This is a genomic window from Curtobacterium sp. NPDC089991 (assembly GCF_044748425.1).
Lineage (GTDB): Bacteria > Actinomycetota > Actinomycetes > Actinomycetales > Microbacteriaceae > Curtobacterium.
Map to the genome: position 1 here is coordinate 788,473 of NZ_JBIVGB010000002.1, position 54,995 is coordinate 843,467.

Here is a 54,995-nt window from a genome sequence, read left to right on the forward strand (position 1 = left end):
GGCCGCGCTCGGCAACCGCGAGGTGTGGGCCTGGAACGACGGGATCGACCAGGCCGCGGTCGGGCGACTGGACCCGCGCATCCACGTCACGTACTGGAGCTTCGACGGTGACACCGAGGACGCAGCCGAGCGCCGCGAACGCCGAGCACGCCGGGCCAGTGCGGGCGACCTGCAGCAGGCCGGGATCGACCTGCTCAACTACAACTCGTACTACCTGTACGAGGTGCCGACCGACCTCGACCCGGCCGACAGCGAGTACACCGTCGCCGATCTCCGCGAGCACTGGTCGCTCCGGACGTGGGACAGCGACTCCGGAGCTCGTCTCGCTGCTCCGATGTCGGGCGCGGCCGTCGCGATCTGGGGCGAGGACCTCGAGAGTCCACCTGCTGACGCGCTCCTGCGGTGGAGCGCGCCGCACGTGAAGGCGATGATCGAGACCGCAGCCTCCTGACGGACGCGTGACGGGCCTCCAGGCCGACCGCCGGAACAGCCAGACCAACCGGACCCGCCGGATCCACCGGATCCACCGGATCCACCGCCTGCCTACCCGAGCGGCTCGACGCCGTAACTGGTGACCACCGCGCGCAACTCGTCCAGGTACGTCTGCGCCTGCACGGTGAGGGGAACCGAGGCGTGCGCGATCCAGCCGATCTCGATGCGTTCGTCGACGTCGAGGGGGATGGCGACGATCTCGGGGTCGAGGTCGTCGCTGATGAGCCCGGTGGAGATCGTGTACCCGCCGAGGCCGATCATGAGGTTGAAGATCGTCGCCCGGTCCGAGACGCGGATCTCCCGCTTGCTCGACATCGTCGACAGGATCTCCTCGGCCAGGTAGAAGGAGTTGTTCGCGCCCTGGTCGAACGTCAGCCGAGGCAGGTCGGCGAGGTCCTCGAGGGTCGCGCGCTCCCGTGATGCGATGGGGTTCCGCCGGGCCACGAAGATGTGCGGCTCGGCGACGAACAGCGGCGTGAACACGACCCCGGCGTCCCGCAGCAGCTTGCCGAGCACCTGCTTGTTGAAGTCGTTGCGGTAGAGGATGCCCACCTCGCTCCGCAGCGTGCGGACGTCCTCGATGATGTCCCAGGTGCGTGTCTCGCGGAGTGAGAACTCGTACTCGTCCGCGGCCGCGCCTTCGACCATGCGGACGAAGGCCTCCACGGCGAACGAGTAGTGCTGGGAGGACACCCCGAGGAGCCGACGCGACCGCTGCCGGCCGACGTAGCGCTGCTCGAGCAGGGAGACCTGCTCGATGACCTGCCGGGCGTACCCGAGGAACTCGACGCCGTCGACGGTGAGCACGACTCCCCTGGCCGAGCGTACGAAGAGGGGACGCCCGATCCGGGTCTCGAGGTCCTTCATCGCCGCGGACATCGTCGGCTGCGACACGTAGAGCAGATCGGCGGCGGCGCTGATCGAGCCCTCGGTCGCGACCTCGATGAAGTACCGGAGCTGCTGCAGGGTGATGTCGTTCGGGACCCGAGCCATAGGCCGAGGCTATACCGCCGCATAGCGTCTCGGTATTACCTGATGGCCCGCGGTTCCCGTCATGATCAAGGAACCCCTTCCCCAGTGCCCTCGGGCGCTCGACGAACAGATTGCCGACCATGGCGAACGACCTCACCTTCAGCATCACCCGGACCCACTTCGACGAGGACTACTCCCCCGCCGACAGCTCCCGGCTGACCACGAACTTCGCCAACCTGGCGCGCGGCGAGCACCGTCAGCAGAACCTCCGTGCTGCGCTGGCGATGATCGACGGGCGCGCGAACGACCTCGCGGGGGCTTCTGCTGGCGGTGCCGGTGATCGCTACCGCCTGGAGCTCGACATCGTTTCGGCCTCGCTGCAGTTCTTCGACGGTGGATCGGACGCCGAGTTCCCGCTGCTCGAGATGCTCGACGTCACGATCGTCGACCAGCACACCGGCGAGCACCACCACGGCATCCTCGGCAACAACTTCTCGTCGTACCTGCGCGACTACGACTTCTCGGTGCTGCTGCCGTCATCGCCGGGCTTGCCGTCTGACTTCGGGGCGTTGCACGGGGCCCTTTTCCAGCGTTTCCTGGAGTCCTCCGCGTTCCGCTCGGACTTCAGTGCCGAGCCCGTCGTCTGCATCAGCGTCTCGACGAGCCAGACGTACCGCCAGAACGGGTACGTCCACCCCGTCCTCGGCGCCGAGTACGACCACGAGCACTCCTCGCTCACCGACGACTACTTCGGCCGGATGGGCATGCGGGTCCGGTACTTCCAGCCCGCCGGAGCATCGGCCCCGCTCGCGTTCTACACGCGCGGCGACCTGACCGGGGACTACACGGACCTCCAGCTCATCGGCACGATCGCCACCATGGAGACGTTCCAGAAGATCTACCGCCCGGAGATCTACGCCGCGAACACCCCGGCCGGGAGCACCTACCGCCCCACGCTCGACCACACCGACTTCACGCCCACCCCGGTCACCTACGACCGTGAGGAGCGCAGCCGCCTCGGGATCACCCAGGGTCGGTGGACCGAGGAGCACCTCGTGACGCCGCACCACGCGCTCCTCTCGCAGTTCGCTGCCGACTCCGTCCCCGCCCGCTGACCGTCTGGATCTTCACCTCCATGAGTTCTCTCCTCCCCACCGCGATCGTCGGCAGCCTGCCGAAGCCGTCCTGGCTCGCCGAGCCCGAGCAGCTCTGGTCCCCCTGGCTGCTCGACGGCGCAGCGCTCACCGAGGGCAAGCGGGACGCCCTCCGCTCCGCTGTCCACGAGCAGGAGCGCCGCGGCATCGACATCGTGAGCGACGGCGAGCAGACCCGCCAGCACTTCGTCACGACGTTCATCGAGCACCTGGACGGCGTCGACCTCGAGCGCAAGGAGACCGTCCGCATCCGTGACCGGTACGACGCGGCCGTCCCGACCGTCGTCGGTGCCGTCAGCCGCCGGGCACCTGTGTTCGTGGACGACGCTCGCTTCCTGCGCGCCCAAACGGACCGGCCGATCAAGTGGGCGCTCCCCGGCCCGATGACCATGATCGACACGCTCTCCGACCAGCACTACAAGAGCCGCGAGAAGCTGGCGTGGGAATTCGCCACGATCCTCAACCAAGAGGCCCGTGAGCTCGAAGCCGCCGGCGTCGACATCATCCAGTTCGACGAACCCGCCTTCACCGTGTTCCACGACGAGGTGCAGGACTGGGGCGTGGCCGCACTCGAACGCGCGACCGAGGGCCTTCGTGCCGAGACGGCCGTGCACATCTGTTACGGCTACGGCATCGAGGCGAACAACAAGTGGAAGGAGACGCTCGGGGCCGAGTGGCGGCAGTACGAGCAGTCGTTCCCGCTGCTGCAGCAGTCGTCGATCGACATCGTCTCGCTGGAATGCATCCACTCCCACGTGCCGCTCGAGCTCGTCGAACTGATCCGCGGGAAGAAGGTCATGCTCGGGGCGATCGACGTCGCGACCGAGACCGTGGAGACGCCGGAGGAGGTCGCGGAGGTGCTGCGGCGGGCGCTCGAGTTCGTCGATGCGGACAAGCTCATCCCGAGCTCCAACTGCGGGATGGCTCCCCTTGCGCGTGGCGCCGCGCTGGACAAGCTCGGCGTGCTGTCCGCTGGTGCGGACATCGTGCGGGCTGAACTCGTCAGCACGGCGGTGCCGGCTGCGCGCTAGCGTCCCGGTCCGGCCGGATGGCTCGCCTCGGCAACGGGGCGGGCCGTCTTCCATGTCACGCCCGGCAGGGGCTCGCGCCTCGGGCCGGTTTGGAGGCGCGGCTCGGTTCCGGTGGTCAGGCTGCGGTCGTCACTCCTGACTGTCGAGGCTCATCTTCTCGAAGTCCCCCGCGATGCACTGTGAGCTGCCATCGATCGTGTACCCACGGGGATCCGCGCGGAAGTCAGAGGAGCTCACCGGGCCACCCCTGCCCCGGACGCCGAGGATCGGGTCCTCGCCGCCGGTCTGGTACCGCTCGGTCGTGACCCCGAGCTCCTTCCAGTGCTGTTCCACCGCCTCGACGTCGGCCTTCGGGTCAGCGCTCGCGGAGCGGACCTTGGCGTAGACGTACTGGACGCCCTCTTGCCCAAGACCCCGGCCGCACTTCCCAAGCCCCGGACCGTCGCTGACTTCCCAGCCGTCACCGACCACGTCGGTTGAACCCTCGACGAACGTGACGATGGACTGCTTCGCTTCTTTCGTGTTCATGCCAGACCCTTCGCTGCAACCAGTGAGAACGGCGACAGCGAGCAGTACGGCTCCTGTCGTCCGGAGGACGGAGACGGCTTTCGCCCGTGGTGGTTTCATCTGGGAGTTCCTTCCAGATCACTTTGCTTCCGCGAAATCGGCATGATCAGTTCGTCAATCGTTCGGGCTGGCCGGTCGTGGCGTATGCGACGTTCTGCAGCGACTGCGTGTCTTCATCGAGGTAACCGCCGCCGTACCAGGTGTGCACGCCGTGATCGCGGACGGGCTTGAGGCCGGGCGCCCCGTCAGCGCCAAAGCTCGTCGCGCCGAACTCCGGAGCAGTCGGATCCTGATGATGGTCAGAGCTGAAGTCACGCCCGACCGCCGCCCATTCGTCGCCACTCCAATGTTCGATGATCGGCTTCACCACTTCTGCTTGCCCCGCGTACATCGCATCCGCGTGGATCTCATCTGCTTTGTGGATGCTGTCCGGGATCCCAGCCGAAGCGATGGTGGTGAACGAATCCACCTGCACGCCCTCGGTCGTGAGCGCGTAGGACGCGGTCGTGGTGCCGTAGGAGTGTCCGAGGACGTTGACGATCGGCATGGTACCGGCTCTCGTCGCGTCGAGGCCCTTGATCGACGCGGCCAGCTTCTCGCCGCCGGCCTTCGCGTAGTCGCTGCCGAACACGGCGGTGCTCGCCGGCGGGACGGGCGGTGCTTCGTACCCCATCCACGCGACGACGGCATTCGTGGTGCCGCGTCCTGCGGGAGCGGCCTTTGCCTGCTCGCTGTAGACGTTCTGAGCGGCATCCGCCCAATCGGTCATGCTGCCCGTGCTCGATCCCATTCCCGGCACCGCCCAGGTGACGTTCGTGGCTTCGTCGAGATCTCCGATGGACACCGCAGCCAGGGGTGGATGGTCTGCGCTGAGTACCGTGAGGCTTCGCTGGCCCTTGCGGCCGTTGGGGTTGAGTGATGCCTTGATCGATTCGAGTGCGGAGAGGTCTTCCGCGTTCTTGCGCGCCTCCGCGCTGTAGGTGCGGTCCGGGCGGCCAAGGTCGTCCAGGAACTTCTTCGCGGAGGCGATCCGGCGGTCGAGTACGGCGACGTTCGCAGCTCCGCGCGCCCAGTACGGCGCCCCTTCCAGATTCCCCAGAGTGGTCAGCACCGAGGTCGGGAGGAGTGCGAGGTCCGCAGCGTCCGCCCTCGTCAGACCGAGATCCGCCCACCTCGCCGCGACCTGGGTCGGGGTCAAGTCGTCAGCGAAGAGCCGCTGAACATCGCGGATGAGCTCGTCGTCGGTCGCCTTGTCGATCCTGGCGTTCGTCAGCGACCCGCCGCTCCCGGCTTGCTCGAACGCGTCCGCGATGCGGTCGATCCATGCGGCATCGGCTCGGTTCTCCTCGAGGAAGCGATCGAACCCAGTCACGAAGGTGCACCCCTCGATCAGCACCCAGGAACACGAAGCGGTGAACGCCGTCCATGCACTGGCGAGCGTTGCGGCCTTTGACTCGGCAGCCGCGTCGTTCGCCCGGCTGACGATACTGAAGTCGCGCAGTGGTGCCAGGTCCGCTGAGCTTCGACCGTGTCCCGTGCCACCTCCGGACCGCCTGCGTTCCCGAGGTGCGAACGCCGCATGGATCGACGGCGGTCGGACCGCAACCTCCGACGGTTTCGGCGCACGGATCGCGACTGGGGGCAGAGTGGTGGTGGCGAGCAGGGAGGTCGCTGCGGCGTGCTGGCGTTCGCGTTCGGCTTCGTTCCAAGCATCGAGTGCGTCCAGCCGTTCCTCCTCAGCCTGCGCGGAGGACTTGGCGTCGCGCACCTGACCGACGAGGTCATCCAGGACGGACGCCAACTTGCCCCGGTCGGTCGACTCAGTCGAGGCGGACTCGGTGAACCGGTCCGCGTAGGCTCCGGAAAAGTCAGCCGCTGCTTCCTCGACGGCGGACCGACGAGCCCCCGACTGAGCGCGGAGCTCGTCCTTCGCCGACGTGGCCGCTCTGACGACGGCGTCTGCCGCGGCCGCGTCGAACTCGATCTTCCCCATGACGTCCCCCTCAGGCCCACCCCGGTCCGATCTCTGACCCTACCCCGAAGCGTCGCCGAAGCATGTGTTCTACACAACAGTGAGCTGTCGAGAGCATCGTTCCGGTGCCCGGTGCTCACTAATACGCGATCTCGACCGCGATGTGCAGTGTCTCAGTAGCCTCGCTCACGCCACCATCAACCAAGAAGGAAAGCTCACGAAGTGAACCCCGCATCAGCAAGTCCTTCGAGCTCTCTGATCACGAGCAGCGACTCGGCTCGACGCATGATCCAACGGATTCCCCAGCTGCTGGCCGTTCGATCGTCGGCCACCATCGCCGTGATCGCCACAGCGGTTTTTTCACTGACCGGATGCGACGGAGGAACCGCCGTGGAGAGGGAGCAGACCCCGGCCCAGGCAAAGGAGGCCGTCGTGGCGATCGTCGACGACACCGCGAATGCGGTCGGTGGTGCGTGGTCGGTGGCGAGCGGACCGGCAGTGCAGGGCTGCAATCGCGACAGCGGCGGACGCGGCGCTGCGTACTTCACCACGAAGATGCGGGAGCAGCGCAGCGGCGATCCCGCCGAAGACGTGGCGAACGTCGAACGGCTCTGGAAGGAGAAGGGGATAGAGACCGAGCGATACAAGAGCGGCGGCGCGGAACCGACGCTCGGCCTCCGAGGTGTCGGTGGCCCGATGAAGAGCATCGACTTCCTCGCCGACGAACGCGGGTACAGTCTCGACGCCGTTTCTTCCTGCACCGCTGGCGACGCGGAGGAGCTACAGCGCAACGGGGAGTGATCCAAGAGGCGCGAGCTGTCTTCCTCGACGAAGTACAGGACTGGGGCGTGGCCACACTCGAACGCGTAGCCGCTCATCAGCCGTCGCACTTCTCCCGCACCTTCCGCTCGATGAGCGCCGTTGCGATCGCATCAGCCGCGTGCGGAGTCTTCGCGAGCGCATGGACCACCGCAGTGACTTCGGCCGCGTTGGCGATGACCGCTCCCGACGCTCGCACTTCTCCGTTGATCCAGATCGATGCTCCTCTCCGCTGCCAGCTCACGGTGCGGGACGCTCCGGCGCCTGGCTCAAGCGCCCAATCGGCGTAGCGACAGAGATCGTCGAATGTAGACCAGACGACGCCTGCCGCCGCAACGACGATCCTCCGAGCGCCCACGGCTTGATCGCACGACCGAAGAGCTTCGGCACCACGCGATCTGCCGGAGCGGGCACGAGGGCCGCAGAGCTCATCCCCGCCGGCTCGAGGACGTGCTGGCGCACAGCGTCGAACCAGTCGCCGTGCACCTCGTCGAGTACTGCGCCGAGGAGCGCGTATCCCAGGTTCGAGTACACGAACCGGCCTCGGGGCGCCACCGGTACCGCGACTGCGTGATCGAGGGGGATGCCAACGGCCTCTCGGTACGGGTCGCGGAACAGTCGGTCGCGCATCGTCGCCGGAAGCCGGGACAGACCGGAGGCGTGGTGGACGAGGTCAGCAACGGTCATCTCGACATCGGGCACACCGGGGAGGTAGTGCACGACCGGTCGGTCGACCTCGAGTGCGAGCCGGGCCGTCGTGCCCACGAGTCCCTTCGTGATGCTCCCCCACTCGAGCATCGAGGCGGTGGCGTACGACTCGCGGGGCTCACGGACGGTTCGCCAGCCGTCAGCCGTGCGAAGACTCGCACGGCAGAGCCCTCGAAGTTCACACGGGGTCCGCACCTGATCTCTCCCTCCGCAGAAGCGTCGTCAGGGCGTCTGCAGCGCCGTTCCGCCACGACCGGACTCGGGACTGGCGGCTCGGGACATCACCGCTCACCATCCGGTGAGAATCAGGCGTCGTCATCGAGGTTCTGGAACCTCTGTCGACTCCTACGGAACCGAACGGCGAACCACGACACCGGACCGACGAAGGGGACGAAGAGGACGACGAGAGCCCAGGCGAGCAGATGCCGTCCCGTCAGCGACGCGGCTCTGATCAGCGACGTGAGAGCTGCAAGGGCAAGCAACAGCCCGAGGATGCAGACGCTCATCGCGGCACCATCCAGCGCCGTCGGGACGAGAGGACTCACGCCCAGTCCTCCGTCGGCGGATTCGACATTCCGTCCGCTATCGTTCTCAGCGACGAGGCCGTGGCGACCGCAACATTGCCGTTCATACTTCAGCACACTAGCGTCGAACTCATGGATGGAGCAATGGTGTTCGCGCTGGCTCTCGAGGTCGGTGCCGCGGTACTCGTGACCTGGCTGACCTGGAGAGCCGCGAACGGGTCGCTGGCTCGGAACGATCTCGCCGGCGTCCGGACCCGGATCACCATGTCCAGCGATGCGGCCTGGCGCATCGGGCATCATGCGGCACTGCGTCCCACGCTCATCAGCGGGACGATCACCGCGGCTTGGTGCCTGGCAAGCATCGGCCTTGCTCCGCTCCGCCATCCGGTCTCGGTACTCGTGGCCGCAGGAGTGCTCGTCGGCGGCGCACTCTTGTCGATTCCGGTGGCGCACCGTGCCATCCGCCGAACCTCCCTCGAGGACTGATCGCGAAGTCGTCTCTCCCGGCGTATGCGTGCCACGCGCCGGACGGGAGGCGCGGTTCCGGCTGGCACCGCGCCTCCTGTCCAAACACGCGTTGCCGCGAAGCGTCAGGCGCACGGCGTTGACTACGGCCATGATCTCCAAGAGCCTCATCCATCAGGTCGAGAGCGCGACGGTCCGGGATCGCGACAGCGCGACGGTCGGCAAGGTGACGCAGGTGTTCCCCTCCGACGAGGACGGAAGCGCTGCCTACGTCAGCGTCGCGACGGGAATGCTCGGGAGACACCAGGCGCTCATCCCGGTCGAAGACGCCACCTTCGACGGCACGGATCTGCACGTCGGGTACACGAAGAACGCGATCAAGGGCGCGCCGTCCCTCGGAGTCGGACAGACCCTGTCCCCTGCCGAGGCGAACGCCGTCCGCGAGCACTTCGGGCTCTCCCCCGCCGGCAAGGCAACCGGCGACATGGGCGACGCGCACGAGAACCTCGATCAGGCCGGCACCGGCCCGGCGGGCGCGGACGACACCGAGGGCGCCGGGACGACGCCGCCGGCGTGAACGGTGCCTGAGCGATGACATCCGCCCGCGTTCCTTCCTCCCTACAAGCGGACCTCGGCGCGCCCCGCCCACGTGCCAATAGGAGTCTTGAGCCGAGCGTGCGCCAGCGGCTCAACAGACGATCTGATACCGGCGGGATCTAGCAGGGCTCGGGGTGGCGGTGGACGAGAGCTCTGGTTGGGCACCCTTCGCCGATCGCCGTCGTGCAGGGTGGCCGCTAGAGGACTACGGCCAGGACGACCCATCCGACGATCGCTGATGCCACTACCAACAAGAGCGGGGAGACCGACACTGGTCGTCCCTCAGACGGTCCTCGCCGTTCTCGCACGACGACGAAAACGACGCTGGCTGCGAGAACCCCAAGTACGACGGCCCATACCGCCCACCAGGCACCCCCACGTCCCAATGCGAACGCAAGCCAGCCACCCTGGGCCGGAAGTAGGAGGGCTCCGCCAACTCGGTCGGCCACCTCACGTCGTCGCCGGCCACGGTTCCGCCACGCGCCGAGCTCACGATCACGGACCATCCGCTCAATCTAGCGAGCGAGCGGGCTATGACCCGATTCTGTCAACCGCTGTGGTTTCGGAGCATCCAGCGCGTCCGGTCGACGATCGCCGGTCGAGACGAGCTTCGAACGCCCCGACCACGTCACGTGGTCGGGGCGTTCGTCGTCGCGCCGTAGTTATCCCACGGTGACGGGGACGGAGTACGACGCTGTCCCCTTCCCGGCGGCGTTCACCGGGGTGACGTAGACCATGTCGTTCCCCGCGGGCAGTCCGGTCAGTGTCAGCGGGCTGGATGTTCCGGTGACGGTGTGGCGGTAGTCGGAGAGAATGTAGCTAGTGATGGGCAGCCCGCCGTTGCTGGTTGGGGGTGTGAACGTGACGGTCACGGAACCGCTCCCAGCTGTCACGTTGGTGATGGTCGGCCGGCCGGGGGCTGTGACGGTCACCGGCGGAGTGCCGAACCGGGCGAAGGCAGGCTTGCTGACGTTTCCGGTGGTGTCCACCGCAAACAGCGCCACCGTGTACTGCTGACCGGACGGAACGGCCGGCACTGTCGCTGAGGTGCCGGACACGGTGAGCGGTGTTCCGCTCTGCAAGGTCGCGCCGGCACCGCTGCCTTGCACGAGCCGTGCCACGACGGACTTCGCGTCCTTCGACGTGGACGCCTTCCAGGTGACCTTCCGCGGCGAGGTCGCCGTCACCGTAACTGCGGTCGGCGCTGCCGGTGCGGTCACGTCGGCGCGTGCCTGCCACTGCAGCGCACCGGTCTGCGCGTTCTTGTCGACGCAGTACTGGGTGAACGACAGGTTCACAGCGTCGGGGAGCCCGGTGACCGGGTCGAGGGTGAACTGCTTCACGGTTTCCGTGCCGGTGGTGTCGCAGCCCATGGAACGCACCGTGGTGAGCAGGGAGTACCCGTTCCCCTGCCCGTGGATGTAGGTCTTTCGCGTGCCGACGGGGATAGGGCCGTCGCCGGGCCCCTCGAGGAAGACTCTGAGAACGCTTCCACTGCCGTCGAGGTTGTCGGCGTTGAACGTCCAGCCTCCGAAACCCGCTCCGACCGTCATCGCCGAGTTCGCGCCGGTGACCTTCGTTGTCTTCCCGTTGTTGACGATGTCCTTCCCGGATGAGGAGATACCCGTCGTGCCGAGGAACGCGGACCCGGTCAGCGGCACCGACCTGGTCGCCGTGCCGACCTTCATGCTCAAGGCCGCGTTCAAGGGTCCAGCAGCTTTCGGCGCGAAGCCGACCTTGAACGTGCAGGTGGCGCCGGCGGCGAGGGTTGCCTTGCACGTGCTGTTGCTGGCGGAGAACGACGTCGCGTTCACCCCGGTGACGGTCGGAGCTCCGAGTGTGACCGCGGCGGTCCCCGTGTTGTGGAGCGTCTCGACCTGCGTCGTCTTCGGCAGGCCGATGAACGTCTTCGCGAAGACGATGTTCCGAGCGCCGAAGACGACGGATCCGGCCGGGTCCTCCCCGAACCGGAACTCTCCGATCCCGGGTACGACCGCGTCAAAGCGGGTGATAGCCCCGTTGGTGGGGTCGGATGCGAGGTCGAGGATGTTGAAGTCGCCGTAGATGTACTCGCCGTTGACGGTCAACGTTGGCACTTTCGCGAGGTCGGACTGCTGCGTCCCGACGAGGCGGTAGCTGCCGGTCGTCAACGGTTTCCCGCTCGGCGGCGTCAGGATGAACGACGCGCTGCTGGTGCTCGAGACCGTCATCCGCGCGTCGATGCCGCGGGTGGTGTCCGCGATGAGCCGTCGCACGTTCGCGCCATCGGCGAACTGTGGCAGGCCACGCTCCGAGTAGTACGGGGAGAGGATTTGCAGAACCCCGCCGGTAGGTGGAGGTGTCGGTGTCGCTGCGGATACTGCTTCGAGCCCGACGAATCCGATCGCGCTGGCGGTGAGGAGCGTGGCAGCTGTCATCGCTGCCGCGCGTGTGAAGCGCTGCATGTGTCGTCCGTTCTGGTCCCCGCGTCAGTCCCACCCCGGGACGACGCCGCTGACGCTACTCGCGACGTACCGCTCTGGAACGAGCGGTGCGGGAACCCGCAACGCGGCGCCGGTGACCAGGCATCATTACCGTCCAGCCCACGCCTCAGAGCAGCATCAACCGGTCCGCGTGCAAAAAACGTGACGCGATCGGCCGGAGCAGAAGGCTGGCAGCATCATGAAGGGAAATCATCACGCTCGACCCCGGTGGGACCGTCCGAACCCTCGCGCTCGTCGATGAATCCGAGCACGCCCATCAGCTCATCATTCGAAGTGACCCACCCGTCCGGTTCGTACAGGACGGCCGAGCCTGGTGCGCCACGGAACTGCCGCACGTTCGGTTGACTGCTGAGAGGTAGGGGCGGCGGCTCCTGAGAGACAGCCCGTTGATGGATCGATCAACGGACAGGAGCGACGCTCGGTGCGGGCGAGCGTCCCGATGATCTCGGGCGCTAGCTTCGAGTGGTGGACGAGATCTTGGAAGTGTCAGAAGTCATCGCCCTGCTGCGGCCGATGTTCCACGTCATGCTCACGACCCCCGAACTCGCAACGCTCACGGTGGAGATCGTGTCGATCCACGACGTCACCGGCCCAGCGCTGGACGGGGACGATCTCGTCGAGCAGAACAGTGCCGTGGTCCGCTGGCGCATCCTGCACGAACGCGGTTGGTCCGGCGGCTTATGGGTCGAGGACGGCCCTGACGCCCTCGTTCGCAATGTGCAGAGCGATCTCCAAGACTTCATTGCGGAGAGCGAATTCGGGTGGGGTCAGCTCAGAGGGCCTCGCGCCTTACCATGATCTCGACCTGATCGTCACGGTGGAGCCGACAGCCCGTCCGGTAGCGGATCCGCTACCGGACGCTGAGCTCGATCGCAGTTCGAAGCAGCGCGGCCCGACGGCCGGATCCCGTCCACGCTCGTTCCGCCCACACGTCGCCGGTCAGGTCATCCCCGCTGTACAAAACGTGGCCGTAACGGACAGCCCGGAACCGCGCGACGGCCGCGAGCGAAGCGGCCTCCATCTCGACAGCGACGCAGCCTTCCTCTCTTCGGCGAGCCGTTCGTCCGCGGGTCTCGCGGAAGTCCGCATCGGTGGTCCAGGTCACACCGGCGGCGGCCGGTAGCCCCGCTTCGACGCACCCGTCGACGAGACGTCGAACCTCGCCATCATCGAACTCCAGTAACCGACTGGCCGGGACGTAGTGGAACGACGTCCCCTCGTCCCTGACAGCAGCCGAGACCACCAACACGTCGTCCTTCCCGAATGACGGAGCAATCGCTCCCGCTCCCCCTACCGCGATCGCTGCACGCACCCCGGACGCGATCGCCCGTTCGAAGCAGTGGGCGCTCAACGGACCACCCACGCCTGGATGGAATACGGCCACGTGCTGGTCAGGAGTGGCGTAGATCGCCATCCCGCCGAGCTGGGCGCTGAACTCCCCGATCCGCTTGAGTTCCCCGTCGCGCTGCATCTCGTCGATCGCTTCCGGGAAGAAGCAGAGAACCGCGAAGGGCGGAAACCGCCCGTTCACGCGAACAGGAGACGGCCGCACGATCGCGTCGTCCTCGTCGAACTCGTTCAGCGGCAATCGCGTGAGGCGCACCGTAGCCGATCAGCTATCGAGGCGCGTCATCAGCGCAGATGGATGAGCCCTGCGTGGGTGGGAGCAAAGCCGCAAGCCTTCTCGTAGAACGGCACCATGTCCTCGCCGTAGTCGACGAACAACCACTCGCAGCCGGCAGAGCGGACAGCTTCCACGGCATACCTGACGACCGCAGTGCCGAGGCCCTGATGCTGACGTGCGGGATGCGTCTTCGTGTCGATGAGGAACGCGTGGTCCGCGCCATCCCAAGCGACGTTCACGAAGCCAACAAGGGCTCCCTGCGGGTCTCTGCCCGCAACCCATCCGAGGGAGTGTTGGCTGACCCGATCCCACCAGCCGATCTCAGGCGAACCTCCGTGTGCCGCGGTGAGGTCCGCAAGCTCTTCGTCACTGATGGCTGAACGCCAGGTCAGCGCCACGTCGTTGTGCTGCATCGTCCCAAGTTCCCACGAGGGCGGGTCATCAGTAAAGCGTCCGATAGCCGGTGGAGAACCGGACGCTCTCCGCGATGAGCAGTCCCCTCGTGTGAGCAGCCTCGCTCTGTGTCGTCGTTTTCGCTGCGATCGGTGTCGGGTCAGGTGGTGCCGATGACGAGGGTGCTGCGGGCGGCCTCGACGACGTCGTTGGTGATGACGTCGAGCTCGTTGATCTTCAGGACGCGTTGGATCTGAGGGAGGAGGCGCTCAAGGAGCCGGAAGTTGCCGCGGGTGATGCGTTCGACGGCGGCGATGGCTTGCGCGTCGGTGAAGTCGTCGGGGTCGAGCGTCTTGCCGAGCTTGCGCCATTGACGTTCGAGGACGAAGAGCAGCTCGTCGTGGCCGACGGGACGGTACTGGTGGGCGAAACCGAGGCGGCTGTAGAGCTGCGGGTAGTGGCTGAACTGCTTCTCGATGCCGGGCATGCCGATGAGGATCATCGCTATGCCGGTGCGGTCGTACTGGTCGCGGAGCCACTCGATCGCGTTGCCGGTGAGGCGTTCGGACTCGTCGATGATGATCAGCTCGAGCAGGGACGGGTTGGGGCCGTGTGCGTGGTCGAAGTGGCGACCCTGGAGCAGGAGGTGTTCCTCGATGCAGCGTTCGGTGCGGAGCATGTCGTGCCGGAGGTCGTCCTGCAGGGCGCGCATCGTGGCGGAGACCTCGGGCGTGTAGAAGACGGTGCGGGCTCGGTGGGCGGCGGCGTAGATCTTCGTGTCGTCTTCGCTGCGTGCGGCCCATCTGGCGATGAACGGGCCGATGCTGTCCCAGTGGGCGTAGCGGCGTGCGGAGAGGGTCTTGCCGACGCCAGCGGGGCCGAAGCAGACGCCGATGGTGTTCTGCTTCCGGACGGCGTCGGCGAACTCCGCGAACCGACGGTGTTCCTTCGTGATGATGAACTGGCTCGTCATGACCGGTCCTCCTCGTAGGTCATCAGTCGCGGTTGATCCGGTGCCGGTGCGGGTGCTGGTGGGGTGTGATCATCGGGTGTGGGGCGGACGATCGCGATGCGTTCGCGGATCTGCCCGCGCAGGGCTCTTCGTTGCGCGTTCCGGGCGGCCTGGATCTGCTTGAGACTGATGGTCTCGGTCTGATGCGCGGTACTGATCGCGGTGCACAGGAACGCGTCGCGGTGAAAGACACGGATCTCGGTGACGTCGCGGGGGTCGTACCGGACGCTGACGGTGCTGCCCACGAAGGGTGCGAGAGTGGTTGCGGTGTAGCGGAGCCCTTCGAAGTGGATGCCGTCTCGTTGCACGACACGCGTGGTCGGGACGGTGAGCAGGAACCCGTCGAGCTGCTCGAGGGAGTCCGGCATTCGTGGCAGCCACCCGTCTGCGATCCACGCTTCCAGTGGGCTCTTCCGGAGCTCGCGGTGGATGCGGGCGTTGTAGCGGCGGATGAACGTGTTGATGGCACTGTCGACACCGGCGAGATCCAGCGCCGGCGTCGGCGCCGGCGCCGAGGATCCGGGTGCGAGGTGGCCGGGGAGCGTTGGGAGCAGCTCGGTGTTGATGGTGCCGAAGAACCGCTCGATCTTCCCGCGGCCCTGGGGGCGAGCGACCTGCGAGTGGATGATGCGGAGGTGCAGCACGGCGGCGGTGTCGCCGATTCGGTGGCTGGTGAAGTCGGACCCGTGGTCTGTGTAGAGCACGTCTGGGATCCCGCAGACAGGCCAGTCCGGTTCCGGCTTGTGCCAGATCGCTTGCCGGAGCGCGAGCGCGGTGTTCGCGGCGGATGGGGCGCCGAGGAACACCATGTACCCGCAGACCGCGCGGGAGTAGTCGTCGAGGATCACCGTCAACCACGGCCGTTCGGGCTTGCCGTCGGGTCCGACGATGAGCAGATCGAGCATCGTGTGGTCCGCCTGCCAGATCGCGTTGGGGCGATCCGCACGACGTCGGAGCAGCAGTTCGTGCTTGTCCCGATATGACGCGGGCCCCTCAAGCGCGAGCGTCACCATCCCGGGATCAAGCCCGTTCACGATCGACCGCACAACGGAGTACGACGGCGCTGAGAGACCTCGTTTGGTGCAGTAATTGTCGACCTGGCGGTGAATCGTGGCGATCGAAGGTCGTGGCTTGGTGAGTGCGAGCCCCTCAATCAGGCGCACCAGTTCCGGTGCCGTCCGTCGGGCGCCGTGATCGGTGCGGGTGCCGTCGGCGAGAGCCGGGTATCCGCCGGTTCGGTAGCGGGCCAACCAGCGTTGCAGGGTGCGCTCAGCGACGCCCGTGGTGCGGGCCAGGGTGGCGAGCGGGATGGCGTCCTCGACGTGCAGTCGAAGGATGCCCCACCGCTCGCTCGCGTCCATAGCCAGCTACATCGTTGGGGAAGGCTTGGTTCGTCGCGCCGCGACGGGCTCGGCGTGCTTCGCGAGTGCACGGTAGATGGTGGTGCGGCTAACGCCGAGCACGTCGCCGATCTGCGCGACGGTCATGTCCTGCTGTTCGTAGAGCCGGCGTGCGGTGCGCACCTGGTCCGCGGAGAGCCGAGATGGTCGGCCGCCGGTGCGGCCGCGGGCTCGAGCGGCGGCGAGGCCGGCGTTGGTGCGTTCCTTGATGAGGTCCCGTTCGAACTCCGCCAACGCGGCGAAGACGTGGAACACGAGCCGGCCGCCGGGCGAGGTGGTGTCGATGGTCTCCTGCAGGGACCGGAACCCGATGCCGCGCTCGGCGAGAGCGTGCAGCTGATCGATGAGGTGCCGGATGGACCGGCCGAGCCGGTCGAGTCGCCAGACGACGAGAGTGTCGCCGGGGCGGAGCTGGTCGAGGAGCTTGTCGAGCTCGGGCCGGTGTTGGAGCGACCCGGACATGGTGTCGACGAACACGCGGTAGCAGCCAGCGGCGTTGAGCGCGTCGATCTGCAGCGACGCGTCCTGGTCTGTGGTGGACACGCGCGCATACCCGAGAAGGTGACCCATGAAGAGAACGTAGCGAAACTCGACCAGGAGGGGTAGTGGCGGCACGTAGATTCTGGGACTGGGTTCCGCTACAAGACACGGCGCCTCGCACCCGGACTGAGCGCCGGTACGGATAGTTGTAGCGGAATCGTTCGTATTTGTTACGTCTGCCGCGCTCGCGCGGCGAGCCGGAGTGCTTGCACGGAACGGAGGTGTTGTTCCGATCGGTGGCGGCCGTTGGCGGGAGACGGATGTGGTGCTGCGATGACCGGAAGGAGTCGGGGGTGCTCGTCCAGGGTGAAGTGTCGCATGACGCCGTCGAGGGCAACGGCCCCGTACGTGACGATCGCAGTGAGAGCGGGGAGGGCCGCGAGCAGTGTGGCGAGGGCATGCCGCCCCTCGTCGATGTCCTCGAGTCGCACGCGGTCGGGCAGTTCCCATGGGACAAGGTTCCAGCGGACGTACTCGCCGCGTGCGAGTCCGGACTCGATACGGGCTGCTCGGAACGCGGCCGCGGTCGGGCCCGGGTTGTCCTCGCTGCAGATCGCTGCGTGCGCTGCGGCGATGGTCTGGGGGCCAGGCGACTGCATCAGGACCAGGACACGGCTGAATCTGCCGCCGGATCGTGGGTCGAAGCTCGGGACGAACCGTCGGCTGCCGTCGGGCGCGGTCCGCCACGTCTCCGCGAGACCGTTCAGCGATCGAACGTCAGCGAGTTCCTCGGGGGTACTCATGCCGGCTGTGGCGGTGCCAGCAGGGTGCCACGGATGACGGATCCGTGAAAGGTGCGAAGGGCAACGGTGATCCATGCGGCGACGAGGCCGGCGTAGTAGATGACGGCGAGGACGGCAACGACGGTCAGGCCTGAGTGCAGGGCGAGCCCGTTCAGGCCGGTGACGCAGGTCCCGACGGGGAACGTGAAGGACCACCAAGTCAGGCTGAACGGCAAGTGTTCGCGGGCAGTGCGGATGGTGATCGCGAGGGCGATGACGGTCCACAGCAGCGCGAAGCCGAGCATCGCGAACCCGTACACCAGCGCCACGACCAGCAGGGCATGCGCGGTACTCGCATCGACAACGGTGGGGGCGTTCGATGCGAGGAGGTTCACCGCGGTGATCGACTGTCCGACCGGCCCGAGGACGATCCACAGAGTCGGGACCATGCCGGCGGCCCCGACCTTGTGCTGCGCGAGACGGTTCCAGATCAGCGTGATCACGACCAGCGACGTGATGAGGCTGAGGCCGAAGAAGCCGTAGCAGGACCACAGCAGCGTCTCCCGCGCCTGCCCGGCGGGGGCGTACGGCAGCAGGAGCGCACCGGTGGAGGCGGACACCATCGGCGGGACGATCGGCATCAGCCAGCCGCCGAACGCGGAGTCGGGCTTGTTCTCGTGGCGGGTGAACGCCAGGTACGGCACGAGCACTGCCGTGAGCAGTCCTCCGATGGTGCCGATGGTCCACAGGACCCAGTCGATGGTGACGGCGGCGGGCAGGCCGACCCAGTCCTTGCCGAGCAGGAGTGTCCCGGCGCCGACGGTGAGGAACGCCATCGGTGGTGCGCCGTAGAAGTGCGAGATCACCGGGTTGAGCTGGTGCCCGGCTGCAGTGCTCCGGTAGCGGATCCAGTGCAGCACCGTCGCGGTCGTGAGGGCGACGAGGAGCACCGCGGCGATCGCCCACACGACCGTCGCCGCGAGGCGCAGCCCGGGGAACTGCAGCGGCAGTGACGCAGCTGCGACAGCGACGATCCCCGTGCCCATGATCGACGCGAACCAGTTCGGTGTGAGATTCGACACGATCAGGCCTGGCCGCTCCAGGTCACGGAACAACGCCGTCTGCGGCCGTTGGGGCAGCTGGCTACCGTTCGCGGGTGCAGGGTCCGTGCGGAGCGTTGTCATGGGCCAAGCCTGCGCGAATCCTGCCTCTGGCGGTACCCGGAACCTCTTGGCAGGGCACAATCAATGATTGTGGCACTACGGCGACTCACGGACCGAACCCTCGACCTCGACACACTCGACGTGCTCGCACGCGTCGCCGAGACCGGCTCCCTCTCCGCTGCCGCTGGAGCGCTCGGCGTCACGCAACAGGCAGTGTCTGCTCGGATCCGGGTCGCCGAGCGCATGGTCGGTCACTTGTTGGTGCACCGCTCGACCACGGGGTCGGTGCTGACCGAGACCGGCAGGCTCGTCGTCGGGCTGGCCGGACCGGTCCTCGACGCGTCTCGCCACCTCGAAGCAGGAGTGGCTGCGCTGCGGACTCCCACGGGTTCGCTCGTCGTCGCAGCGTCACAGACGATCGCGGAGCTGCTGCTGCCGGGCTGGCTGCTCGAATTCCGCCGCCGCGAACCCGACGTGCGGGTGCGCCTGATCGCGGGCAACTCCGCCGCGGTGACGGACCTCGTGCAGTCGGGTGGCGCGAACCTCGGGTTCACGGAGACCCCGGTGACGGCGGCAGGTGTGTCCGCGCAGGTGATCGCGGACGATGAGCTCGCGGTCGTCGTTGCGCCGGAACATCCCTGGGCTCGGTCGACCGGGATCACTGCGGAGGTCCTGGCGGCGACGGCTCTGCTCCTGCGGGAAGAAGGTTCCGGAACTCGCGCGACCCTCGCCGCATGGCTCAGGGAGGCCGGTTTGAGCATGTCGGTTCCGGCCGCGGTGCTGGAGACCACGAGCATCATCCGGGCGAACGCGCAGGCTGGAATTGCACCGGCGGTGATGAGCCTTCGCACGGTCGCCGCCGACATCAACGACGGGTCGCTGGTGCGGGTCCCGCTCGCTGGGCCGCCACTTGCCCGGCCGTTGCGGGCGATCTGGTCGGGAGAGCCTCAGCCAGCTGGTTCTGCTTTCCTGCGCGTCGCCCACGAGGTGACCGGTCGGGGTCAGCGCAGCCCGTAGGGCAGCTCCGGATTGTTCTCCGCGATCTCGGTGAGCCGGTTGTACTTGGCGACGCGTTCTCCGCGGGCGGGTGCGCCGGACTTGATCTGTCCGGTTCCGGTGCCGACGACGAGGTCCGCGATGAACGTGTCGGTGGTCTCGCCGGACCGGTGCGACACCATGCTCCGCATCCCGAGCGAGCGTGCGACGCCGATCGCGTCGAGGGTCTGGGAGACGGTGCCGATCTGGTTCGGCTTGATGAGCGCCGCGTTCGAGAGCCCGTCCTTCCCACCGTCGCGGATGCGCTGCGGATCGGTGACGTAGAGATCATCGCCGACGATCTGGAGCATGTCGCCGAGCGCGAACGACATCGCCTTCCAGCCGCCGTGGTCATCTTCGGAGAAGCCGTCTTCGATGCTCCGGATCGGATACCGGCTGATGAGGTCGCGGTAGTAGTCGACCATGCCTGCGCGGTCGAGCCGGCGGTCCACGACCCGGTAGCTACCGTCACCGAGCGCGAACTCGTTCGCCGCCGGGTCGAGTGCGATCGCGACGGTGTCCACGCCGGGCTCGTAACCGGCGGTACTGATCGCGGCGACGAGGAGGTCGAGGGCCTCCTCGGGCGCGGCGATCGACGGGGCGAAGCCGCCTTCGTCCCCGAGACCGAGACTGCCGAACCGTTCCCGGACCAGTGCCGCCAGCGCGTGGTAGACGTCCGATCCGATCCGAACCGCGTCGGTCATGGTCTCGGCGTTCACCGGGGCGATCATGAACTCCTGGAAGTCGAGCGCGTTCGCTGCGTGCGCTCCGCCGTTGAGCACGTTGAAGTGCGGGACGGGCAGGCGGGGCGTGCTGCCGGTGACGTCTGCGATCCAACGCCAGAGCGGCAGCTCCGCTGCGGCGGCGAGAGCGCGTGCCATCGCGATCGAGGTCGCGACGACACTGTTCGCGCCGAGCCGGCGGTGGTTCGGGGTGCCGTCGAGGGCAGCGAGGGCGGCGTCGGCCTGCCCGATCGAGGTCCACGACTGGCCGGTGATCATCGGTGCGACGTCCGTCGTGATGAGGTGCAGTGCCTGGCTCACGTCGCGGCCGCCGTAGCTGCTGCCGCCGTCGCGAAGCTCGACAGCCTCATGCGCGCCAGTGGATGCGCCTGCGGGGGCGTCACCGGTGACGACGGTGCCGTCCTCGAGCTCGAGACGCACCTGGATCGTCGGGTAGCCGCGGGAGTCGAGGATCCGGGAGCCGTGCAGGCTGCTGATGGTGACGGGGCGGCTGGTGTGGGTCACGTACTCGCCCTGATGGTGGGTGGTGTGGTGGACGTTGCTGATGTAGTCGTTCACGGCGGTTGTCGCCTTTCGGGTTGGTCGTGCGGGTGTGGGCCGCGGGGAGGCGGAGGGACGACCTCCTGGCGATCACTGGGCGCCAGTTGCCTCCCCACGGCGGTTCAGGGCGCGCACTGGATGGTGTCGGGTGCGCGGGTGCCGGTCAGGGGTGCGGGGTGAACCGTTCCTGTGCGGCGCGGATGATGGCTTCGGCGTCGACACGGTTCGCCCACCCGTTGGTGGTGACGTGCTTGCCGTGCTCGATCTCCTTGTAGTGGGCGAAGAAGTGCTCGATCTCCGCCAGGACCGGCTCGGCGACGTCGGAGATGTCCTGGACGTGGTCGAAGCGGACGTCTCCGGCGGGGACGGTGAGGATCTTGTCATCGCCGCCGTTCTCGTCGACCATGCGGAGCATCCCGACCGGGCGGACGTCGATGACGACGCCGGGGAACGTGGGCCGGGGCAGCAGCACGAGCGCGTCGAGGGGGTCGCCGTCATCGCCGAGAGTGTCGTCGATCGAGCCGTAGTCCTGCGGGAACACCATGCTGGTGAACACCGCCCGGTCCAGGCGGATCCGTCCGGTGGCGTGGTCGACCTCGTACTTGTTGCCGCTGCCGCGGGGGATCTCGATCGTGATGTCGAAGTGCATGAGCTGTTCGTCTCCCAGTCGGATGGTCAAGTGAGGGTGCCGAGGGTGACGCCCCCGGCGGCTGCGGCGACGGAGACGACGAGCATCCCGAGCCCGTTCACGGCAGCCGCGGTGGTGCGGCCAGTGCGTGCGAGGCGGACGGTCTCGAAGCTGGCGGTGCTGAACGTGGTGTAGCCACCCATGAGCCCTGTTCCGAGCACCGCGACGGGGGTGGCGCCGAGGTGACCGGCGGCGCCGGTGATCAAGCCCAGCAGGAACGAGCCGGTGATGTTGATCGTCAGCGTCCCGACCGGGAGCCGGAACTGCCGACCCCGGTTGATCGCACCATCCACGAAGAACCGTGCGGCCGCGCCGACACCGCCAGCGACCGCGACGCTGAGGAAGGCCAGGGCGCTCATGATGTGGCCCCGTTCGGTCGGACCAAACCCGCGATCGCGAGGCCGCTACCGGTGGCGATCGCGCCGGCGAGGACCGTCAGGAGCGCGTACCCGGTGCCGGCCAACCCGCGGCCAGCGAGGAACAACACCGCGGTGCTGGTCGCGAGGGTGCTGTAGGTGGTGAACCCGCCGAGGACACCGGTTCCCAGAAGCAGGCGCAGTGTCCGGCGGCGACCCTCGTCAGGTCCGCGATGCGCGAGGTGTTCCAGCAGCACACCCAGTAGGAGCGCGCCGGCGATGTTGATCCAGAAGATCGCCCAGGACACCTCCTGCTGAGCGGGGAACGCGGTGCTGAGTCCGTCGCGTGCGGCGGTACCGATGGCGCCGCCGAGTGCGACGACACCGAGGTACCGCCACCGCAGATGCACTGGCCGGTCGATACGTTCCGGGTCGTTGGCGTCGATGTCTGGGTCGGGCGGGAGCTGCCCATCGGGCAGGTGCGTGTCCGTTCGGGAGGTCATGTTCCACCTTCCGCAGCGACCGCTGCCGCTGCTGCTCGTGCTGCCGGATGCAGGTACTCCCCACCCCGCGGACAGAACCCACCGTCGCCGTCGAACCGGTAGATCAGGGGTTCGCCCGTGGGGAGGTTCAGGTCCGCGAGCTCACCGTCAGTTAGGCCGTCCATGCAGGCACACAGTGCCCGCAGTGAGTTGCCGTGCGCGACGACGAGCACTGTCTGCCCGTCGCGGAGTGCCGGGGTGATGCTGTGCGACAGGACGGGTTGGACCCGGCGGATGACGTCGGAGAGTGTTTCGGTTCGACGAAGTGCCGCCCACGGCAGTCCACGAAGCGCCGGCGTCCGCCGGAGCGCCAGCCACGCGCGGATCGACATGCGTGGTGGCCGTCCCGTGCGGGTCCGACGAACAGCGAAGAACTGCTCCGCCCCCAACGCCGCTTGCGCATTCTGCTTGGACATGCCGGTGAGGGCGCCGTAGTTCCGCTCGTTCAACCGCCACGTCGACTCGATCGGCGCATCACGTCCGAGGACGTCGGTGACGAGCTCCGCCGTGTGGAGCGCCCGCTCGAGCGTCGACGTGAGCACGAGGTCCGGTCGGATGCCGGCATGCAGAAGTAGCAACCCAGCCCGATTCGCTTCGGCGCTGCCCTGTTCGGTCAGCGCGACGTCTCGCAAGCCGGTGAAGGTACCGGCAGCGTTCGCAGTGCTCTGTCCGTGGCGGAGCAGAACAAGCTGGCCGGTCACGGGGTGTCCCACGGCAGTGGGGCATCGAACCCGACCGGATCAACGGGCACTACGAGCACTGAACGGTGCTGCTGATGGGTCAGCCGTACCGCGACCGACCCCGTGAAGAACTCCGCGATTCGACCCGCTCCCGTCCTGGCCCCGACGACCAGCATCGCCGCGTCGCGGTCTTCGGCCACCTGCGACAGTGCCCGGCTCGGATCCCCGACACCCGGGACGAACGTGACGTCGACGCCGTAGGTCGTTGCGGCAGCACGTACTGCCGCCTTGTCACTGTCCGACAAGCCCTGCGGTGTCGTGTCAGCGGTGTCAGGGTCGATCGGTTCCACCATCACCGACCCGTCCGAGCGCGTACCGGCATCGAAGAGCGATGCATCCACGCTGACGCACACCAGCGTCGTACCGAAGCGCCGCGCGATAGACGACGCAACCTCGATGACCCCCGGAGCGAGGCCGGGCAGGACGCCGACGACGACCGGTCCGGAACCGATTGGTGCTGTCATGACACTCCCTACCTCAGGCGCGCAGAAGCGCGACCAGCTGAGATAGGGACTGTTGTCGACAACTGTCGAGGTTGGGTCCGGCAAGCCCCACTACCGGGTCCGAAGACACCACCATTATGCACCCGAACCCCAAGTCACGCGGGCCGTCTCGCGCACCCGCGACGTCCCGACACCGAAGGAAGCGATTCCGACGACACGGAGCGAAGCTGCCCACAGTCCCCTCGGTCGGCCATAACGAGGGTGGCGTCTCGGGCCCCTCTGCCATGATCATCAAGTGGTGAAATCGATCGAGGCACTGCGGATGCCTCGGCCAGGCGAACGTGCGATCGTCGATGCGCTTGCTGACGTAGCCCAAGGCGAGAGCATGAACGCTCTCCGTCAGCAGGCGGCGACGATGCTCGTTGCTGCGAATTGCGGGTGCGGATGTGGAAGCTTCAACGTGTCGTTGACTGGGCCGGTTCCGGCTGCCGCCGCTGAGGAAGTCCCTACTCTGGTCAGCAGCGAGCCTGCGATCGAGGTCTTGCCTGTATTCGGTCACAGCGGCAGGCTGGCGAGTGTCGAGGTCACCTACTTCCTCGATGAAGCGAGCGGCGTTCCGGCTCCAGGCTCGTTGATACCGGGTCCGAGCGGCTGACGCGGGGCCCGCGGAACGGTGGGTTCAAGGCCGCTCAACGATCGGTGACCGGGTCTTCGAGCTACCGCTTGCGGCGCGCGAACACCACAACCCCGATGACGACGATCGCCGCGACAGCCGCAACGATCAACCAGATCGGCGCTGAAACGCCATCTTGAGAGTTGGCGCCGCTTGTGGCCAGGAAAGCGAAGGCGTTCACAGCGCGAGCCTACCGATCGGAGGCGCGGCTGGATCCGATGCCCGTAAGCCGGTCTCTTAGTGAGACAGCGAAGCCGCAGCAGCCTCTTCTAGCTGAGAGAACAAGGCCCGAAGAGCCTTTAGTCGATCGTAGGCGAGTGCTCGACTCTCGCCTGAATCACTCCCTGACGCGTGCAGACCCTCGAACACGGCTCCGTCCTTCATCACTTCTTTGGCCTGCGCGAGGGGCGCCAGCAGTACCGGATCATCAGTCAGCAACCGAATGCTTCTCGTGCGGTCCTCCATGTTCTGCGCATCGATGGCCATCGCTTTGCCGCTGTCGGTGTTGACCCATTCGATCCAATCCTTCTGGGTCCACTTGTCGCTTGAGGTCGCCATGATCAGGACCTCAGCGGCGTTCGCCCAACGGGTCGCCGCTCCGACAACCTCTCCCACGAGTTCACGGAGTCGATGGTCCCGTTCAGCACGTCGTGCAGCTTCAGCCTGCACTTCGGTGCCCTCCAGGAGACGGTCCTGAAGCATCTCCACATCCAGCCGCGTCGCCCGATTGGTTGCTCCTGGCTGCCGGACGAAGATCGTTCCCTCTTCGACGAGTGGCTTCCTACCTGACGGCTGGTAGCTCTTGTTCAAAAGCGCAATCCGGTCGCCCGAGCGCGGAGCTTCGACCGTGACCACGAGGACCTGCTGCCCATCTACTTCGATGCTTCGAGGATCCCACAGCGCCGTGGAGTTGCCGGCGTATCGGCGGATGGCGTTATGCAGTTCTGCGCTGTCGGGTACCCCCTGACCATGCAGGCTGCCCGGCTCGACGCCAACGAGGACGTACCCCACGCCATCGAAAGCGCTTCGGGCAACGTTTACGGGGCGATTTGCTAGGCCCAGGATTGCCCTGGCGATGACGAACGATGCTTCGGGCGAGGTCACATCGTCAAAGTGTGACTTCCATTCCACCGCTCGACTTTCATCCTCAGGACGCGCATCAAGAACGCTGCGGACAAGCGCCACCAACTGGTCAGGAGTACGGAGGGCACGTGAGGTGTCGATGTTGAGAGGCACCGAGCCAGTCTCGCCCACCGAGAGGGTGTCCAACAGGCGTCAATGCCCCAGCCCGAGAATTCAGAGGCGTACCCGGGAGCGATGCTGTCGGTCCACGAATCTCTGAGCGCGGACGTGCAGCGTCTCGATCGCCGGTCGGCTACCGGACGTTGCAGGAGCGCTGTGTGGTCTAGCGTCGCATCATGAGCAAGTTCTTCGTCGCGGGCAGCTGGCGGAATCGAGCAGCGGTCCTCAACGTCGTTGAAGCGCTGGACAGCATCGGGGTGTCGTCCTACTCCTTCGTTCGGACTGGGTACGACGAGGACGCGGCAGCACTGGCAGTTCCAGGAGGAGCAGATAACGCTGCGCTGGACTCGACGGGGGTGCGGAAGGCTTTCGAGCAAGACCTCGCCGAGCTTCGAGCGGCTGAGCAGTTCGTGCTCGTGCTTCCGGCTGGCGCAGCGGCGCACATCGAAGCAGGGATTGCGTTCGGCCTGGGCAAGAGGTGCTGGGCCGTTGGTCCTGTTGACCGATCCGAGACTCTGTACCGGATCTTTGAAGCGATGCCTGCTGACGCGGCCGGTCTGGTCAAACGCATCAGGGCTCTGTCAGCAGTCCGGTAGCCGATCGTTCATCGGCACGCCGGCCGTTGCAACTTCGCTGGCATGCTCATCGTGTGACAAACAACTCACCCTCTCGACGAGTCCACCGCTTCGAGGTGGTCGCGGCGAACGAGCTGCCTGAGATGAACCGTTTGCAGCGATCGTTCTTTTCGAAGCACTACCAGCCAGGGTTCCTTGCGGGCGATGCGATCGACGTTGACGGGCAGTTCGGCTACCCCGTCGTCATGCTGCACGAGTTGCTGGCTGAGTGGGATGTTGAACCCGAGACGGCGATGGAGGGAGCGGCTCGAATCATCGACGCATACCCGAAATCCGTGGCCCAAAGCGAAGCACGACAGTGCCTCGCCGACATGCACTACCTCCGGGAGGAGTGGGCCGATGCGTTGAAGCTGACGTACGGTTTCCGACGGCTCGTTGCCTTCGTCGGTCTCAGCGACCTGCTGCAGCCACGTGCGGAAGCGTGGGAGGTCATGCGGTGGGGATCCTCAAACATCACCAAGGCGGGCTGGCAAAACCTCGACGCGGCCCTTGAAGACCTTCAGGGAACGCTCGATAGCTTCCACGACGAGCACGGCATCAGCATCATCGGACAGTTTTGGAGGCGACTGCATGCAAACGAAGCCACAGAAGCGATAGCGCAAAGCCTTTACGACCTGATCGGTACCGACTACTCGGTCGACCAGATCGTTCAGCTTATCGATCACGGCCGTACCGTCGGTCCGTACCGTCTGACCGCGTTCGAGGGCTTCGAAGTCTACGAGCGTCCCATCCCAGCAACCTGGAACCGCAGTAATCCGTACGCCTTCGGGGGCTTGATCCGAGCGCTCTGCAGGCCCCTGTTCCGCGAATCGGAGAACCGCGCGCGTGAGGCCGCTGGGCTCCCACGCGTCGGCGAGGGCCTGGTGTCCGAGATACGTCTGCTGCATCAACTACGTGCTGCGTTCCCCGACGAGCGAATCGACCACCAGGTACGGCCATCGTGGCTTGCGCCACAGTCCCTCGACATGGTGATCCGCGGGCAAAACGTCGCAATCGAGTACCAGGGCGCCCAACACTCACGCCCGGTGGAGTTCTTCGGTGGACGGGAGGCTTTCGAGCGGCAGCAGCAGCGCGACGCTACGAAGCGTTGGTTGTGCGCTGAGCACGGGATGACCCTGCTCGAGGTCCACCCCGATTACCTGCTAGATGACATCGTTGGAACGGTACGCCGCGCTCTCGAGTAGTCACACCACTCAGGACGGCCGCCTAATCCGGACCCCCAATATGTCGCTGTGTGAACGGACTCAGTCGTGGTGCGGTAGCCGATGGACTATCGGGCACGCCTATCAGTGGCTCATGTTCGCTTCGTTCACTCACGCTCGGTTCGGGTGGACCCGTGTCGGGCGAAACCGATCGCACCAACGATTGCCGCCAGCAGTCCCATCGCAGCCATGACCAGCCCGCCGGCTACGAGCCCGACGTAACCAACGCCGGCGCCCAGGAGAGCTATGACGAGTCCCGCAACCAGCGCCCCGACGCCGATCGCAAGGCCGAGCACGCGAGGCTGGATACGGGACAACATGCTTGCATTGAACTCCCCACTAGCGGCGTCCGGTGGCTCATCGGCCAGTGGGACGCTGACTGAGGCCAGGAACTGCACGAGCTCGGTTGTGAGAGTCCAGCTACCGACGTGTTGCGCGTGTGCAGCGCGAAAATGGCTGCAATGAGCGCGCCAGCCCCGATCGCCACCGCGACGGGTACCAGAATCACGCGAGACCACGGCATACTTGGCTTTCACCTGCCGCCTGCCAGTGCCTCGAAGGGAATTCGCATTCGATGACAATAGACAGTTTGATCTCGCCTGCTTCAGATCCGGCTAACTGGCACCCAGAGGTCGCGGCGGCACACCGTACCGCGTCGATCCGTATTCGCCAGGCGATGCGGCGGCACCATGAGATGTTCGAACTCATGAACGCGTGGCGAAAACTCGACCCGGTAACGTGGCATCCGACGATCGCGGATGACGCCATGTCGTGGGACCTCCGTATTGAGGTGCAGCAGGCTCCTCCGCTCGAGGAAGCATCTATCTTATTCGCGGAAGCTATTCATCACCTGCGGACGGCGCTGAACATCGCGCTTCAGGAAGTCGCTCGGCGAGGTCGATTTCCAATCAAACCAGCCGCGTTGCAATACCCTCTCGCGCTGACGAGTAAAGAGTTCAAGTCTCACGAGCGGCGCTTGCTCGGGCTGCCAAAGTATCTGAAGGACGCCATCCTGTGGCGGCAACCGTTCCAGCTGAACGCGGCTAATCCGGCCGCGCATACATTGGCAATCCTTGCTTCGCTCGACAACGAAGCAAAGCATCGAACGAACCTCGCTGGTGTTGCGGCAGTGGAGAACATTGACAGCATGCTGGTGCCGGTTCTGGAAGCTGGCGCTTCGCTGCCGACACCTCGAAGGATCTCCTACGAAGTCAACGCATCAGAGAATTGGCTCTTCGCCAGGGAAGACACTTCCCCGCACCATATCAACGACCTCTCGGGCTCCGTCGATATAGTTGTGGATCTCAGCTTTACCGATTCCTCGGGGAATGCGCATCCGGCGACCTCCTTTTTGCAAGCCGCCTTCGAAGAGACCTCAACCTCGATCGGCTACCTGCTCGCGCCATGGAATGACAGAATGTCGAATCCTGAATCACAATTCAGGGTAAAGCCAGGCGCGTCATTTGTCAGACCTCAGCCGCAGGAGGGGGACTGACGCCACGCATCCGTCCGACGAGAATGGACGCCCTGGGCGGCAGATACTAGGCCGCACATAGCTCCTGAAGGGGTGGCAGTGGCAGCATTTGTCCTGGCCTTCGTACTGCCACCAGCGGCGCTCGTCTTCGGTCTGTCCGCCCTTCGCGAGCTCAGGGCTGCCCCGCAACAGGTTCGGGGCCTTGCGACAGCCGCTGTCTTCGTCGGCGCTGTTCTGGCTATCGTGATCGGCGTTCATCGCAGCGCGACGCGGGTGCATCACGTAAACCGGTAGGGGAGCGGCTAAAGGACGTCGGTCCAGTCGGTATCAGACCCTGGCGACAAACGCCCCGGCCGACGGATCAAGTTCGAGGCGCCGCTTAACGGCCGCCGCCTCGGCGCCAAGCTCGAGGGCGACCCATGCGCGGACTACGGTTACGGACTCCCGCCACCGATTGAGTAAGTCCAGGTCATCGGGCAGCTTCCGGTTAGCGTGCTTGATCCCGTTGTATGCGCGGGTCGTCGTCTCCGCCCAAGTTTCGGCATCGAACGGCACCGCTCCGGCAACGGCCGCTGCGATCCGGTCCAAGCGTTGCCTAAGCTGGGAGTTCTTCGCCGCCTCTGCCCCGACTCCATCCCGATTTTTGAGCAAGAGGTACCCCAGGGCTTCAAGTCCTGGACCGACCTGCGCGAGGTGCGTCAGCGCAGGAACTTTCTGCAAGTACCGATCTGAGACGATCGGGTCCAGTGCTCGGCCGAATTCCTCTCGCAGTTTTAGCCATCGCGCAACTCCCGCAGCTCCGCCGATCTCGTCGTACTCCATTACGTACGGCCGGTACCCGGAGACTGTTGCGGGCGCTTCTTCGCGGTTGGCGACAACGACATCCCGCCACTGCCTGCCGTGCTCCTTGCCATCGAGCGTGACCAACGGGTCGTCGTCCCTGGTCACCATCGTCACAGTGCAGGTTTCCGCCCGCCATCGCGCGAGCACGAGCAGGTCCCGAATGCCGCGGTGCGCCGCCGCTAGGTCGTCCCACCCCGCCGGTGTGGTGGACATGGTCTGACAGTCCACGTAGTCGCGGAGCACGATGGAGTCCTCGCCGTCCGGTCGCTCCGTGGACCACGTTGGAACCAACACAAGGTCCGAAGAGATGATGATTTCGTCCGCTGGCTTACCAACGACTGTGATGGTTCTCGACGGCGGGTCAACGTCCTCGGAGACACTGCTAACACCGAGCCATTCTCTTAGGCCAGATACCTCCGATCGGATGCCGTCAATCTGCTGGAAGTCGATGTCGTCGCGTACACCCATTACAGCAAACCGTGCCCACATGCGCCCGGTGCCGGAGGCCAATGTTGAATGGAACCCTCGCGGCCAGCAGTTCACCAGCTGGAGCGCTCCGTGTGAGTCGGCGAACATTAGCCGCCTGGGGATCGGTTTGCTGGCGACCGGAAGCCCCTGCAGGCCGTCGCGAAGAAACCAGGACGCGTAGTAGTCGTCCGGTGCGGACCACGGCACCTCGACGCTGATTCCGTCCTCGGACCAGTCGAGGAGCACCTTCACCTCCGGGGTGTCCGGGTCGAAGTCGATAAGATCGCCGGTTCGGCGGGTGCCGGGTTTCAATTCGTTTGGCAACAGTGCCCCCTGGTTTCGCGGTCCGGATTTGTCCATCGTGTTGTCGCCGCAGAACGGCGTTCTCGAATGGGATCAGTCTGCTGGCAATGACGGGCGGGCGCCACCGGTTCGATCACGGAGCTGGCAACTTCGTACTGTCCCGGCAGCCGGTCGCCCACCGGACGAACTGCTGCACACTCCAGGGTGCCGACAAGCCATGTCTCACATAGCCCGTCCGCGCTCCATTTCGTGGACGGGCGACATACGGACACAAGAACGCCCCGCCAGCCGAAGCCAGCGGGGCGTTCCCCGGTCGAGCGGAACCTAGAAGTCCCAGTCCTCGTCCTCGGTCTTCTCCGCCTTGCCGATGACGTACGACGACCCCGACCCCGAGAAGAAGTCGTGGTTCTCGTCGGCGTTGGGCGACAGCGCCGACAGGATCGCCGGGTTCACGTCCGTCGTCTCCTTGGGGAACATCGGCTCGTAGCCCAGGTTCATCAGCGCCTTGTTGGCGTTGTAGTGCAGGAACTTCTTGACGTCCTCGGTCAGCCCGACCTGGTCGTAGAGGTCCTGCGTGTACTGCACCTCGTTCTCGTAGAGCTCGAACAGCAGGTTGAACGTGTAGTCCTTGATCTCCTGCTTGCGCTCTTCGGAAGCGCCTTCGAGGCCCTTCTGGAACTTGTACCCGATGTAGTACCCGTGGACGGCTTCGTCACGGATGATCAGGCGGATCAGGTCAGCCGTGTTGGTGAGCTTGGCGCGCGAGGACCAGTACATCGGCAGGTAGAAGCCGGAGTAGAACAGGAACGACTCGAGCAGCGTCGAGGCGACCTTGCGCTTCAGGGGGTCGTCGCCGGTGTAGTAGTCGAGGACGATCTGGGCCTTCTTCTGCAGGTTCACGTTCTCGGTGGACCAGCGGAAGGCGTCGTCGATCTCGGGCGTCGAGGCCAGCGTCGAGAAGATCGACGAGTAGCTCTTCGCGTGGACCGATTCCATGAACGCGATGTTCGTGTAGACGGCTTCTTCGTGGGGGGTGATCGCGTCGGGGATCAGGCTGATCGCGCCGACGGTGCCCTGGATGGTGTCGAGCAGCGTCAGGCCGGTGAAGACCCGCATGGTGAGCTGCTGCTCTGCCGGCGTCAGCGTGTTCCACGACTGCACGTCGTTCGACAGCGGCACCTTCTCGGGCAGCCAGAAGTTGTTGACCAGCCGGTTCCAGACCTCGACGTCCTTGTCGTCCTGGATGCGGTTCCAGTTGATGGCACTGACCGAGCTGATCAGCGGGATGGACTTGCCCGTGGCGTGGACCGGGTCGGTGAGGGTCATGGGATTGTCTTCCGGATTCGAGATGGTGATCTGATGACGGACTGGAGGCGCGGGGCGGGGCCCGCCCCGCGCCTCCAGGAAGAGAGCGGCAGCTCTACAGCATGCAGCTGACGCAGCCCTCGACCTCGGTGCCCTCGAGGGCGAGCTGGCGCAGACGGATGTAGTAGATCGTCTTGATGCCCTTGCGCCATGCGTAGATCTGCGCCTTGTTGATGTCACGCGTGGTGGCGGTGTCCTTGAAGAACAGCGTCAGGGACAGGCCCTGGTCCACGTGCTGCGTCGCCGCGGCGTACGTGTCGATGATCTTCTCGGCACCGATCTCGTACGCGTCCTGGTAGTAGTCCAGGTTGTCGTTCGTCATGAACGGCGCCGGGTAGTAGACGCGGCCGAGCTTGCCTTCCTTGCGGATCTCGATCTTCGACGCGATCGGGTGGATCGACGACGTCGAGTGGTTGATGTACGAGATCGAACCGGTCGGCGGGACGGCCTGCAGGTTCTGGTTGTAGATGCCGTGCTCCTGGACGGACGCCTTCAGCGCCTTCCAGTCCTCCTGCGTCGGGATCGTGATGTTCGCGTTGTCGAACAGCGAGGCGACACGAGCGGTCGCGGGGGTCCACGCCTGGTCGGTGTACTTGTCGAAGAACTCACCCGACGCGTACTTCGAGTCGCGGAACCCGTCGAAGGTCTCGCCGGTCTCGATGGCGATGTTGTTCGAGGCGCGCAGGGCGTGGAACAGCACCGTGTAGAAGTAGATGTTCGTGAAGTCGATGCCCTCTTCGGAGCCGTAGTAGACGCGCTCACGAGCCAGGTAACCGTGCAGGTTCATCTGGCCGAGGCCGATGGCGTGCGACTTGTCGTTGCCGTCCTCGACGGAACGCACCGAGGCGATGTGCGACATCTGCGACACGGACGTCAGGCCACGGATCGCGGTCTCGATGGTCTTGCCGAAGTCCGGCGAGTCCATCGTCAGCGCGATGTTCAGCGACCCGAGGTTGCAGGAGATGTCCTTGCCGATCTCCTTGTAGGACAGGTCCTCGTTGAAGGTCGTCGGGGTGTTGACCTGCAGGATCTCCGAGCACAGGTTGGACATGTTGATCCGACCCTTGATCGGGTTGGCCTTGTTCACCGTGTCCTCGAACACGATGTACGGGTAGCCGGACTCGAACTGGATCTCGGCGATGGTCGTGAAGAAGTCACGCGCCTTGATCTTCGTCTTCTTGATGCGCGAGTCGTCGACCATCGCGCGGTAGTTCTCGGAGATCGGGACGTCGCCGAACGGGACGCCGTAGACCTTCTCGACGTCGTACGGCGAGAACAGGTACATGTCCTCGTTGTTCTTCGCGAGCTCGAACGTGATGTCCGGCACGACGACGCCGAGGGACAGCGTCTTGATGCGGATCTTCTCGTCGGCGTTCTCGCGCTTGGTGTCGAGGAACTTCATGATGTCCGGGTGGTGGGCGCTGAGGTAGACCGCGCCGGCACCCTGACGCGCACCGAGCTGGTTCGCGTAGGAGAAGGAGTCTTCCAGCAGCTTCATCACGGGGATGATGCCCGAGGACTGGTTCTCGATCTGCTTGATCGGGGCGCCGGCCTCGCGGATGTTGGAGAGGAGCAGGGCCACGCCGCCGCCGCGCTTCGAGAGCTGCAGCGAGGAGTTGATTCCGCGCGAGATCGACTCCATGTTGTCCTCGATGCGGAGGAGGAAGCAGGAGACGAGCTCGCCGCGCTGTGCCTTCGCCGTGTTGAGGAACGTGGGGGTCGCGGGCTGGAACCGGCCGGCGACGATCTCTTCGACCAGGTCGATGGCGAGCTGCTCGTTGCCCTGGGCCAGGCCGAGGGCGGTCATGACGACGCGGTCCTCGAAGCGCTCGAGGTAGCGCTTGCCGTCGAACGTCTTGAGCGTGTAGCTCGTGTAGTACTTGAACGCGCCGAGGAACGTCTGGAACCGGAACTTCTTCGAGTACGCCAGGTCGTTGAGTCGCTGGATGAAGTCCAGCGAGTACATGTCGATCGTGGCTTTTTCGTAGTACTCGTTCTCGACCAGGTAGTCGAGCCGCTCCTTCAGGTTGTGGAAGAAGACGGTGTTCTGGTTGACGTGCTGCAGGAAGAACTGCTTGGCGGCCTCACGATCCTTGTCGAACTGGATGTTGCCGTCCGCGTCGTAGAGGTTGAGCATCGCGTTGAGGGAGTGGTAGTCCATCCCCGTCTGCGGCGACGTCAGATCGACGTCTGCAACTGCTGCGTCCAAAATGCATCCAATCCTGAGTTGACCGCCGACACGTCGTCAGGGGTCCCGAAGAGTTCGAATCTGTAGAGAAGGGGGACGTTGCACTTCCGCGCGATGACGTCCCCTGCCAGGCCGTAGGCCTCGCCGAAGTTCGTGTTGCCGCCGACGACCACACCGCGGATAAGCGAGCGGTTGTGCGCGTCGTTGAGGAACTTGATGACCTGCTTGGGGACCGCACCCTCGCCGTTGCCGCCACCGTAGGTGGGCAGGAACAGGACGTAGGGCTCGTCCACGTGGAGGAAGGGTTCGCTCGGGTAGAGCGGGATCCGGTCCGCGTCGCGGCCGAGCTTCTCGACGAAGCGCGCGGTGTACCCGGACACGCTCGAGAAGTAGACCAATCGGCTCATGGCGCGCTCCTCGATGGAAGGTGCGGACAGACGGACCGGGTGTGTCCTGTGGGCGGCGATCCGGGCCTCCTGAGCGGGTCCGGGGTGACCGTCCACAGGACGGGAGACGACTACGCCAGTTCGGCGCTGAGCGTCGCGATCTTGTCGGGGCGGAAGCCCGACCAGTGGTCGTCGTCCGTGACGACGACGGGGGCCTGCATGTAGCCCAGGCTCTTGACGTGCTCGAGGGCTGCCTCATCGGTGGAGACGTCGTGCACTTCGTACTCGATGCCCTTGTTGTCGAGGGCCCGGTACGTCGCTGTGCACTGGACGCAGGACGGCTTGGTGTAGACGGTGACGGCCATGTTCTCCCCTGGTTTCTGGGCCTGATTCCAGGTCCGAAGTTCGTGTGCGGTGCTGAGGACGACGCTACTACATGTTGTGCCCGGCGGACCCGTCGACCACAAGAGAAAGTGTTACACGCCTGTAGTTTCCACAACCCGATCCACAGACTGTGGATTCCCGGAGGCCCGGTTTTCCGCCACTCTCGCACCCACCACCGACACTCTCCACAAGCTGTGGACGGAAGTTCTCGACACCTCCCGTCGGCGTGTCTGAGAACGGTGTCGACGAGGACCTCCTCCACACCTCCCCCGGACGGGTGACACCCCGATCCGTCCGGTCCGTACACTCGTCTCGTGAGCACGTACGGCCCCCTCCTGAAGACCCCCGGCGTGGGTCGTGTCATCGCTGCACAGCTCACCGCGCGCTTCCCGTTCGGGATGCTCTCGCTGGCGTACCTGCTGCACGTCGAGCACGTCTTCCACTCCTACGGCGCCGCCGGCCTGGTGCTCGCGACGACGAGTGTCGGGCAGGCACTCGCGGGCCCGCTCACCAGCCGGTGGATGGGCAGCTGGGGCATGCGTCCCGTCCTCATCCTGACGAGCATCGTCGCGCTCGTGAGCATGGGCGTCATCGGCTTCGTGCTCATGCCGCTCTGGGGCTACGTGGTGGTCGGGTTCCTCGGCGGTCTCGCGGTCCCGCCCGTGCAGCCGGCGGTCCGCACCATCTACCCCAAGATGGTGACCTCGTCGCAGCTCACCCCCTTGTTCTCGCTCGATGCCAGCGCCCAGGAACTCATCTGGGTCGCGGGCCCGGTCATCACCACCTTCGTCGCGACCCAGGTCGGCACGGTCGAGGCGATCGTCGTCGCCATGGTCTTCCTGGTCGTCGGCGGCATCTGGTTCATCGCCTCCCCCGAGCTCGGCCGCGTCCGCATCCCCCGCTCGAAGCGCGCGTTCGGCGTGGTGCTGAAGCGGCCGTCGGTCGTCGTCGCCACCCTGACCGGTCTGCTGCTCATCGGCGCGTGCGCGGCGGTCGAGGCCAGCGTCACCAGCGTCTTCGGCGAGGGCAGCCCGAACGCCGGCATCGTCCTGGCCGTCTTCGCGGTCGGGTCCCTGTTCGGCGGCCTGGCCTTCGGCCACCGTCCGATCTCCCCCAACACCCTGTGGACGCGCATGGCGATCGTCTTCGTCGGTCTCGCGCTCGCCCTGGGCGGCACGAACTTCTGGTGGCTCTGCATCGCCCTCGTGATCGCGGGCATCGGCATCGCGCCGGCACTCGCGGTGATGTTCGGCTCGGTCTCCGCCACCGTCAAGTTCTCCGACACCGCCGAGGCCTACGGCTGGATGGGCACCGGTCAGCTCATCGGCGCCGCCGGTGGGTCCGCGGTCGCCGGCTTCCTGATCGACAGCAGTGGCCCGGTGGGCGGCTTCACGGTCGGTGCGGTCATGGCCGGGGTGGGCGTCGTCGTCGCGCTCGGGGCGAAGCGCTGGCTGCCCGACCTGCGCGGCCGTGACGCCAGCCCCATCCCCGACACCGAGCCGGTGGTCCTGCCGACCTGAGCGCGGGCGGCGCTTTCGGCGTACCTAGTCGAATCGGGCGTACCTGGTCGGAAGTTCTGACCAGGTACGCCCGATTGCATTTGCCATCGCGGCCGGTATGGGAAGGAACGTGCGTCCGGCGGGCGGGTCGCGTTCTCCACAGATGTCCGGGAGGCCCGGCGCGCGCCCGCCACGCACCGGCAGGATGGGTGCATGGTCAGTTCACTTCCCCTGCGTGACGGCGCCGCGATCCCCGCGATCGGGTTCGGCGTCTACAAGGTCGACGACACCGAGGCCGAGACGGCGGTCGGTCTCGCGCTCGAAGCCGGCTACCGGCACGTCGACACGGCCGAGATGTACGGCAACGAGACCGGCGTCGGGAACGCGATCCGGGCCTCCGGGCTCGACCGTGACGACGTCTTCGTGACGACCAAGGTGTGGAACGACCACCAGGGGCGCGACGCGACCCTGCGTTCGTTCGACGGCAGCCTCGAGCGGCTGGGGCTCGACGCGGTCGACCTCTACCTGATCCACTGGCCGGCCGCGGCGAACGACCGCTACGTCGACACCTGGCGCGCGCTCGTCGAGCTGCGCGACTCCGGCCGGGCGCGGAGCATCGGGGTCTCGAACTTCCAGGTGCCGCACCTGCAGCGGCTCGTCGACGAAACCGGTGAGGCGCCGGTGCTCAACCAGGTCGAGCGGCACCCGTGGCTCCCGCAGCGCGAGCTCATGGAGTTCCACCAGCAGCACGACATCGTCACCGGAGCCTGGTCGCCGCTCGGTCGCGGTCGGCTGATCGACGAACCGATCCTCACCGGCATCGCTGACGCACACGGGGTGAGCGTCGCGCAGGTCCTCGTCCGGTGGAACGTGCAGCAGGGGGTCGTGGTGCTGCCGAAGTCGGTGACGCCGTCGCGGATCCGGTCGAACCTCGACGTCGACGGCTTCGTGCTCAGCGACGACGAGCTCGCGGCGATCGCCACGCTCGAGTCCGGGCAGCGGACGGGCTCGCACCCCGACTCGGTGTCGTGACGGGAGCGCCGTGGTGACGTGGTGCTCGCGTGACGGCGTAGGTTCTTCGGGGTGAACGATCCTCAGCAGACCGCACGTGAGCACCTCGGGCCCGACGAGCACCTGTACTGGGCCGGCACGAGCGAACCGGCGAAGCTCTTCACGGGGCGGGACGGCTTCCTCATCCCGTTCTCCCTGCTGTGGACCGGCTTCGTCGCGTTCGCGGTCCTCGACGTCGTGCGGAACGGGTACCTCGGCGTGGGAGCGATCATCCCGATCGTGTTCTCGATCGTCGGCGTGCACCTGGTGGTCGGCCGCTTCTTCGTGAAGGCACACCGCAAGCGCACGACCGTGTACGCCGTCACCGACCGCCGCGCACTGATCATCACGCCGAACACCACCCGCGAGGTTCCGGTGGGACGCACCGATCGCACCATCACCTGGACCAGCGGCCGACGACACTGTTCGGTGGAGTGGAACACCGGCGATCCGAGCGGAGTGGCGGCGTTCTTCGCCGGCGGAGCGACCGCCAAGATCTACGCGAACACCGGACTCGACGGGCTGTTCGGACCGCAGCTGTTCGCCTTCTGGGACGTCCGCGACGGCGAGGAACTCGTCCGCGAACTCGACCGCGTGGCGCGCTAGCCCCGGCGGTCCTCCTCCGACTGCCACGGCAGGTGCAGATCGCCCGGTGCGGGTTCCACGTCGCCGGCGTCGTCCGCGCCTCCCGTTCCCGGTGCGGCGGTGATCTTGGACGTGTCGATGCCGTCCGCTTCGAGTTCGGCGTCGCTGCGCTGGTTCGTCTGCGACGCCTCGGTCTCCCGCTCGCTCGACGGGCTGTACGTAGTGTCGGTCGAGTCGGGATCCGGCGTCTCCGGGATGCTGTCGCTCATGACCCGGACGGTAGTCCGTGTGCCCCGAGTACCAGTTCGGTCACGACCATCGATCGGGCTGGACCCCGGCGGTACGCTCCCTGCCGTGGGGGAGATCGAACGACGACGAACACGAGCGCGGACCGCGGCGAGCGCAGTAGCCGGCACCGCACTGGTGGGGTTGCTGCTGACGGGCTGCACGGTGTTCGGAGGGGACGACACCCTGCCGAAGCCGACCCGACAGGCCACCGAGCGCACCGCGGAGCCGATCCCCGATCCGACGCTCACGACCGAGCAGGTCGGCGGCAACGCGGACGAGGTCGAGCAGGTCCTGCCGACGGGCACGGTCGCGGCGGAGACCGACGTCACATCCCCGAGCGGTGACACGAGCATCCACGTGCGCATCGTGGCGAACGACATGGGTACGTTCACCGCGCAGTTGTCCGGCTACCGCACGACCAACCCGCAGCAGATGAGCCTGCAGTTCCGGCACCGGACCGCCAGCCCGCTCGATGGCGGTGACGCCTCGGCGCGGGACACGACCGAGTGGACCGCCGCCTCCGGGCCGCCGAAGACCGTGGTCATGAACGACGCCGGTGCACGACCGGACTACTTGCGCAGCGTCGTCCTCGTCCCCGCCTCAGTGCCGGACGAAGACCCGTCGAAACGCCCGTGGGTCGGATCGGTGCTGGCCGTCGGTGCTCTGGACTGGAAGATCCCGAACCCCTACCCGGACTTGCGCATCACCGTGGGCAAGGACCGACCGGGGGCGTACGGCATCGTCACGGACGCCGACGGACGACCGGCCGACTACCTGGTGGCGCACGGCGACGAGCTGACCACGGTCGCTCAGCGGTTCGGCATCACGCCGGCCGAGGTGCAGTGGCTCAACCCGTACATGGAGACCCGCGCCGACGACTGGTTGCTCGAGGGCAGCACGCTGAACCTCGATCCCGCACGCCGCTGACCTCGGCGCGGACGGCACTCGACCGTCCGTTACGCTCGACGGGCACCAGCCCCGACCAGGAGGTCCCCTCGTGACGATCGTCGCCGCAGCAGACGGCTCAGCCCTCGGCAACCCCGGCCCCGCTGGCTGGGCCTGGTACGTCGACGACGACCGCTGGGCCGCCGGTGGCTGGCCCCGGGCAACGAACAACATCGGCGAACTCACGGCCGTCCTGCAGTTGCTCCGCGCGACGAAGGACACCGGCGAGCCGCTGCACATCCTGTGCGACAGCCAGTACGCCATCAAGGCCTGCACCGAGTGGCTCGCTGGGTGGAAGCGGAAGAACTGGCGCAAGGCCGACGGCAAGCCGGTCATGAACGTCGAGATCATCAAGGAGCTCGACGCCGAGCTGCAGGGCCGCAAGGTCACGTTCGAGTGGGTCCGCGGGCACGTCGGCCACGAGATGAACGAAGCCGCCGACGTCCGCGCCCGTGGTGCCGCCACCGCGTACCAGAACCACACCGACGTGCCGCACGGTCCGGGCTGGCCCGGAGTCGAGGTCACCGAGCCGTCCGCACTGCCCGAGGCGACCCCGCCGGCCACACTCTTCTGACCGACGAGCTCGGTCAGCCTGGGTCTCGGAGACCCAGGAACACCGAGGTACTGGTCCGCATCCGACCCCGAGACGATGCTGGGCGCATGGAGAACACCGAACACGTCCTGGTCACCGGCGGCTCCGGCTTCATCGCCGGCCACCTGATCCTGCAGCTGCTCGACGCCGGGCACCGCGTCCGCACCACGATCCGGTCCCTCGACCGGGAACCCGCGGTCCGTGCGGTCCTCGCCGAAGCCGGCCTGACCGCCGACGACCGGCTGGAGTTCGTCGCCGCTGACCTGACGTCCGATGACGGATGGGCTCAGGCGGTCGCGGACATCCACGTCGTGCACCACGTCGCCTCGCCGGTGCTGCCCGGCCACGTCGAGGACGAGGACACCGTGATCCGTCCGGCGGTGGAGGGGACGCTGCGGGTGCTGCGCGCCGCACACACGGCCGGAGTCGATCGGGTCGTGCTGACCTCGGCCTTCCATGCGGTCAGCTGGGGCCACCCGCACTCCGACCACGTGTTCACCGAGGCCGACTGGACGGTGCTCGACGGGCCCGGAGTCGACGCCTACGGGAAGAGCAAGACCCTCGCCGAACGCGCCGCGTGGGACTTCGTCACGTCCGAGCCCGGTGCGCCGGAGCTCGTCACGACGATGCCGGTCGCGGTGATGGGCCCGGCGATGGGGCACGCGGTGTCGGGCGCGAACCACATCCTGCAGTCCATGCTCTCCGGAGCGATGCCCGCGACCCCGCGGCTGTTCATCCCCATCGTCGACGTGCGTGACGTCGCCGCGGCGCACGTCACCGCGACGACCGCCCCGGATGCAGCGGGCAAGCGGTTCCTCTTGTCGAACGGCCCGGCGCTCGAGATGGCCGAGATCGCCGCCACCCTGCGCGAGCACCTCGGTGACGACGCCCGGGCAGTCCCGACGCAGACGCTGCCCGACGACGTCGTACGGACCGCAGCCGAGACCCAGCCGCAGTTCCGTGCGATGGTGCCCGACCTCGGCTACGCCAAGCGCACCTCGAACGAGCGAGCGCGCACCGTGCTCGGCTGGACCCCTCGTGATCCGCACGAGGCGATCGTGGCGGCGGCCCGGAGCCTGGTGGCGAAGCGCCTGGTCCACCCCTGACCCACGAGGATCAGACCGCCCGCTCCCAGAGCGCCACCGTGCTCTCCAGCCTGTCGTACCGGTACGGCTTCCGCTCCCCCGTCGGTGCGTACCCGAGCGCCCGCCAGAACGGCTCGGCACCGGCCGCGTTCGTCGCCACGATCCCCAGTCGTAGTCGGTCGGCGCGGGCATCAGCCGCCAGGGACACGACGGCCTCGTGCAGGACTCGTCCGAGGCCGGAACCCTGCCGATCGCCGCGGACGACGAGCAGTCCGACGTACGCCGTGGTCGGTGCCGGGTACCCGAGCAGCACGTCCGCGAACGCCACGAGCGATTCGCCGTCCCACAGCCCGATCCCGTGCTTGCCCGCCGGCTCGAAGCCGTCCGGCACCGACACGAGTGCGCTCAGCCCGTCGGACGGCCCCGGCGGGTACCCGGTGATCCGCTCGGCGTAGTCCGGCACGGTCTCGAGCAGCACCTGCAGCGCGTCGACGTCGTCCGCACCGAGCGCTCGCACGACGAACGAACCAGCACCGGCCGGCATCAGTCCACGTCCACGTCGGCCCACCCGTCGAACCGACCGATCTCGGTGACCCGGACCACGGCCTCACCGGCTTCGTCCGAGGCGTCGAGGTCGATCGTCGCCGAGAACCCGAAGTCCTTGTCGCCTGACGGGTCCGCGAAGATCTGCCGGGCACGCCACACACGCGCCGAGCCTGCAGCCCCAGAGCCGGACGCCCCCACACCCGTCGCCCCGGCACCCGTCGCCCCCGCCTGGTCGAGCACCAGGTAGGACATCGACCGCGCCTCGGCATCGGTGCCGATGGTGTCGTGCTCCTCGTAGTACTCCTCGAGCACCGCGTCCCACGCGTCACCGTCGAAACCGGCTGCTGCGTCGAGCGCCCCGAGTCCGTCGACGTCGTCGCGTGCAGCGAGCAGCACCCGCTGGAACAGTGCGTTCCGCACGAGCACGGTGAAGGCCCGCACGTTGCCGGTGAGCCGTGCCGGCTGCGGCGGCGCGATCTCCTGCTCTTCGGCGAGGGCGAGCAGCACGTCGCCGTTGAGCAGCGCTTCCCACTCGTCGACGAGCGAGGAGTCGGTCTGCCGGACGACCTCGCCGAGCCACTCGATCAGGTCGTCGAGCTCCTGGTTCCGCTGTTCCTCGGTGATGGTCTGCCGCATGGTCCGGTAGGCGTCGGACAGGTACCGGAGCACGAGCCCCTCGGACCGGGTGAGCTGGTAGAACCGCACGAAGTCGCCGAAGGTCATCGCGCGCTCGTACATGTCACGGACGACGGCCTTGGGTGAGAGCTGGAAGTCGAGGACCCAGGGCTGTTCCGCCGCGTACGTCTCGTACGCCGCCTCCAACAGCTCGGACAGCGGGCGAGGCCAGGTGACCTCCTCGAGCAGCTCCATCCGCTCCTCGTACTCGATGCCCTCGCGCTTCATGCGGGCGACCTCTTCGCCGCGCTCCTTGAACTGCTGCTGCGACAGGATCGCTCGCGGGTCGTCCAGTGTCGCCTCGACGATCGAGACCATGTCCAGGGCGTACGTCGGCGAAGACGGGTCGAGCAGCTCGAACGCGGCGAGCGCGAACGGCGACAGGGGCTGGTTGAGGGCGAAGTTCGACTGCAGGTCCACCGTGAGCCGGTAGGAGACCGGAGGCCCCGGCACCCGCTCGATGACCTGCGCGTTGATGAGCGTCCGGGCGATGACGAGCGCACGTCGGGCCATCGCGAGCTGGCGGGAGCGCGGTTCGTGGTTGTCGAACACCAGCGAGCGCACCTCGTCGAACGCCGAACCGCCGCGGGCCACCACCGACAGCACCATCGCGTGCGTGATGCGCATGCGTGACACCATCGGTTCCGGTTCGGCACCGATGAGGCGGTCGAACGAGGCCTGGCCCCAGGACACGAACCCCTCCGGCGCCTTCTTCCGCTTGATCTTGCTCTTCTTCTTCTGGTCGTCCCCGGCCTTGGCGACCGCACGGGCGTTCTCGATGTCGTGCTCGGGGGCCTCGGCGACGACGTCACCCTCGGTGTCGTACCCGGCGCGTCCGGCGCGGCCGGCGATCTGGTGGAACTCGCGTGCGGACAGCTGCCGCATCTTGGTGCCGTCGAACTTCGTCAGTCCGGTGAACAGCACGGAGCGGATCGGCACGTTGATGCCGACGCCGAGGGTGTCGGTGCCGCAGATGACGGGCAGCAGTCCGCGCTGTGCGAGCTGCTCGACGAGCCGTCGGTACTTGGGCAGCATGCCGGCGTGGTGCACGCCGATGCCGGCGCGGATCAGGCGGGACAGGGTCTGTCCGAAGCCGGCGCTGAACCGGAACCCGGCGATGGCATCGGCGATGGCATCGCGCCGCTCGCGCGAGGCGACCTTCGCCGACATCAGCGACTGTGCCCGTTCGAGCGCGGCCGCCTGGGCGAAGTGCACGATGTAGATCGGCGCCTTGCCCTCCTCCAGCAGCCGTTCGACGGTCTCCTGCACGGGCGTCATCACGTACTCGTACTCGAGCGGCACCGGTCGACTGACGCCGGTCACGCGGGCGGTGGGTCGACCGGTGCGTCGGGACAGGTCGTCGGCGATGGTGGTGACGTCGCCGAGGGTGGCCGACATGAGCAGGAACTGCGCGCGCTCGAGCACGAGCAGCGGCACCTGCCACGCCCAGCCGCGGTCGGGGTCGCCGTAGAAGTGGAACTCGTCCATCACCACGACGTCGACGTCGGCGTCCGGACCTTCGCGCAGGGCCAGGTTCGCCAGGATCTCGGCCGTGCAGCAGACGATGGGGGCGTCGCCGTTCACGCTGGAGTCGCCGGTGACCATGCCGACGTTCTGCGCGCCGAACAGCTCGACGAGCTGGAAGAACTTCTCGGAGACGAGCGCCTTGATCGGTGCCGTGTAGTAGCTCCGCTTGCCCTCGGCGAGCGCGGCGAAGTGCGCGCCGGCCGCGACGAGCGACTTGCCGGTGCCGGTCGGGGTGCTCAGCACGACGTTCGCGCCGGACACGAGCTCGATGACCGCTTCGTCCTGCGCCGGGTACAACGGCCGGCCACCCTCCTCGGCCCAGGCCGCGAAGGCCTCGTAGACCTCGTCGGCGTCGACGACGCCGTCCACCGCCGCCGGGATCGCGGCGACGAGCGGGGGCACGGTGGTGACGTCGGTCATGTCCCCATCCTCCCAGGCTGCGGTGACGAGGTGGTCGGTACGGACGACCGGGAGGCCCGGCTCCATACGCGCGCATAGACTCGCGTCATGCGCGAACTCGGCTTCCTCACCTTCGTCCCGAACCACGGCGGCACTGCGGGTGCGGCAAGCGCCCTGCAGGACGGTCTGCGGCTGTTCGAGACGGCCGAGACCCTCGGCTACGGCACGGGGTGGGTCCGTGGCCGCCACTTCGAACCCTTCCTGACGAGCCCGATGACGTTCTTCGCCGCCGCGGCCCAGCGCACGAGCACCATCGCGTTCGGCACCGCGGTGCTCGGCATGCGCTACGAGGACCCGGTGCGCCTCGCCGAGGACGCCAGCACGGTCGACCTGCTGAGCGGCGGGCGGGTGCAGCTCGGCATCAGCACGGGCATCGCCGGGTACGGGCCGATCCTCGACCCGGTGTTCGGCTCCGTGGACCGCTCGTTCCGCGACGAGGCCGAGGCCCGGGCTGCCCGACTGCTCGAGGTGCTCGACGGCGACGCACTCGGCAGCGCGGGCTCTGGCTACGAGAGCATCCCGGCCGGTGCGGACCTGACCCTGCAGCCGCTCAGCGCCGGCCTGCGCGACCGCGTCTGGTGGGGCGGCGGCAGCATGGGCACGGCGGTGCGCACGGCCGAGAAGGGGCTGCTCCTGCACTGCTCGACCTTGAACACCGAGGACACCGGTGCACCCTTCGCCCAGGCGCAGGCCGACCAGATCGCCGCGTACCGGGAGCGGTTCACCGAGCTGCACGGCGGGACCGGCCGCACGTCGAAGGTCGCGGTGGGCCGCATCGTCGTGCCGCTGCTCGACGACCACGACCGCGCGGTCCACGAGGAGTTCCTGACCGGGTACTCCTCGGGCATGGACGACGAGGGTCGACCGCTCTCCGGTCCGCCGTTCCGGTTCAGCAAGGTGCTGTCCGGCGAGCCGGCCGCCATCGTCGACGCGCTGCTCGCCGACCCCGCCGTCACCGCGACGGACGAGCTCGTGATCACCCTGCCCGCGAACGGGGACGTGGCCGCCCACGAGCGGATCCTGCGCATCGTCGCCGAGGAGATCGCTCCGGCACTCCGCGCCTGAGAACGGATCAGGACATCCGGCGGGGCTCAGATCGAGTCGGTGATGCTCGAGAGCCCTGCCGGATGACCATCTCGTCCCTGATCCGCACGGGATGGTGGGACCATCGTTCCACCTACCGAGCGGTTTGTCACACTCAGATGCGCCCTCAGGACGAGAAAGTTGATCATCCGTCACCCGTTTTGCCCGGATCGCACGAAGTCCGTCAACCGGTTCGCCGAAGCCCTTCCGGACCGGAAACACTCGTGACGAACGAATGCGCCCCCGCGCGGACGCGGGGACGCATTCTGGACGCACCGGGGAAGCTGGGGCATCGTCAGCCGGATCAGGAGGCTGAGTCGCACACCCAGCGACCCCGTAGTCGGTGCGTGCGCCGACGGTAACCAGCCGACTGGCGCACATCGATGTTACTCAACAGGCGTCGTCCGTGCGCGGAAACCGGACGAACTGGTCACTCCAGTTCGAGGGCCGCGCTCCCGGACTCGTCGGTGACCGAGGCTCCGACGTGCAGCGTGAAGGTGCCGGGCTCGTACTGCCAGGCTCCGTCCCAGTGCGCGAACGCCCGGGCCGGCACCTCGATCGAGACCTCGGTCGACTCCCCCGCGCCGAGGCGGACCGGGGCGAACCCGACCAGCCAGCGCGCCGGACGGTCCACCGCCGAGGACTCGCGCGACGCGTAGACCTGCACGACGTGCTTGCCGGCGCGCGGTCCGGTGTTGGCGACCGTCGCCGTGACGATGACCGCGTCCCCCTCGGACACGGTCGGCGTCGCGACGACGCCGCCGATGGTCCACGAGGTGTAGCCGAGGCCGTGCCCGAACGGGTACGCCGGCGTGGTGCCGGCACGGAGCCAGGCACGGTACCCGATGTGGACGCCCTCGTCGTACGACACCTTGCCGTCGACGGGGGTGACGTCCAGCACGGGCACGTCGGCCATCGCGACCGGCCAGGTGGTGGGCAGACGGCCGCCGGGCTCCTGCGCGCCGGTCAGGACATCGGCGAGCGCGTTGCCGTACTCCTGCCCACCGAACCAGGTGAGCAGGACCGCGGCGACGTCGTTCCGCCACGGCATCTCCACGGGCGAGCCGGCGTTCACGACGACGACCGTGTTCGGGTTGGCCGCCACGACCGCACGCACCAGGTCGTCCTGGTGGCCGGGCAGCGCGAGCGATGAGCGGTCGTAGCCCTCGGACTCGACCTTCGAGTTCGTGCCGACGACCACCACGGCGACGTCAGCCGTGCGGGCAGCCTCGACTGCGGCATCGATGAGCACCGACGGGTCCTCGTCGGACGGCTCGGTGCCGAACTGGTACGCGAGCACGCCGCCGAGGGTCTCGTCCTGGATGACGTCGTACTCGATGCGGATCGCGACCTGCTGTCCGGAGGTCACCGACACGGGCACCGAGCGGGCCGGCGGGTTGAGGAACGCCGCGCCGAGCTGGTCGCCCTTGAACGGCACGTCCTCGTCGAGCACGAGCTCCCCGTCGATCCACATCCGCGACCGGCCGGCCGCCCCGATGCCGATCCGCACGGTGCCGGTGGACGGCGCGGTGTAGGTCGTGGTGATGTCGAGCCGGTCGGCCTCACGCGTGGGGGCGTCGCCGCCGAACCAGAACAGTGCCGTGGCGCGACGGTCCTCGACGTACAGTTCCTCGCCGTCCTTGACGAAGGCGACGCGGGCGCCGGGCTCGCCGGTGCCGGGGTTCGTGATGGTGGACAGCGGGAACTCCGCGATGCCCTCCTGCACGACGGCACCGATCGCGTAGTCGACCGTGGCACCCGGGAACGCCGAGCGGATCCCGTCGAGCGGCGAGACGACCTGCGACGGCACGACCGTGGCCGAGCCACCGCCCTGCGTGCGGGCCTGGTCGGCGTTGTGGCCGATGACGGCGATGCGGGAGACGGCGGGCGCGTCGAGCGGCAGCACGCCGGTGTTGCGGACGAGGACGGTGCCCTCGGCCTCGGCTTCGCGGACGAACGCGACGCCGTCCTCGACGTGCACCGGCTGCGCGGCCACGGGCTCGAAGCCCTCGAGTGCGCCGACGCGGGCGGCCAGGGTCAGGATGCGGCGGACCTTGCGGTCGATCGCCTCGATCGGCACGGCACCGGACTGCACCGCGGCGAGCAGCGGACCCTCGCTCCACCACTGGTTCGGGCCGGGCATCGCGACGTCCTGCGACGCCTTCGCCGAGTCGACCGAGCGCACGCCGGTCCAGTCGGACACGACGATGCCGTCGAAGCCCCACTCCGAGCTCAGCGGCGTCTCGAGCAGGTCGTGCTCCGACGCGGTGACGCCGTTGATGGAGTTGTACGACGACATGATCGCCCAGGCGTGCGCCTCGGTCACGGCCTTCTCGAACGCGAGCAGGTACAGCTCGCGCAGGGCCCGGTCCGAGACCTCGGTCGACGCGGTGAAGCGGTCGGTCTCGTAGTCGTTCGCGATGTAGTGCTTCGGGGTCGCGGCCACGCCGTTCTCCTGCACACCGTCGACGTACGACGCAGCCAGGTCACCGGTCAGGACCGGGTCCTCGCTGAACGCCTCGAAGTGCCGGCCGCCGAGCGGTGAGCGGTGCAGGTTGATGGTCGGGCCGAGGACGACGTCGACGCCCTTGCGGCGTGCCTCGACGGCTGCTGCGGCGCCGTAGCGCTTCGCGATCGCGCGGTCCCAGGACGCCGACAGCGCGGTCGCCGAGGGCAGGTTCAGCGACGGGTCGCGTTCGTCCCAGACCTCACCACGGACGCCCGACGGGCCGTCGGACATCAGGATCCGGCGCAGCCCGATCTTCTCGATGGGCCAGGTGGTCCAGAAGTCGCGCCCGGTCAGGAGCTGCACCTTCTCGTCGGTGGTCAGCTGGTCGACGAGCGCGTCGATGCGCTCGGCCGTACTGGAGGCAGTGGTCACGTCGTTCACGGTAGTCACGGTGGTCGGTCCTTTCGTTCAGAGCCTGGGGAAGTGTGGTCAGCGCACGCCGCGGATGCGGGACACCGAGACGATGCCGAGCAGTCCGACGACGGCGCCGGTGATGAAGAAGCCGCTGTACCCGCCGGTCAGGGCGATGACGCCCGGGGCCGCCGCGGGCACGATCGACTGGGGCAGGGCCTGCGCGATGTTGACGACGCCGAGGTCCTTCGCGTTGTCCTCGTCGGACGGCAGCACGTCGGTGATGAGCGCCAGGTCGACGGCGTAGAAGACGCCCATGCCGGCACCCATCACGAACTCGCCGACCAGGACCATGCCGAGCGACGGCGCGAGCGCGATGATCACGAGCCCGACCACGCCGACGATGCCCGCGATCGCGACGAACAGCTTGCGGCGGCCGAGCTTGTCCGACAGCCAGCCGGCGATGAGCGACGTGAGCACGATGCCGACGACGTTCCACAGCGTTCCCTGGAACACCGCGTTCGCGACGTGGTCCGGGTCCACGCCGATGTCGTCCCGCAGGAAGTACGTCAGGTAGCTCACCGCGGTGTACTGCGCGGCGACCATCAGGAACCGGGTGAGCCAGGCCCAGCCGAGGTCCGGGTGCTTGACGGGGTTGAAGACGAACGAGCCGAAGACCTGCCCGATGCCGAGCTTCGACGTGGGCCGGTTGGTGAGCACGCGGTCGCGGAACACGAGCGCGTAGAGCACGACGACGATCGACCCGATCGCACCGGGGATGATCATCTGCGTCGCCGAGGTCGAGAAGAGCTGCACGAGGAACGTGCCGCCGACGAGCGCGAGGTTCTGGGAGAGCCCGAGCAGCGCCGCGACCCGGCCGCGCTGGGACCGCGTGACGTGGTCCGGCAGGACCGCGGTCATGGCGGCGATCGTGGCGTTGTAGGCGATCTGCGTGACGCCCCACGCGAGGACCAGCACGACGGTCGAGGTGGTCGTCGCGACGACCACGAGGCCCGCGAAGCCGACCACGGTGCCACCGATGATCCACGGACGACGCATGCCGAGCCTCCCGGCCGTCCGATCGCTGAAGCGACCGGCCAGGGGGTTGGCGACCATCGCGGCGAACGCGCCGACACCGAGTGCCAGGCCGAGCACGCCCGCTTGGTTGTCCGGCGCGATCTCGGCGACCTTGAGCGCCATGGCGACCAGCACCGGCGGCAGCAGCGCGATGTACAGGCCGAGCATCGCGATCGGCATGCCGAGCGTGTACATGAGCGGGGCACCTCGGCCGCGCGTGGGTGCGACTGCGGTCGGGGTGTCGTTGACGGTCAGGGCGTCGTTGGCCACTGCAACCTCTTCTCGGGTACGCCACCTGCACCGGTGACTCGCACGCCTTCGTCGGCGGCTCCGCCCACGGTAACACCAAAACCAAGTGAGGCTAGGTTTTCTGTGTCCACTCCGAGCGGTACAGTCCTGCCATGGCACGACGGGGTTCGTACGCGAAGGGCATCGCGAAGCGCGAGGAGATCCTCACGGTCGCGCTCGACCTCGTCGCCTCGCAGGGGTTCCGCCGCACCAGCATCAAGGACATCGCCGACGCCGTCGGGCTGACCCAGGCCGGCCTGCTGCACTACTTCGACTCCAAGGACGAGCTCTGGGTCGAGATCCTGCGACGACGCGACGAGCTCGACCTCGCCCACGACTGGCAGGCACCCGACCCCGCTGCACTGCTCGCGGCGATCGTCCGGCACAACGCCGAGGTCCCCGGCCTGGTGCAGATGTTCGTCAACCTCTCCGCCGCAGCTGCGACCGACCCCGAGCACCCCGCGCACGCGTACTTCCAAGAGCGCTACGAGCGCAGCCGTCGCGACCTGTCCGCCGACTTCCGCACCATGCAGCAGGACGGACGGCTCCGCGCCGACGTCGATGCCGAGGAGCTGACGAGCGTGCTGCTCGCGGTGTCCGACGGCATGCAGATCCAGTGGCTGTTCGACCCGTCGCGGGACATGGCGCAGCACGTCGAGCTCGTCGCCCGGCTCGCGATCGCCCAGGTCGCCCCCACCGCCTGACGCTCCCCCGCCGGACAGCGGGGTACGGACAGGGCCTGGTCGGGTCAGGCGGCGCCGGGCAGGATGGGGCGTGCCCGGAGGGCGACCCGACGACGATGTGGAGTGACGCGATGACGCGTGTAGTGGTGACCGGCGGCAGCGGCAAGCTCGGACGAGCGGTGGTGCGCGACCTCGATGCGCACGGGTACGACGTGGTGCTGCTCGACCGCGTGCCCTCCCCCGACCAGCCCGAGGGCGTGCAGTTCGTCCGGATCGACCTGACCGACTACGGCCAGGTCCTGAACGCCCTGCTCGGCATCGACGACCGGTACGACCACGTGGACGCCGTCGTGCACCTCGCGGCCGTGCCCGCTCCGGGGCAGGTCCCCGACGTGGCGCTCATCACGAACAACGTGACGGCGTCGATCAACGTCTTCCACGCCGCACGGGCCGCGAAGATCAAGAACCTGGTGTGGGCGTCGAGCGAGACCCTGCTCGGCATCCCGATGGGCGAGCACCACCCGCCCTACCTGCCCGTCGACGAGGAGTTCGCGGTCCGCCCGCAGTCGTCGTACTCGCTCGGCAAGGCGGTCGAAGAGGAGATGGCCCGCCACTTCACCCGCTGGGACCCGGAGCTCAAGATGATCGGCCTGCGGTTCTCGAACGTGATGGACGAGACCGACTACCCGGCGTTCCCGTGGGACGCCACCCCCGAGGCGAAGACCTTCAACCTGTGGTCCTACATCGACTCGCGTGACGGTGCCCAGGCGGTCCGAAAGGCCGTCGAGGCCGAGCTCACCGGGTTCGAGGCGTTCGTCATCGCGAGCCCCGACACCGTGATGGACACCCCGACGATCGAGCTCGTCGAGCGCTACGTGCCCGACATCGAGCGTCGCGCGGACATCGACGGCGTCAGCTCGCTGCTGTCGTCCGAGAAGGCTCGCGAGCTGCTCGGCTACGCCCCGGAGCACAGCTGGCGCGACGGCCGCTAGCAGCGCCCGCGTCCGCCGCTGAGCAGCCCCTTCGCTAGGCCGGCAGCAGCAGCCCGTCGAGCACCAGGTCGCGCGCCGCCGGCAACAGGTCGGCGGCGAGCACCTGCTCGTCGACACCTGTGATCTGAGCCAGTGCGCCGACGATCGCTGCGACGGACAAGTCCCCGTCGCAGGCTCCGACGAACGCAGCGAGCGCCGTGTCCGCGTCCACCCGCCGTCCGAGTCCGCCGCCCTGCACGAGCGTCATCACCGTGGGGTCGTCGTTGCCCGGCCAGTAGTAGCGCTCCTCGGTGACGTCGCCCGCCACCGTCAGGTGTGCCGTGGCGAGCGCGGCGTCGTCGTGCGCGGCGAGCCACGCGGCCGCGTCGAGGACGCGAGCGACCGTGGCGCCGAGCCCGGCGGGGTTGGAGCCGAGCGTCTCGGGGACGCGCTCGAACCGGCGGAGGCTCGCCGTTCCTCCTGGCAGGGCTCGACGCACCACGACGTACCCGAAGCCGACGCCGGTGACGCGGCGGTCCGCGAAGTCGTCGAGCCAGGCGCCCATGAGCGTGTCGAACTCGGGCGTCCCGGGCTTCGTGCCGCCGTCGCGGATCCAGGTCTCGGCGTACGACGTCGGATCCTGGCGCTCACGCTCGATGACCCACGCGTCGAGGTCGGTGTCCTCGAACCAGCTGCGCACGCGGTCGAGGCCGTCGACGCCCCAGTGGTACTCCCAGTTGCCGAGCAGCTGCGCGGTCCCACCGGGCTCGAGGTGCTCGGACAGGCCGCGGAGCACGGTCTCGACGAGCGCGTCGCCGACCATGCCGCCGTCGCGGTACTCGTACGAGGGGACGCCCGGCCGACGGGGTGTGATGACGAACGGCGGGTTCGACACGATGCGGTCGAACCGCTCCCCCGCGACGGGCTCGAAGAGCGAACCGTACCGGAAGTCGATCCCGTCGATGCCGTTGAGCTGCGCGTTGAAGCGGGCGATGTCGAGGGCGCGGCGCGAGATGTCGGTGGCGACCACGTGCTCGGCGAAGCGCCGGGCGTGCATGGCCTGGATCCCGCATCCGGTGCCGAGGTCGAGGACCGTGCGGACGGGGACGGGGACCTGCAGGCCGCTCAGCGTGGTGGTGGCGCCGCCGATGCCGAGGACGTGCTCCTCGCTGATCGCGTGGCCGAGGGCGAGTTCGCCGAGGTCCGAGACGATCCACCAGCTGCCGGCGCCGAGGTCGTCGACGAAGGCGTAGGGGCGCAGGTCGACCGTCGGCTCCACGACCGCGGCGTCGGTGTCAGTGCCACAGACCCGCAGCAGCCCTGCCGCGACCACGGCGTCGAGCCCGGCGGTCGGGAACGCGGCTGCGGCGTCCGCGCGGGACGTCGGCAGCCCGAGCACGAACAGGGTGGCGAGGGTGCCGAGCGGGGATGTCTCACGAGCACCCAGGGCACGGAGGGCCGCCACTCGCGACCCCCGGTGCAGCGATGCGGCCGCTTCGGTCCCCCAGAGTGCGTCGACCCGGTCGACGGTGAAGCCGGCGGCGTCGAGGTCCGCGGCGAGCGCCGTCGTCGCGGCCGGGTCAGCACCGATGTCGGGGAGCGTGTGCACGGACTCCCCGGCGCCGGCACCCGCGCCGGCGCCGGGTACCGTGCTCACGACTCGATCCCGTCGCGGAGCAGCGCCGCGGGCACCTGCCAGTCGAGCACCAGGTCGAGCAGCCCCGGGAACCGCTGCTGCACGTCCTCGATGCGGACCCGGCTGATGCGGGTCAGGCCCTCGAGGTGCTGTTCGAGCAGTCCGGCCTCGCGCAGGACCCGGAAGTGGTGGGTGAGCGTGGACTTCGGTCGGTCGATGCCGACCCAGCCGCAGCTCCGTTCACCACCGGCGGCGTCGACGAGGTAGCGGTGCAGGATCGCCAACCGGATCGGGTCGCTCAGGGCGTCCAGGACGACGGGGAGGTCCATCTCGGCCACGGACGGCTGGGGCAGCCGCTCGGGGGCATCGACGTGCGCGGGCATGGACGGGACGCTACCACCGTTCGGCTTGCTGTACGACTTGCGTCGTACTGCGGACTGCGGTACGAATGCAGTCGTACAACGGACCATCGGAAGGATGCTCATGCAGCAGTCAGCTCGCTCGGTCGCCGGGTTCTGGATCCTCGCGGCGATGCTCCTGGTGTCGGTCGCGTCGTCCGCGGTCCCCTCGCCGATCTACCCGGTCTACGCCGCCGAGTGGCACCTCACGCCGCTCATGCTGACCGGCGTCTTCGCCATCTACGTCGCCGGGTTGCTCGCGAGCCTGCTCATCGCCGGGCGGCTGTCCGACCACGTCGGCCGCAAGCCCGTGCTCGTCGCCGGAGGCCTGGGCGTCGCCCTGTCGCTCGGACTGTTCGCGATCGCGGACGGCGTCGGCGCGCTCATCGTCGACCGCATCGTGCAGGGCGTCTCCGTCGGACTCCTGATCGGTGCGCTCGGGGCGGCCCTCATCGACAACTCGCTCGAGCGGCACCCGACCCTGGCCGGCGTGCTGAACGGTGTCATCCCGCCGATCGCACTCGCCACCGGTGCGATGTCGAGCGGTGCACTCGTGCAGTGGGGTCCGGCGCCGGAGCAGCTCGTCTACCTGGTCTTCGGAGCGCTGCTCGTGCTCCTCGTGCTGGCGCTGTTCGTGGTCCCCGAGCAGGTCCAACGGCGCCCCGGAGCACTCCGTTCGCTGCGTCCGACGATCAGCGTGCCGCGGAGCTCGCGTCGACTGTTCCGCGGGGTCGTCGGTTCCCTCGTCGCCAGCTGGGCCCTCGGCGGCATGTTCCTCTCACTCGTCCCCTCGGCCCTCGGTGCCGTGTTCGGCATCACGAACCACTTCGCGGCCGGCGCACTCATCGCCGTCGTCACGGGCGTCGGTGCACTGACCGGACTCGCGACGCAGCGGATGGACGCTCGCCGCGCGGTGCTCGTCGGGCTCGTCGCCCTGGTGCTCGGCCCGATCGTGACCGTGGCGTTCGTGATGGCCCACTCCCTGCCCGGCCTCGTCGTCGGCAGTGCGATCGCCGGTGTCGGCTTCGGTGCCGGGTTCCAGGCACCGCTGCGGATGCTGCTCGCGACCGCGGCACCGACCCACCGCGCCGGACTGCTCTCGACGATCTACGTCGTCAGCTACCTGGCGTTCGGGGTCCCCGCCGTCATCGGTGGGCTGCTCGAACCGTCGATCGGACTCGTCCCCGTCATCGCCGGGTACGGCGGGTTCATCGTCCTCGCTGCCGTCGTCGCGCTCGTGCTGCAGCTGACGTCGAAGGACGCGGCCGCCGTCGAGGAGCAGGCCGCCGAGGTCATCGAGCGCACCGCCACCGGCTCGATCCGCGTCGCGGCGGAGTAGCGGCCGGCGCCCGGCACCCGCTTGGTGCGAGGTTGGCCACACGGTGCGAGGCCACAGCACCGCACGGAGTGATCAACCTCGCACCAGCTGACGGCTAGTGGCCCGGGTGCGCCGAGTTCGCGCCGCGCGCCCGTCCACGAGCACGCACCCCGACCGTCCGAGCAGCACCCGTGTGGGCGGCGTCGACGTCGGCCTTGCCCCGGTCGGCAGCATCACGCAGGCGCTTCGGTCCGTGCCGCTTGGCCCAGTCCCAGAAGCGGTGCAGCTGCGCCTTGAGCCACACGATGATCTTGTGGAAGAAGTGGAACTCGCTCGCCAGCACCGTGAGTCCGATGAACACCACGAGCCATCCCGGCCCGGGCAGCGGCACCAGGATGAGTCCGATGATGACGACCAACCCGCCGACGATGCCGACGAGCACCTTGTAGAAGAGGTGCAGGTGCGGCCTGGCGTGGATCCAGGTCCGCATGTCGTGGAACCACTGGAAGCGCTGACGCGGCGCACCGTCGGTCCGGCTCTCG

58 protein-coding genes (2 of these 58 only partly in view) are annotated in these 54,995 nt (G+C 67.6%); 23 read left to right on the forward strand and 35 right to left on the reverse strand.

Annotation, left to right across the window (positions count from 1 at the left end; all coding sequences use genetic code 11):
- Positions 1–451 carry the 3' portion of a family 20 glycosylhydrolase gene (locus tag ACIPV1_RS08975; protein ID WP_402726201.1) on the forward strand. Its footprint begins 1,043 nt before the window's first position, so 451 of the gene's 1,494 nt are visible here — the last part of the coding sequence; the start codon falls outside the window, past its left edge; the stop codon is at positions 449–451.
- 92 nt (positions 452–543) lie between these two features.
- On the opposite strand, the gene ACIPV1_RS08980 is transcribed toward ACIPV1_RS08975, so the two are convergent.
- Positions 544–1,485, reverse strand: a complete 942-nt coding sequence (locus tag ACIPV1_RS08980) for a LysR family transcriptional regulator (RefSeq protein WP_131880295.1) — start codon at positions 1,483–1,485, stop codon at positions 544–546.
- A 119-nt stretch (positions 1,486–1,604) separates the two neighbouring features.
- On the opposite strand from ACIPV1_RS08980, the gene ACIPV1_RS08985 reads away from it, so the two are divergent.
- On the forward strand, positions 1,605–2,579 hold the full coding sequence (locus tag ACIPV1_RS08985) for a putative oxygenase MesX (protein ID WP_402726202.1): 975 nt from the start codon (positions 1,605–1,607) through the stop codon (positions 2,577–2,579).
- Between the two features lie 20 nt (positions 2,580–2,599).
- Entirely contained in the window at positions 2,600–3,649 is a 1,050-nt protein-coding gene (locus ACIPV1_RS08990) for a methionine synthase (RefSeq protein WP_402726203.1), read from the forward strand.
- 129 nt (positions 3,650–3,778) lie between these two features.
- Here the strand turns inward: ACIPV1_RS08990 and ACIPV1_RS08995 are convergent, their stop codons facing one another.
- Positions 3,779–4,276 (reverse strand): hypothetical protein, encoded by a 498-nt coding sequence (locus ACIPV1_RS08995; RefSeq protein WP_402726204.1) that lies wholly within the window; start codon positions 4,274–4,276, stop codon positions 3,779–3,781.
- Positions 4,277–4,322: 46 nt separating this feature from the next.
- Positions 4,323–6,209, reverse strand: coding sequence for an alpha/beta hydrolase (locus tag ACIPV1_RS09000; protein ID WP_402726205.1), 1,887 nt, complete (start codon positions 6,207–6,209; stop codon positions 4,323–4,325).
- 264 nt (positions 6,210–6,473) lie between these two features.
- Here ACIPV1_RS09000 and ACIPV1_RS09005 point away from each other — a divergent pair, with 264 nt between their 5' ends.
- Positions 6,474–6,989, forward strand: coding sequence for a hypothetical protein (locus ACIPV1_RS09005; RefSeq protein ID WP_402726206.1), 516 nt, complete (start codon positions 6,474–6,476; stop codon positions 6,987–6,989).
- A 76-nt stretch (positions 6,990–7,065) separates the two neighbouring features.
- On the opposite strand, the gene ACIPV1_RS09010 is transcribed toward ACIPV1_RS09005, so the two are convergent.
- From ACIPV1_RS09010 to ACIPV1_RS09020, 3 genes are all read right to left on the reverse strand, one after another.
- Positions 7,066–7,251 carry a hypothetical protein gene (locus tag ACIPV1_RS09010; RefSeq protein ID WP_402726207.1) on the reverse strand — a complete coding sequence of 62 codons (186 nt, stop codon included), beginning with the start codon at positions 7,249–7,251 and terminating at the stop codon, positions 7,066–7,068.
- On the reverse strand, positions 7,248–7,910 hold the full coding sequence (locus tag ACIPV1_RS09015; protein WP_402726208.1) for a serine hydrolase domain-containing protein: 663 nt from the start codon (positions 7,908–7,910) through the stop codon (positions 7,248–7,250). The genes ACIPV1_RS09010 and ACIPV1_RS09015 overlap by 4 nt, the downstream gene beginning before the upstream one ends.
- Before the next feature lie 110 nt (positions 7,911–8,020).
- On the reverse strand, positions 8,021–8,260 hold the full coding sequence (locus tag ACIPV1_RS09020) for a PLDc N-terminal domain-containing protein (protein WP_402726209.1): 240 nt from the start codon (positions 8,258–8,260) through the stop codon (positions 8,021–8,023).
- Positions 8,261–8,383: 123 nt separating this feature from the next.
- Between ACIPV1_RS09020 and ACIPV1_RS09025 the strand changes: the two genes are divergently transcribed.
- A complete protein-coding gene (locus ACIPV1_RS09025) occupies positions 8,384–8,725 on the forward strand; it encodes an SdpI family protein (RefSeq protein ID WP_402726210.1) in 342 nt (113 codons plus the stop codon).
- A 130-nt stretch (positions 8,726–8,855) separates the two neighbouring features.
- Positions 8,856–9,281 carry a hypothetical protein gene (locus tag ACIPV1_RS09030; protein ID WP_402726211.1) on the forward strand — a complete coding sequence of 142 codons (426 nt, stop codon included), beginning with the start codon at positions 8,856–8,858 and terminating at the stop codon, positions 9,279–9,281.
- 682 nt (positions 9,282–9,963) lie between these two features.
- Here ACIPV1_RS09030 and ACIPV1_RS09035 read toward each other — a convergent pair.
- Positions 9,964–11,556: a choice-of-anchor D domain-containing protein gene (locus tag ACIPV1_RS09035; RefSeq protein WP_402726212.1), complete on the reverse strand. Its 1,593-nt coding sequence runs from the start codon at positions 11,554–11,556 to the stop codon at positions 9,964–9,966.
- Positions 11,557–12,249: 693 nt separating this feature from the next.
- Here ACIPV1_RS09035 and ACIPV1_RS09040 point away from each other — a divergent pair.
- The gene (locus tag ACIPV1_RS09040) at positions 12,250–12,582 is read left to right on the forward strand and encodes a hypothetical protein (protein ID WP_402726213.1); all 333 of its coding nucleotides are present in this window, start codon (positions 12,250–12,252) and stop codon (positions 12,580–12,582) included.
- 52 nt (positions 12,583–12,634) lie between these two features.
- On the opposite strand, the gene ACIPV1_RS09045 is transcribed toward ACIPV1_RS09040, so the two are convergent.
- The 7 genes from ACIPV1_RS09045 to ACIPV1_RS09075 all read right to left on the reverse strand — a co-directional run bounded on the left by ACIPV1_RS09045 (position 12,635) and on the right by ACIPV1_RS09075 (position 18,557).
- Entirely contained in the window at positions 12,635–13,387 is a 753-nt protein-coding gene (locus tag ACIPV1_RS09045) for a nucleoside phosphorylase (protein WP_402726214.1), read from the reverse strand.
- A gap of 29 nt (positions 13,388–13,416) precedes the next feature.
- Positions 13,417–13,821, reverse strand: a complete 405-nt coding sequence (locus tag ACIPV1_RS09050; RefSeq protein ID WP_402726215.1) for a GNAT family N-acetyltransferase — start codon at positions 13,819–13,821, stop codon at positions 13,417–13,419.
- Positions 13,822–13,961: 140 nt separating this feature from the next.
- The gene (locus tag ACIPV1_RS09055) at positions 13,962–14,774 is read right to left on the reverse strand and encodes an AAA family ATPase (protein ID WP_402726216.1); all 813 of its coding nucleotides are present in this window, start codon (positions 14,772–14,774) and stop codon (positions 13,962–13,964) included.
- Positions 14,771–16,174 (reverse strand): Mu transposase C-terminal domain-containing protein, encoded by a 1,404-nt coding sequence (locus ACIPV1_RS09060; RefSeq protein WP_071301383.1) that lies wholly within the window; start codon positions 16,172–16,174, stop codon positions 14,771–14,773. Before ACIPV1_RS09060 ends, ACIPV1_RS09055 begins: the two co-directional genes overlap by 4 nt.
- Positions 16,175–16,180: 6 nt before the next feature.
- Positions 16,181–16,783, reverse strand: a complete 603-nt coding sequence (locus ACIPV1_RS09065; protein WP_055960814.1) for a recombinase family protein — start codon at positions 16,781–16,783, stop codon at positions 16,181–16,183.
- 140 nt (positions 16,784–16,923) lie between these two features.
- Positions 16,924–17,352: a uracil-DNA glycosylase gene (locus ACIPV1_RS09070; protein WP_228506156.1), complete on the reverse strand. Its 429-nt coding sequence runs from the start codon at positions 17,350–17,352 to the stop codon at positions 16,924–16,926.
- Positions 17,353–17,492: 140 nt separating this feature from the next.
- On the reverse strand, positions 17,493–18,557 hold the full coding sequence (locus ACIPV1_RS09075) for a TDT family transporter (protein ID WP_240614499.1): 1,065 nt from the start codon (positions 18,555–18,557) through the stop codon (positions 17,493–17,495).
- A gap of 165 nt (positions 18,558–18,722) precedes the next feature.
- Between ACIPV1_RS09075 and ACIPV1_RS09080 the strand changes: the two genes are divergently transcribed.
- On the forward strand, positions 18,723–19,655 hold the full coding sequence (locus tag ACIPV1_RS09080; protein ID WP_208385475.1) for a LysR family transcriptional regulator: 933 nt from the start codon (positions 18,723–18,725) through the stop codon (positions 19,653–19,655).
- Here ACIPV1_RS09080 and eno read toward each other — a convergent pair.
- The 6 genes from eno to ACIPV1_RS09110 form a co-directional block, all read right to left on the reverse strand.
- Positions 19,640–20,974, reverse strand: a complete 1,335-nt coding sequence (eno, locus tag ACIPV1_RS09085; RefSeq protein ID WP_083413811.1) for a phosphopyruvate hydratase — start codon at positions 20,972–20,974, stop codon at positions 19,640–19,642. The two genes, ACIPV1_RS09080 and eno, sit on opposite strands and share 16 nt — an antisense overlap.
- A gap of 145 nt (positions 20,975–21,119) precedes the next feature.
- The gene (locus ACIPV1_RS09090; protein ID WP_055960822.1) at positions 21,120–21,605 is read right to left on the reverse strand and encodes an inorganic diphosphatase; all 486 of its coding nucleotides are present in this window, start codon (positions 21,603–21,605) and stop codon (positions 21,120–21,122) included.
- A 26-nt stretch (positions 21,606–21,631) separates the two neighbouring features.
- Entirely contained in the window at positions 21,632–22,003 is a 372-nt protein-coding gene (locus ACIPV1_RS09095; RefSeq protein WP_055960823.1) for a CrcB family protein, read from the reverse strand.
- Positions 22,000–22,503 carry a CrcB family protein gene (locus ACIPV1_RS09100; protein WP_228506157.1) on the reverse strand — a complete coding sequence of 168 codons (504 nt, stop codon included), beginning with the start codon at positions 22,501–22,503 and terminating at the stop codon, positions 22,000–22,002. The genes ACIPV1_RS09095 and ACIPV1_RS09100 overlap by 4 nt, the downstream gene beginning before the upstream one ends.
- Positions 22,500–23,255 (reverse strand): 2,3-diphosphoglycerate-dependent phosphoglycerate mutase, encoded by a 756-nt coding sequence (locus tag ACIPV1_RS09105; protein ID WP_171907745.1) that lies wholly within the window; start codon positions 23,253–23,255, stop codon positions 22,500–22,502. Before ACIPV1_RS09105 ends, ACIPV1_RS09100 begins: the two co-directional genes overlap by 4 nt.
- Positions 23,240–23,830: a universal stress protein gene (locus ACIPV1_RS09110; protein WP_228506158.1), complete on the reverse strand. Its 591-nt coding sequence runs from the start codon at positions 23,828–23,830 to the stop codon at positions 23,240–23,242. The genes ACIPV1_RS09105 and ACIPV1_RS09110 overlap by 16 nt, the downstream gene beginning before the upstream one ends.
- 193 nt (positions 23,831–24,023) lie before the next feature.
- Here ACIPV1_RS09110 and ACIPV1_RS09115 point away from each other — a divergent pair, with 193 nt between their 5' ends.
- Complete coding sequence (locus ACIPV1_RS09115) at positions 24,024–24,380, forward strand: hypothetical protein (RefSeq protein ID WP_402726217.1); 357 nt, start codon at positions 24,024–24,026, stop codon at positions 24,378–24,380.
- 61 nt (positions 24,381–24,441) lie between these two features.
- Here the strand turns inward: ACIPV1_RS09115 and ACIPV1_RS09120 are convergent, their stop codons facing one another.
- A complete protein-coding gene (locus ACIPV1_RS09120; protein ID WP_402726218.1) occupies positions 24,442–24,579 on the reverse strand; it encodes a hypothetical protein in 138 nt (45 codons plus the stop codon).
- 56 nt (positions 24,580–24,635) lie between these two features.
- Positions 24,636–25,634 (reverse strand): helix-turn-helix domain-containing protein, encoded by a 999-nt coding sequence (locus ACIPV1_RS09125; RefSeq protein WP_402726219.1) that lies wholly within the window; start codon positions 25,632–25,634, stop codon positions 24,636–24,638.
- A 182-nt stretch (positions 25,635–25,816) separates the two neighbouring features.
- Here ACIPV1_RS09125 and ACIPV1_RS09130 point away from each other — a divergent pair, with 182 nt between their 5' ends.
- The 4 genes from ACIPV1_RS09130 to ACIPV1_RS09145 all read left to right on the forward strand — a co-directional run bounded on the left by ACIPV1_RS09130 (position 25,817) and on the right by ACIPV1_RS09145 (position 28,972).
- Entirely contained in the window at positions 25,817–26,236 is a 420-nt protein-coding gene (locus ACIPV1_RS09130) for a hypothetical protein (protein WP_402726220.1), read from the forward strand.
- 53 nt (positions 26,237–26,289) lie between these two features.
- The gene (locus tag ACIPV1_RS09135; RefSeq protein WP_402726221.1) at positions 26,290–27,459 is read left to right on the forward strand and encodes a hypothetical protein; all 1,170 of its coding nucleotides are present in this window, start codon (positions 26,290–26,292) and stop codon (positions 27,457–27,459) included.
- A gap of 152 nt (positions 27,460–27,611) precedes the next feature.
- Positions 27,612–27,860 (forward strand): hypothetical protein, encoded by a 249-nt coding sequence (locus ACIPV1_RS09140; protein WP_402726222.1) that lies wholly within the window; start codon positions 27,612–27,614, stop codon positions 27,858–27,860.
- Between the two features lie 191 nt (positions 27,861–28,051).
- A complete protein-coding gene (locus ACIPV1_RS09145) occupies positions 28,052–28,972 on the forward strand; it encodes a hypothetical protein (protein WP_402726223.1) in 921 nt (306 codons plus the stop codon).
- Between the two features lie 306 nt (positions 28,973–29,278).
- Here ACIPV1_RS09145 and ACIPV1_RS09150 read toward each other — a convergent pair whose 3' ends face one another.
- The 5 genes from ACIPV1_RS09150 to nrdH all read right to left on the reverse strand — a co-directional run bounded on the left by ACIPV1_RS09150 (position 29,279) and on the right by nrdH (position 34,869).
- Positions 29,279–30,586, reverse strand: a complete 1,308-nt coding sequence (locus ACIPV1_RS09150; protein ID WP_402726224.1) for a reverse gyrase — start codon at positions 30,584–30,586, stop codon at positions 29,279–29,281.
- A gap of 303 nt (positions 30,587–30,889) precedes the next feature.
- On the reverse strand, positions 30,890–31,891 hold the full coding sequence (nrdF, locus tag ACIPV1_RS09155; RefSeq protein ID WP_111086559.1) for a class 1b ribonucleoside-diphosphate reductase subunit beta: 1,002 nt from the start codon (positions 31,889–31,891) through the stop codon (positions 30,890–30,892).
- A 94-nt stretch (positions 31,892–31,985) separates the two neighbouring features.
- Positions 31,986–34,091, reverse strand: a complete 2,106-nt coding sequence (nrdE, locus tag ACIPV1_RS09160) for a class 1b ribonucleoside-diphosphate reductase subunit alpha (protein ID WP_123939379.1) — start codon at positions 34,089–34,091, stop codon at positions 31,986–31,988.
- Between the two features lie 17 nt (positions 34,092–34,108).
- The gene (gene nrdI, locus ACIPV1_RS09165; protein WP_071291227.1) at positions 34,109–34,525 is read right to left on the reverse strand and encodes a class Ib ribonucleoside-diphosphate reductase assembly flavoprotein NrdI; all 417 of its coding nucleotides are present in this window, start codon (positions 34,523–34,525) and stop codon (positions 34,109–34,111) included.
- A gap of 110 nt (positions 34,526–34,635) precedes the next feature.
- On the reverse strand, positions 34,636–34,869 hold the full coding sequence (nrdH, locus tag ACIPV1_RS09170; protein WP_017886897.1) for a glutaredoxin-like protein NrdH: 234 nt from the start codon (positions 34,867–34,869) through the stop codon (positions 34,636–34,638).
- 333 nt (positions 34,870–35,202) lie between these two features.
- Between nrdH and ACIPV1_RS09175 the strand changes: the two genes are divergently transcribed.
- The 3 genes from ACIPV1_RS09175 (at position 35,203) to ACIPV1_RS09185 (ending at position 38,043) form a co-directional block, all read left to right on the forward strand.
- The gene (locus ACIPV1_RS09175; RefSeq protein ID WP_123673613.1) at positions 35,203–36,408 is read left to right on the forward strand and encodes an MFS transporter; all 1,206 of its coding nucleotides are present in this window, start codon (positions 35,203–35,205) and stop codon (positions 36,406–36,408) included.
- Between the two features lie 192 nt (positions 36,409–36,600).
- Positions 36,601–37,419 (forward strand): aldo/keto reductase, encoded by an 819-nt coding sequence (locus tag ACIPV1_RS09180; RefSeq protein ID WP_402726225.1) that lies wholly within the window; start codon positions 36,601–36,603, stop codon positions 37,417–37,419.
- A gap of 51 nt (positions 37,420–37,470) precedes the next feature.
- On the forward strand, positions 37,471–38,043 hold the full coding sequence (locus tag ACIPV1_RS09185) for a hypothetical protein (protein WP_402726226.1): 573 nt from the start codon (positions 37,471–37,473) through the stop codon (positions 38,041–38,043).
- Here ACIPV1_RS09185 and ACIPV1_RS09190 read toward each other — a convergent pair.
- Positions 38,040–38,291: a hypothetical protein gene (locus ACIPV1_RS09190; RefSeq protein ID WP_402726227.1), complete on the reverse strand. Its 252-nt coding sequence runs from the start codon at positions 38,289–38,291 to the stop codon at positions 38,040–38,042. The genes ACIPV1_RS09185 and ACIPV1_RS09190 overlap by 4 nt on opposite strands.
- Positions 38,292–38,376: 85 nt before the next feature.
- On the opposite strand from ACIPV1_RS09190, the gene ACIPV1_RS09195 reads away from it, so the two are divergent.
- The 3 genes from ACIPV1_RS09195 to ACIPV1_RS09205 all read left to right on the forward strand — a co-directional run bounded on the left by ACIPV1_RS09195 (position 38,377) and on the right by ACIPV1_RS09205 (position 40,953).
- On the forward strand, positions 38,377–39,237 hold the full coding sequence (locus ACIPV1_RS09195; protein WP_402726228.1) for a hypothetical protein: 861 nt from the start codon (positions 38,377–38,379) through the stop codon (positions 39,235–39,237).
- 70 nt (positions 39,238–39,307) lie between these two features.
- Positions 39,308–39,829 carry a ribonuclease H gene (locus ACIPV1_RS09200; protein WP_111086567.1) on the forward strand — a complete coding sequence of 174 codons (522 nt, stop codon included), beginning with the start codon at positions 39,308–39,310 and terminating at the stop codon, positions 39,827–39,829.
- Positions 39,830–39,915: 86 nt separating this feature from the next.
- The gene (locus tag ACIPV1_RS09205; RefSeq protein WP_402726229.1) at positions 39,916–40,953 is read left to right on the forward strand and encodes an NAD-dependent epimerase/dehydratase family protein; all 1,038 of its coding nucleotides are present in this window, start codon (positions 39,916–39,918) and stop codon (positions 40,951–40,953) included.
- 10 nt (positions 40,954–40,963) lie between these two features.
- On the opposite strand, the gene ACIPV1_RS09210 is transcribed toward ACIPV1_RS09205, so the two are convergent.
- Positions 40,964–41,476, reverse strand: a complete 513-nt coding sequence (locus ACIPV1_RS09210) for a GNAT family N-acetyltransferase (protein ID WP_402726230.1) — start codon at positions 41,474–41,476, stop codon at positions 40,964–40,966.
- Entirely contained in the window at positions 41,476–44,100 is a 2,625-nt protein-coding gene (locus tag ACIPV1_RS09215; RefSeq protein WP_402726231.1) for a DEAD/DEAH box helicase, read from the reverse strand. The genes ACIPV1_RS09210 and ACIPV1_RS09215 overlap by 1 nt, the downstream gene beginning before the upstream one ends.
- 87 nt (positions 44,101–44,187) lie before the next feature.
- On the opposite strand from ACIPV1_RS09215, the gene ACIPV1_RS09220 reads away from it, so the two are divergent.
- Positions 44,188–45,204 (forward strand): LLM class flavin-dependent oxidoreductase, encoded by a 1,017-nt coding sequence (locus ACIPV1_RS09220; protein WP_194673135.1) that lies wholly within the window; start codon positions 44,188–44,190, stop codon positions 45,202–45,204.
- A gap of 448 nt (positions 45,205–45,652) precedes the next feature.
- Here ACIPV1_RS09220 and ACIPV1_RS09225 read toward each other — a convergent pair whose 3' ends face one another.
- Together ACIPV1_RS09225 and ACIPV1_RS09230 are read right to left on the reverse strand one after the other, a co-directional pair.
- Positions 45,653–48,112: a glycoside hydrolase family 3 protein gene (locus ACIPV1_RS09225; RefSeq protein WP_402726232.1), complete on the reverse strand. Its 2,460-nt coding sequence runs from the start codon at positions 48,110–48,112 to the stop codon at positions 45,653–45,655.
- 48 nt (positions 48,113–48,160) lie between these two features.
- The gene (locus ACIPV1_RS09230; protein ID WP_323743118.1) at positions 48,161–49,429 is read right to left on the reverse strand and encodes an MFS transporter; all 1,269 of its coding nucleotides are present in this window, start codon (positions 49,427–49,429) and stop codon (positions 48,161–48,163) included.
- Positions 49,430–49,560: 131 nt separating this feature from the next.
- Between ACIPV1_RS09230 and ACIPV1_RS09235 the strand changes: the two genes are divergently transcribed.
- Together ACIPV1_RS09235 and ACIPV1_RS09240 are read left to right on the forward strand one after the other, a co-directional pair.
- Positions 49,561–50,151, forward strand: coding sequence for a TetR/AcrR family transcriptional regulator (locus ACIPV1_RS09235; protein ID WP_123341243.1), 591 nt, complete (start codon positions 49,561–49,563; stop codon positions 50,149–50,151).
- A 110-nt stretch (positions 50,152–50,261) separates the two neighbouring features.
- Positions 50,262–51,122: an NAD(P)-dependent oxidoreductase gene (locus tag ACIPV1_RS09240; RefSeq protein WP_111086594.1), complete on the forward strand. Its 861-nt coding sequence runs from the start codon at positions 50,262–50,264 to the stop codon at positions 51,120–51,122.
- A 34-nt stretch (positions 51,123–51,156) separates the two neighbouring features.
- Here the strand turns inward: ACIPV1_RS09240 and ACIPV1_RS09245 are convergent, their stop codons facing one another.
- Together ACIPV1_RS09245 and ACIPV1_RS09250 are read right to left on the reverse strand one after the other, a co-directional pair.
- Positions 51,157–52,710, reverse strand: coding sequence for a methyltransferase (locus ACIPV1_RS09245; RefSeq protein WP_402726253.1), 1,554 nt, complete (start codon positions 52,708–52,710; stop codon positions 51,157–51,159).
- Between the two features lie 44 nt (positions 52,711–52,754).
- Positions 52,755–53,120 carry a helix-turn-helix transcriptional regulator gene (locus ACIPV1_RS09250; protein ID WP_123314349.1) on the reverse strand — a complete coding sequence of 122 codons (366 nt, stop codon included), beginning with the start codon at positions 53,118–53,120 and terminating at the stop codon, positions 52,755–52,757.
- Positions 53,121–53,220: 100 nt separating this feature from the next.
- Here ACIPV1_RS09250 and ACIPV1_RS09255 point away from each other — a divergent pair, with 100 nt between their 5' ends.
- On the forward strand, positions 53,221–54,474 hold the full coding sequence (locus ACIPV1_RS09255) for an MFS transporter (protein WP_123673782.1): 1,254 nt from the start codon (positions 53,221–53,223) through the stop codon (positions 54,472–54,474).
- A gap of 94 nt (positions 54,475–54,568) precedes the next feature.
- Here the strand turns inward: ACIPV1_RS09255 and ACIPV1_RS09260 are convergent, their stop codons facing one another.
- Positions 54,569–54,995, reverse strand: the 3' portion of a protein-coding gene (locus tag ACIPV1_RS09260) for a TIGR02611 family protein (protein ID WP_243648858.1). The gene runs 29 nt beyond the window's last position; the window shows 427 of its 456 coding nt (coding positions 30–456); its start codon lies beyond the right edge, outside the window; it ends in the stop codon at positions 54,569–54,571.

What these genes read in the sequence shown, in the direction of transcription:
- nrdE (WP_123939379.1), bottom strand. Translation starts at nt 34,091, where the DNA reads ATGGACTACCACTCCCTCAACGCGATGCTCAACCTCTACGACGCGGAC.
- ACIPV1_RS09055 (WP_402726216.1), bottom strand. Translation starts at nt 14,774, where the DNA reads ATGACGAGCCAGTTCATCATCACGAAGGAACACCGTCGGTTCGCGGAG.
- ACIPV1_RS09065 (WP_055960814.1), bottom strand. Translation starts at nt 16,783, where the DNA reads ATGGGTCACCTTCTCGGGTATGCGCGCGTGTCCACCACAGACCAGGAC.
- ACIPV1_RS09180 (WP_402726225.1), top strand. Translation starts at nt 36,601, where the DNA reads ATGGTCAGTTCACTTCCCCTGCGTGACGGCGCCGCGATCCCCGCGATC.
- ACIPV1_RS09215 (WP_402726231.1), bottom strand. Translation starts at nt 44,100, where the DNA reads ATGACCGACGTCACCACCGTGCCCCCGCTCGTCGCCGCGATCCCGGCG.
- ACIPV1_RS09005 (WP_402726206.1), top strand. Translation starts at nt 6,474, where the DNA reads ATGATCCAACGGATTCCCCAGCTGCTGGCCGTTCGATCGTCGGCCACC.
- ACIPV1_RS09190 (WP_402726227.1), bottom strand. Translation starts at nt 38,291, where the DNA reads ATGAGCGACAGCATCCCGGAGACGCCGGATCCCGACTCGACCGACACT.
- ACIPV1_RS08995 (WP_402726204.1), bottom strand. Translation starts at nt 4,276, where the DNA reads ATGAAACCACCACGGGCGAAAGCCGTCTCCGTCCTCCGGACGACAGGA.
- ACIPV1_RS09060 (WP_071301383.1), bottom strand. Translation starts at nt 16,174, where the DNA reads ATGGACGCGAGCGAGCGGTGGGGCATCCTTCGACTGCACGTCGAGGAC.
- ACIPV1_RS09090 (WP_055960822.1), bottom strand. Translation starts at nt 21,605, where the DNA reads ATGCACTTCGACATCACGATCGAGATCCCCCGCGGCAGCGGCAACAAG.
- ACIPV1_RS09025 (WP_402726210.1), top strand. Translation starts at nt 8,384, where the DNA reads ATGGTGTTCGCGCTGGCTCTCGAGGTCGGTGCCGCGGTACTCGTGACC.
- ACIPV1_RS09240 (WP_111086594.1), top strand. Translation starts at nt 50,262, where the DNA reads ATGACGCGTGTAGTGGTGACCGGCGGCAGCGGCAAGCTCGGACGAGCG.
- ACIPV1_RS09250 (WP_123314349.1), bottom strand. Translation starts at nt 53,120, where the DNA reads ATGCCCGCGCACGTCGATGCCCCCGAGCGGCTGCCCCAGCCGTCCGTG.
- ACIPV1_RS09000 (WP_402726205.1), bottom strand. Translation starts at nt 6,209, where the DNA reads ATGGGGAAGATCGAGTTCGACGCGGCCGCGGCAGACGCCGTCGTCAGA.
- ACIPV1_RS09100 (WP_228506157.1), bottom strand. Translation starts at nt 22,503, where the DNA reads ATGACCTCCCGAACGGACACGCACCTGCCCGATGGGCAGCTCCCGCCC.
- ACIPV1_RS09030 (WP_402726211.1), top strand. Translation starts at nt 8,856, where the DNA reads ATGATCTCCAAGAGCCTCATCCATCAGGTCGAGAGCGCGACGGTCCGG.
- ACIPV1_RS08985 (WP_402726202.1), top strand. Translation starts at nt 1,605, where the DNA reads ATGGCGAACGACCTCACCTTCAGCATCACCCGGACCCACTTCGACGAG.
- ACIPV1_RS09235 (WP_123341243.1), top strand. Translation starts at nt 49,561, where the DNA reads ATGGCACGACGGGGTTCGTACGCGAAGGGCATCGCGAAGCGCGAGGAG.
- ACIPV1_RS09255 (WP_123673782.1), top strand. Translation starts at nt 53,221, where the DNA reads ATGCAGCAGTCAGCTCGCTCGGTCGCCGGGTTCTGGATCCTCGCGGCG.
- nrdH (WP_017886897.1), bottom strand. Translation starts at nt 34,869, where the DNA reads ATGGCCGTCACCGTCTACACCAAGCCGTCCTGCGTCCAGTGCACAGCG.
- ACIPV1_RS09220 (WP_194673135.1), top strand. Translation starts at nt 44,188, where the DNA reads ATGCGCGAACTCGGCTTCCTCACCTTCGTCCCGAACCACGGCGGCACT.
- nrdF (WP_111086559.1), bottom strand. Translation starts at nt 31,891, where the DNA reads ATGACCCTCACCGACCCGGTCCACGCCACGGGCAAGTCCATCCCGCTG.
- ACIPV1_RS09080 (WP_208385475.1), top strand. Translation starts at nt 18,723, where the DNA reads ATGATTGTGGCACTACGGCGACTCACGGACCGAACCCTCGACCTCGAC.
- ACIPV1_RS08990 (WP_402726203.1), top strand. Translation starts at nt 2,600, where the DNA reads ATGAGTTCTCTCCTCCCCACCGCGATCGTCGGCAGCCTGCCGAAGCCG.
- ACIPV1_RS09205 (WP_402726229.1), top strand. Translation starts at nt 39,916, where the DNA reads ATGGAGAACACCGAACACGTCCTGGTCACCGGCGGCTCCGGCTTCATC.
- ACIPV1_RS09095 (WP_055960823.1), bottom strand. Translation starts at nt 22,003, where the DNA reads ATGAGCGCCCTGGCCTTCCTCAGCGTCGCGGTCGCTGGCGGTGTCGGC.
- ACIPV1_RS09050 (WP_402726215.1), bottom strand. Translation starts at nt 13,821, where the DNA reads ATGCAGCACAACGACGTGGCGCTGACCTGGCGTTCAGCCATCAGTGAC.
- ACIPV1_RS09145 (WP_402726223.1), top strand. Translation starts at nt 28,052, where the DNA reads ATGACAATAGACAGTTTGATCTCGCCTGCTTCAGATCCGGCTAACTGG.
- nrdI (WP_071291227.1), bottom strand. Translation starts at nt 34,525, where the DNA reads ATGAGCCGATTGGTCTACTTCTCGAGCGTGTCCGGGTACACCGCGCGC.
- ACIPV1_RS08980 (WP_131880295.1), bottom strand. Translation starts at nt 1,485, where the DNA reads ATGGCTCGGGTCCCGAACGACATCACCCTGCAGCAGCTCCGGTACTTC.
- ACIPV1_RS09070 (WP_228506156.1), bottom strand. Translation starts at nt 17,352, where the DNA reads ATGCAGTCGCCTGGCCCCCAGACCATCGCCGCAGCGCACGCAGCGATC.
- ACIPV1_RS09210 (WP_402726230.1), bottom strand. Translation starts at nt 41,476, where the DNA reads ATGCCGGCCGGTGCTGGTTCGTTCGTCGTGCGAGCGCTCGGTGCGGAC.
- ACIPV1_RS09130 (WP_402726220.1), top strand. Translation starts at nt 25,817, where the DNA reads ATGAGCAAGTTCTTCGTCGCGGGCAGCTGGCGGAATCGAGCAGCGGTC.